General features: G+C 61.2%; 49 protein-coding genes and 1 pseudogene (1 of these 50 running past the window's edge). 32 read left to right on the forward strand and 18 right to left on the reverse strand.

Annotated elements, in window-relative coordinates; genetic code table 11:
- Window positions 1-624: pseudogene (locus E1809_RS21090) on the forward strand (ComEC/Rec2 family competence protein); the annotation flags it as partial.
- A gap of 571 nt (window positions 625-1,195) precedes the next feature.
- On the opposite strand, the gene E1809_RS21095 reads toward E1809_RS21090, so the two are convergent.
- The 6 genes from E1809_RS21095 to E1809_RS21120 form a co-directional block, all read right to left on the reverse strand.
- The gene (locus E1809_RS21095; RefSeq protein ID WP_133206211.1) at window positions 1,196-1,456 is read right to left on the reverse strand and encodes a hypothetical protein; all 261 of its coding nucleotides are present in this window, start codon (window positions 1,454-1,456) and stop codon (window positions 1,196-1,198) included.
- Complete coding sequence (locus E1809_RS21100) at window positions 1,434-1,814, reverse strand: fumarylacetoacetate hydrolase family protein (RefSeq protein WP_374102714.1); 381 nt, start codon at window positions 1,812-1,814, stop codon at window positions 1,434-1,436. The genes E1809_RS21095 and E1809_RS21100 overlap by 23 nt, the downstream gene beginning before the upstream one ends.
- A 192-nt stretch (window positions 1,815-2,006) precedes the next feature.
- Window positions 2,007-2,462, reverse strand: coding sequence for a nuclear transport factor 2 family protein (locus E1809_RS21105; protein WP_133206212.1), 456 nt, complete (start codon window positions 2,460-2,462; stop codon window positions 2,007-2,009).
- A gap of 217 nt (window positions 2,463-2,679) precedes the next feature.
- Window positions 2,680-3,399: a GntR family transcriptional regulator gene (locus E1809_RS21110; RefSeq protein WP_133206213.1), complete on the reverse strand. Its 720-nt coding sequence runs from the start codon at window positions 3,397-3,399 to the stop codon at window positions 2,680-2,682.
- 38 nt (window positions 3,400-3,437) lie between these two features.
- Entirely contained in the window at window positions 3,438-3,878 is a 441-nt protein-coding gene (locus tag E1809_RS21115) for a nuclear transport factor 2 family protein (protein ID WP_133206214.1), read from the reverse strand.
- Between the two features lie 45 nt (window positions 3,879-3,923).
- Window positions 3,924-5,030 carry an NADH:flavin oxidoreductase/NADH oxidase gene (locus tag E1809_RS21120; protein WP_133206215.1) on the reverse strand — a complete coding sequence of 369 codons (1,107 nt, stop codon included), beginning with the start codon at window positions 5,028-5,030 and terminating at the stop codon, window positions 3,924-3,926.
- A gap of 274 nt (window positions 5,031-5,304) precedes the next feature.
- On the opposite strand from E1809_RS21120, the gene E1809_RS21125 reads away from it, so the two are divergent.
- The 9 genes from E1809_RS21125 (at window position 5,305) to E1809_RS21165 (ending at window position 13,559) form a co-directional block, all read left to right on the forward strand.
- Window positions 5,305-6,870: a sugar ABC transporter ATP-binding protein gene (locus E1809_RS21125; protein WP_133206216.1), complete on the forward strand. Its 1,566-nt coding sequence runs from the start codon at window positions 5,305-5,307 to the stop codon at window positions 6,868-6,870.
- The gene (locus tag E1809_RS21130) at window positions 6,867-7,940 is read left to right on the forward strand and encodes an ABC transporter permease (protein WP_133206217.1); all 1,074 of its coding nucleotides are present in this window, start codon (window positions 6,867-6,869) and stop codon (window positions 7,938-7,940) included. Before E1809_RS21125 ends, E1809_RS21130 begins: the two co-directional genes overlap by 4 nt.
- A 51-nt stretch (window positions 7,941-7,991) precedes the next feature.
- Window positions 7,992-9,107 (forward strand): sugar ABC transporter substrate-binding protein, encoded by a 1,116-nt coding sequence (locus E1809_RS21135; protein WP_133206218.1) that lies wholly within the window; start codon window positions 7,992-7,994, stop codon window positions 9,105-9,107.
- Window positions 9,108-9,210: 103 nt separating this feature from the next.
- Entirely contained in the window at window positions 9,211-9,966 is a 756-nt protein-coding gene (locus E1809_RS21140) for an SDR family NAD(P)-dependent oxidoreductase (protein WP_133206219.1), read from the forward strand.
- A 35-nt stretch (window positions 9,967-10,001) separates the two neighbouring features.
- Window positions 10,002-10,532, forward strand: coding sequence for a nuclear transport factor 2 family protein (locus E1809_RS21145; protein ID WP_133206220.1), 531 nt, complete (start codon window positions 10,002-10,004; stop codon window positions 10,530-10,532).
- Window positions 10,533-10,565: 33 nt separating this feature from the next.
- Window positions 10,566-11,315, forward strand: coding sequence for an SDR family NAD(P)-dependent oxidoreductase (locus E1809_RS21150; protein WP_165962436.1), 750 nt, complete (start codon window positions 10,566-10,568; stop codon window positions 11,313-11,315).
- A 43-nt stretch (window positions 11,316-11,358) separates the two neighbouring features.
- Window positions 11,359-11,814 (forward strand): VOC family protein, encoded by a 456-nt coding sequence (locus tag E1809_RS21155; RefSeq protein WP_133206222.1) that lies wholly within the window; start codon window positions 11,359-11,361, stop codon window positions 11,812-11,814.
- A 15-nt stretch (window positions 11,815-11,829) separates the two neighbouring features.
- On the forward strand, window positions 11,830-12,480 hold the full coding sequence (locus tag E1809_RS21160) for an NAD(P)-dependent oxidoreductase (RefSeq protein WP_133206223.1): 651 nt from the start codon (window positions 11,830-11,832) through the stop codon (window positions 12,478-12,480).
- Window positions 12,481-12,602: 122 nt separating this feature from the next.
- Window positions 12,603-13,559 carry a helix-turn-helix domain-containing protein gene (locus E1809_RS21165; RefSeq protein WP_165962437.1) on the forward strand — a complete coding sequence of 319 codons (957 nt, stop codon included), beginning with the start codon at window positions 12,603-12,605 and terminating at the stop codon, window positions 13,557-13,559.
- 63 nt (window positions 13,560-13,622) lie between these two features.
- Here the strand turns inward: E1809_RS21165 and E1809_RS21170 are convergent, their stop codons facing one another.
- The 4 genes from E1809_RS21170 to E1809_RS21185 form a co-directional block, all read right to left on the reverse strand.
- On the reverse strand, window positions 13,623-13,958 hold the full coding sequence (locus E1809_RS21170) for an EthD domain-containing protein (RefSeq protein ID WP_133206225.1): 336 nt from the start codon (window positions 13,956-13,958) through the stop codon (window positions 13,623-13,625).
- Between the two features lie 10 nt (window positions 13,959-13,968).
- Window positions 13,969-14,853: an arginase family protein gene (locus E1809_RS21175; protein WP_133206226.1), complete on the reverse strand. Its 885-nt coding sequence runs from the start codon at window positions 14,851-14,853 to the stop codon at window positions 13,969-13,971.
- Window positions 14,850-16,319, reverse strand: a complete 1,470-nt coding sequence (locus E1809_RS21180; RefSeq protein WP_133206227.1) for a purine-cytosine permease family protein — start codon at window positions 16,317-16,319, stop codon at window positions 14,850-14,852. Before E1809_RS21180 ends, E1809_RS21175 begins: the two co-directional genes overlap by 4 nt.
- Before the next feature lie 489 nt (window positions 16,320-16,808).
- Window positions 16,809-17,672, reverse strand: a complete 864-nt coding sequence (locus tag E1809_RS21185) for an HNH endonuclease (RefSeq protein WP_133206228.1) — start codon at window positions 17,670-17,672, stop codon at window positions 16,809-16,811.
- Between the two features lie 866 nt (window positions 17,673-18,538).
- Between E1809_RS21185 and E1809_RS21195 the strand changes: the two genes are divergently transcribed.
- The 9 genes from E1809_RS21195 to E1809_RS27180 all read left to right on the forward strand — a co-directional run bounded on the left by E1809_RS21195 (window position 18,539) and on the right by E1809_RS27180 (window position 31,365).
- Complete coding sequence (locus E1809_RS21195) at window positions 18,539-18,721, forward strand: restriction endonuclease subunit S domain-containing protein (RefSeq protein ID WP_205754288.1); 183 nt, start codon at window positions 18,539-18,541, stop codon at window positions 18,719-18,721.
- Between the two features lie 220 nt (window positions 18,722-18,941).
- Complete coding sequence (locus tag E1809_RS21200) at window positions 18,942-22,616, forward strand: YobI family P-loop NTPase (RefSeq protein ID WP_133206229.1); 3,675 nt, start codon at window positions 18,942-18,944, stop codon at window positions 22,614-22,616.
- Window positions 22,617-22,682: 66 nt separating this feature from the next.
- Window positions 22,683-22,841 (forward strand): hypothetical protein, encoded by a 159-nt coding sequence (locus tag E1809_RS27175; RefSeq protein ID WP_205754289.1) that lies wholly within the window; start codon window positions 22,683-22,685, stop codon window positions 22,839-22,841.
- A 217-nt stretch (window positions 22,842-23,058) separates the two neighbouring features.
- A complete protein-coding gene (locus tag E1809_RS21205) occupies window positions 23,059-23,265 on the forward strand; it encodes a helix-turn-helix domain-containing protein (RefSeq protein WP_133206230.1) in 207 nt (68 codons plus the stop codon).
- 69 nt (window positions 23,266-23,334) lie between these two features.
- Window positions 23,335-25,782, forward strand: coding sequence for a type I restriction-modification system subunit M (locus E1809_RS21210; protein ID WP_133206231.1), 2,448 nt, complete (start codon window positions 23,335-23,337; stop codon window positions 25,780-25,782).
- Window positions 25,779-27,023: a restriction endonuclease subunit S gene (locus E1809_RS21215; protein WP_133206232.1), complete on the forward strand. Its 1,245-nt coding sequence runs from the start codon at window positions 25,779-25,781 to the stop codon at window positions 27,021-27,023. Before E1809_RS21210 ends, E1809_RS21215 begins: the two co-directional genes overlap by 4 nt.
- Window positions 27,020-30,121 carry a type I restriction endonuclease subunit R gene (locus tag E1809_RS21220; protein WP_133206233.1) on the forward strand — a complete coding sequence of 1,034 codons (3,102 nt, stop codon included), beginning with the start codon at window positions 27,020-27,022 and terminating at the stop codon, window positions 30,119-30,121. The genes E1809_RS21215 and E1809_RS21220 overlap by 4 nt, the downstream gene beginning before the upstream one ends.
- Complete coding sequence (locus E1809_RS21225) at window positions 30,108-30,845, forward strand: M48 family metallopeptidase (RefSeq protein ID WP_133206234.1); 738 nt, start codon at window positions 30,108-30,110, stop codon at window positions 30,843-30,845. The genes E1809_RS21220 and E1809_RS21225 overlap by 14 nt, the downstream gene beginning before the upstream one ends.
- Before the next feature lie 160 nt (window positions 30,846-31,005).
- On the forward strand, window positions 31,006-31,365 hold the full coding sequence (locus E1809_RS27180) for a hypothetical protein (protein WP_133206235.1): 360 nt from the start codon (window positions 31,006-31,008) through the stop codon (window positions 31,363-31,365).
- 254 nt (window positions 31,366-31,619) lie between these two features.
- Here the strand turns inward: E1809_RS27180 and E1809_RS21235 are convergent, their stop codons facing one another.
- The 3 genes from E1809_RS21235 to E1809_RS28050 form a co-directional block, all read right to left on the reverse strand.
- Entirely contained in the window at window positions 31,620-32,372 is a 753-nt protein-coding gene (locus E1809_RS21235; RefSeq protein ID WP_165962438.1) for a hypothetical protein, read from the reverse strand.
- A 300-nt stretch (window positions 32,373-32,672) separates the two neighbouring features.
- Window positions 32,673-33,125, reverse strand: a complete 453-nt coding sequence (locus E1809_RS21240) for a hypothetical protein (RefSeq protein ID WP_133206237.1) — start codon at window positions 33,123-33,125, stop codon at window positions 32,673-32,675.
- Window positions 33,122-33,700, reverse strand: a complete 579-nt coding sequence (locus E1809_RS28050) for an AAA family ATPase (protein WP_374102713.1) — start codon at window positions 33,698-33,700, stop codon at window positions 33,122-33,124. Before E1809_RS28050 ends, E1809_RS21240 begins: the two co-directional genes overlap by 4 nt.
- Before the next feature lie 193 nt (window positions 33,701-33,893).
- Here E1809_RS28050 and E1809_RS21250 point away from each other — a divergent pair, with 193 nt between their 5' ends.
- From E1809_RS21250 to E1809_RS21265, 4 genes are all read left to right on the forward strand, one after another.
- A complete protein-coding gene (locus E1809_RS21250; protein ID WP_165962439.1) occupies window positions 33,894-35,882 on the forward strand; it encodes an ATP-binding protein in 1,989 nt (662 codons plus the stop codon).
- Window positions 35,883-36,006: 124 nt separating this feature from the next.
- Window positions 36,007-37,083 (forward strand): hypothetical protein, encoded by a 1,077-nt coding sequence (locus tag E1809_RS21255; RefSeq protein ID WP_133206240.1) that lies wholly within the window; start codon window positions 36,007-36,009, stop codon window positions 37,081-37,083.
- Between the two features lie 1,661 nt (window positions 37,084-38,744).
- On the forward strand, window positions 38,745-40,253 hold the full coding sequence (locus tag E1809_RS21260) for a CoA-acylating methylmalonate-semialdehyde dehydrogenase (RefSeq protein ID WP_133206241.1): 1,509 nt from the start codon (window positions 38,745-38,747) through the stop codon (window positions 40,251-40,253).
- A 224-nt stretch (window positions 40,254-40,477) separates the two neighbouring features.
- Window positions 40,478-40,717 carry a hypothetical protein gene (locus E1809_RS21265; RefSeq protein ID WP_133206242.1) on the forward strand — a complete coding sequence of 80 codons (240 nt, stop codon included), beginning with the start codon at window positions 40,478-40,480 and terminating at the stop codon, window positions 40,715-40,717.
- 150 nt (window positions 40,718-40,867) lie between these two features.
- Here the strand turns inward: E1809_RS21265 and E1809_RS21270 are convergent, their stop codons facing one another.
- The gene (locus E1809_RS21270) at window positions 40,868-42,094 is read right to left on the reverse strand and encodes an MFS transporter (RefSeq protein ID WP_205754290.1); all 1,227 of its coding nucleotides are present in this window, start codon (window positions 42,092-42,094) and stop codon (window positions 40,868-40,870) included.
- A gap of 155 nt (window positions 42,095-42,249) precedes the next feature.
- Complete coding sequence (locus E1809_RS21275; RefSeq protein WP_133206243.1) at window positions 42,250-43,500, reverse strand: MFS transporter; 1,251 nt, start codon at window positions 43,498-43,500, stop codon at window positions 42,250-42,252.
- 429 nt (window positions 43,501-43,929) lie between these two features.
- Here E1809_RS21275 and E1809_RS21280 point away from each other — a divergent pair, with 429 nt between their 5' ends.
- Together E1809_RS21280 and E1809_RS21285 are read left to right on the forward strand one after the other, a co-directional pair.
- Window positions 43,930-44,517, forward strand: a complete 588-nt coding sequence (locus E1809_RS21280) for a sugar O-acetyltransferase (protein ID WP_133206244.1) — start codon at window positions 43,930-43,932, stop codon at window positions 44,515-44,517.
- Window positions 44,508-45,161, forward strand: a complete 654-nt coding sequence (locus E1809_RS21285) for a TetR/AcrR family transcriptional regulator (RefSeq protein WP_133206245.1) — start codon at window positions 44,508-44,510, stop codon at window positions 45,159-45,161. The genes E1809_RS21280 and E1809_RS21285 overlap by 10 nt, the downstream gene beginning before the upstream one ends.
- Before the next feature lie 326 nt (window positions 45,162-45,487).
- On the opposite strand, the gene E1809_RS27795 is transcribed toward E1809_RS21285, so the two are convergent.
- Window positions 45,488-46,189, reverse strand: a complete 702-nt coding sequence (locus E1809_RS27795) for a TetR/AcrR family transcriptional regulator (RefSeq protein WP_133206246.1) — start codon at window positions 46,187-46,189, stop codon at window positions 45,488-45,490.
- A 321-nt stretch (window positions 46,190-46,510) separates the two neighbouring features.
- On the opposite strand from E1809_RS27795, the gene E1809_RS21295 reads away from it, so the two are divergent.
- The 6 genes from E1809_RS21295 (at window position 46,511) to E1809_RS21320 (ending at window position 54,054) form a co-directional block, all read left to right on the forward strand.
- Complete coding sequence (locus E1809_RS21295) at window positions 46,511-48,127, forward strand: GMC family oxidoreductase (RefSeq protein WP_133206247.1); 1,617 nt, start codon at window positions 46,511-46,513, stop codon at window positions 48,125-48,127.
- Complete coding sequence (locus E1809_RS21300) at window positions 48,120-49,913, forward strand: thiamine pyrophosphate-binding protein (RefSeq protein ID WP_133206248.1); 1,794 nt, start codon at window positions 48,120-48,122, stop codon at window positions 49,911-49,913. Before E1809_RS21295 ends, E1809_RS21300 begins: the two co-directional genes overlap by 8 nt.
- A 13-nt stretch (window positions 49,914-49,926) precedes the next feature.
- Window positions 49,927-50,769 (forward strand): sugar phosphate isomerase/epimerase family protein, encoded by an 843-nt coding sequence (locus E1809_RS21305; RefSeq protein ID WP_133206249.1) that lies wholly within the window; start codon window positions 49,927-49,929, stop codon window positions 50,767-50,769.
- Window positions 50,770-50,912: 143 nt separating this feature from the next.
- Complete coding sequence (locus tag E1809_RS21310) at window positions 50,913-52,223, forward strand: ABC transporter substrate-binding protein (protein ID WP_133206250.1); 1,311 nt, start codon at window positions 50,913-50,915, stop codon at window positions 52,221-52,223.
- 29 nt (window positions 52,224-52,252) lie between these two features.
- Window positions 52,253-53,203 carry a carbohydrate ABC transporter permease gene (locus tag E1809_RS21315; protein ID WP_133206251.1) on the forward strand — a complete coding sequence of 317 codons (951 nt, stop codon included), beginning with the start codon at window positions 52,253-52,255 and terminating at the stop codon, window positions 53,201-53,203.
- A complete protein-coding gene (locus E1809_RS21320; RefSeq protein WP_133206252.1) occupies window positions 53,200-54,054 on the forward strand; it encodes a carbohydrate ABC transporter permease in 855 nt (284 codons plus the stop codon). Before E1809_RS21315 ends, E1809_RS21320 begins: the two co-directional genes overlap by 4 nt.
- A 277-nt stretch (window positions 54,055-54,331) precedes the next feature.
- Here the strand turns inward: E1809_RS21320 and E1809_RS21325 are convergent, their stop codons facing one another.
- Window positions 54,332-55,291: a LysR family transcriptional regulator gene (locus E1809_RS21325; protein ID WP_133206253.1), complete on the reverse strand. Its 960-nt coding sequence runs from the start codon at window positions 55,289-55,291 to the stop codon at window positions 54,332-54,334.
- Window positions 55,292-55,300: 9 nt separating this feature from the next.
- On the reverse strand, window positions 55,301-56,758 hold the full coding sequence (locus E1809_RS21330) for an aspartate ammonia-lyase (RefSeq protein WP_133206254.1): 1,458 nt from the start codon (window positions 56,756-56,758) through the stop codon (window positions 55,301-55,303).
- A gap of 262 nt (window positions 56,759-57,020) precedes the next feature.
- Between E1809_RS21330 and hisD the strand changes: the two genes are divergently transcribed.
- Window positions 57,021-57,671, forward strand: partial view of a histidinol dehydrogenase gene (hisD, locus tag E1809_RS21335; RefSeq protein WP_133206255.1) — the 5' portion only. It continues 648 nt past the right edge of the window; only the first 651 of its 1,299 coding nucleotides appear in the window; its start codon is at window positions 57,021-57,023; its stop codon lies off the right edge, out of view.

Raw genomic sequence — 57,671 nt, forward strand, 5'->3', positions numbered from 1 at the left:
GTTGCCGCCCATGCCGCGGCTGAATCCAGGCCACGCGAACACGGAGCGGTTGCCCAAGCTGTGGAATCGCGTGGCCCGGTTCTCATCCACGCGATCATCACCGGTGAGCCCCGGGAGCTGGCGCCGGATTCACGGGGACCGGGCCGATGGGCCGTCGCAGCGGAGATTATCGACCTGGCTGCAAACGGCATGCTCAACCGCTCCAGGACAAAAATACTGGTCACAGGAGGCGTCGGCTGGGATCGGGTGGTGCCTGGCCAAATAATCAGGACCGCGGGAAAACTGAAACCAGCGTGGCCRGGCCAAACCGAGGCCGGCGTGCTTGCCGCATCAACGGGACCCCTTCCTCCCGATCTTCAACCCCGCCACGAAGCGGGACAAGACAASSYGSTARRMCCTGCCYTRTTCAAGGAGCAATTCAGCGCCGCCGCCGAGTGGTTGGGCGGCGACGCCGAGTGGTTGGGCGGCGACGCCGCCGGCCTAATGCCAGGGATGGTCACTGGCGACACCTCGCGCTTGGACGAGAGCCTCGAAACAGCCATGAAGACAACCGGCACCACGCATCTCACGGCCGTCAGCGGAGAGACGGTTACAAAGGTGTATGGGTCAATTCTAGGCAACTAACGAGCGGCTTGCCTACGCCGTTTTGGCGCTCACAGCCTAGCTCGGCCGGGTGGCGGTGACGGTCTACGTGCCCTGATTTGTCGTTCTGCGACGGTCGAATTCAAGGGGCGTCCAGTTGCCCGATCGCCTGACTCTTTCAATCGTAGAACTGTGGTCTTCGGGTGGCTAGACAACTTGTCCACGGGTCTGCCTTGGCTTGGTTTGACTCCACTGCGGCTGGAGAAGATGCTCGAAGGTGCCAGCATCATGATCTCCTCCGTGGGCTTCGTCCGTGACCACGATTTCCGCGCGCGCCATGCTTGTCGGGTTGATCGCCGGGGGAAGCTGAGCCGGAGGTCTCTGCGCAGCTCGCGAAAGGAACGATGCGCTGCAAGATCTCTGACCAGCCTATGGGCAAGCTCAGACGAAGTGCAGGCCCAAATGACTGTGGGCACAATAGCATCGGCAAGACTTGCAGCGCTGGATTCCGGGAGGAGGCCAAGTGACGGACGTTGGGCGCAGGCGGCTCGGGAGAAGGCGGAGCGAACGCGCCCACGGCAATGCGGATGGATCCGAGGCGGCCTACGACGGCTCACTCTTGAAGTACGCGCACGGATTGACATTCGCTGAAGTGAAAGATTCTTCTTTCATTTAAGTCATCCCGTATCCAAATAATGAGCCCGTTGCTTGTCTTGGACTCGACTGTTCCGACATAGTCCTGACCTCCGAGCGCTCGAAATGACACGACGCCGCCGGGAGCCAGACGTGTCCAAATCGAGAGGGGGTGCTGCTCCATTTCTTCGTGAAGCTGTTCTTCTACCAGGTTCGGGTCATCTGGTTTCTGCTCTGTCATCAGCTGTCCTTCTCGGCGGGGTTGGGGCATAGGGTCCGGGTGACTTAACAGTGGTGACGCCGCCATCAGCGGTGCTGGCCTCGACCTCCAGCACGTCACCAGGCACGGCGACCGAGGCACCGGCCGGCGTGCCGGTGCGGATTATTTCCCCCTCCTCGAGGGCGAGGCGCCGGGAAAGGTCCGCGACAAGCCGGTCGAACGGGAAGAGCAGACCCTCGGTGATGTCGTTCTGGACCAGCTCACTGTTGTGCGGATGCGCAGTTTGGCTGCGTCGAGGGGCGTCTGGAGGAATCAGCGCGCGGCCAACCGGAGTGAAGCCGGCGCCCCTTGGACCGGAGGTTGGAGCCCTTGTCCGCATATCGAAGGTTGTAGACGCCGCGCTTGTTGCCCGCAGTGGCCGCAGCGCCGTGTCGCCATGCCGATGATGTTCCGGTGTACGGCCGCGCCGGGCTGCCCGGCCGGGGTGGCTGATGTGCACCGCGATCCCATGCGTGTACACGAAGCCCGCCCGGTCACGGTTCCTTGAGAAGATCGCATTGTCTCAGCGTCTTTAGAAGGGGCTGTCAAGCAGGACGGTCAGGTGCGCCATCCGCCATTGCCCGTCTGCTTCCTTGACCATGGAGGCGTGGTACCAGCCCGCGGTCAGAGTCTTGGTCACGCCTTTTTCCGTCGCCGTGATGAGCACGTAGCTATAGAGGTCGGCGGACGAAGACGTCTGGTTCTCGAAACGGAACGTGTGAATAGTGTGGCGACGCTGGTCCGTCTGCTGGTCGCGGATCGCCTTGAGTCTGTCGGCGATCGCCTGGTTGCCTGTGGTTGGGCCCCAGGAGGCATCCGACTTCGCAACCTTGCCGCTGGTGGTCCCCTCCTTGGTGAAGGTGTCCGCAAGCATGCCGAAGTTGCCTTCGTCGTAGCCCCACGCGTAGCGGGCGAGTGTATCCTGCATCGCCGCCCGATCGTTGGCCAGGGCAGCCACATCGTATGCAGTAGTCTCTTCGGTTGTCATGATCGTATGCTCCTTTGCATCGATGCCATTCCCGCTGGGCACGGCTTTTGGAGAGGACAGATAAAGTCCCGGTTGTGGGTGTTTTGCCGCAACGACGGCGCCGGTGCATTAACGACCCGGCGTGCCCGAATTTACCGCCAACAAGGCCGCCACCTTGGGGCATAAGCCGCGTAGCGTGATTCTTTCCTTCGGAGGGCACGTATGGCCCGGCACTGGACTACGGAGTGCGCGCCTCGATCTCCACCAGTTCCGCCGTTGCCGGTCGCGGAAGATGAAACGCTACGGCCTCGGTTTGAACGGCCTCGAGTATCCGCCGCTTATGGGCTTGGGCCAACAGCTGGATCTCGGGCGAGCGGGGACTCGTCCTGAGCAGTTCCAGGAGCCTGTCGTGGTCCTCCACGAATTCTGCCGCATGCCGCATGACAATGCCGAGGGTCGGCTTCCGGATGAGAGCCATCCGGCTGCGTTCGCTTTCCAACAACTCCATCAGATGTCCATTGGGGCAGGGAGCGCACAGGAGATCATGGAATTGGGCGTTGAGGTCCATAAAGCCCTCTGCATCGAAGAGTTCGCGCCTTCGACGCATCTCCTGATTAAGCTCGTCGGCCTGCCTGATCACCTCTGGGGTCACGTACGGGGCGGCGCCCGCAGTTGCAGCGCCCTCGAGCACAGCAATGACCGCCTGGGTGCTCTCGTAGGCGGCAGGATCAAGTTCGGCAACCCGCGCTCCGGCGTTGTGCTTGTAGGCGACATAGCCCTCGGCTTCCAGACGCCTGAGGGCCTCCCTGACAGGGAGCTGGCTCATGTCTGCTTCGCGGGAGATGTTTTCGAGCACGAGTCGGTATCCGGGAGCGTAGGTGCCGTCGAGAATGCGTCGCTTGACGTATTCATAGGCTTGGCTGGTTTTGGTGCCCAAGGGGCGGGCATTCTTCTTCATCGACTCACTGCTTCCGGTCGTCCTGAATCCCTGGCCTTTTAAAACGTCGAGTCCAACTGGAGTTCCTTGCGGGCAATCCGCCAGCCCGCAGGTGTTCGGACAACAGTGTCAGCATATGTGCCCACTGTTTTGATCGCGAGTCCGTCGATGTCACTGGCCGAAACAAGGACATAGGACAGCACGGATGCGATATCGTCACCGAGCGGTTCGATCTGGATGTTTGAGATGTGGTGACGCCGGACGTCGTTTTGCGATTCCTTGAATGCCTGGATCTGACCCACGATCGCTACCGGCCCCTGGTGGGGGCCAAACGTCGGGCCGTCTGTGATGTGCATGATGTAGGTTGCATCCGGAGTGAAGCACTCCCGGAGTGAAGCAAAGTCTCTGCGGTCGTGGTGAACTCCGTAGCCGGTCGTGAGTTCCTGGATTTCCAGCCGGTCGAGGGCGGTCAGTGTGCCGGCAACGGTCTTGTTGGTCATGTTGGTGGTCCGTTCTGTGAAGGGGTCAAAGTGAGAAGTTGAGGTTCAGCGTCCGGCGGTCTCGCGCACCTTCCACTGCACTGCCTTGTACTGGCGTGGCCAGTAGTCGACATGGACGTTTAGTTCACGGGCCGCGCGCAGGGCGAAGTGCGGGTCGCGGAGCATCTCCCTGCCGAGCATGACGGCATCTGCGCGCCCGCTGGCGACCACTTCCTCGGCATACTTTGCTGTCGTGATGAGGCCGACGGCGGACGTGGGCACCTCCGAGGCTGATTTGATGTGGTCCGCGAGGGGCACCTGGTATCCCTCGCCTACCGGGATTTCGACGCCGTCTATCAGTCCGCCGGTGGAAATGTCGAAAACGTCCGCTCCGCGGTCGCGTGCCATGGCGGCGACGACGGCGGTCTGTTCCTGGTCCCATCCGCCTTCTGCCCAGTCCGTCGCGGAGAACCGGACAAAGAGGCCGTGGTCATTGCCAATGGCTTCCCGCACCGCGGCGACGATGCGCAGCAGCAGCCGTGCCCGGTTTTCGAGGGATCCGCCGTATTCGTCAGTGCGGGTGTTGCTGAGCGGAGACAGGAACTCGTGGATGAGGTACCCGTGCGCTGCGTGGATTTCGATGATGTCGAATCCTGCCTCGACGCTCCTCCGGGCTGCTGCCGCGAAGTCTTGGACGACCTCGTCGATGCCTGCATGATCCAGTTCCCGGGGCACATCGAATCCCGGAAAGGCCAGGGACGAGGGAGCCACTGTCTTCCAGCCGCCTTCCGCGAAGGGCTTGGTCGTGCCGCAGCGTTCGTCGAAGAGCCGGTAGTCGGAGGCCTTCCGGCCGGCATGGGCCAACTGGATTGCGGCCGTTGCGCCCTGTTCGTGAATCAAGCGTACGATGCGCGCCCATGCGTCACGCTGCTGGTCGTTCCACATACCCGTATCTTCGCTCGAGATGCGGCCGATGGGGTTCACTCCGGTTGCCTCGGCCATGACGAGGCCTGCTCCGCCTGCAGCGAACTGGCCCAAATGCATCAGGTGCCAATCGTTGGGGACACCGTCCTGGTTCTCACAGGAGTACTGACACATGGGGGAGACCCAGATCCGATTACGGATCGTCGTCGACCGCACGGTCAGGGGCTGGAAAAGAGGGGAAGTCGTCATATCTAAACCTTCCATGAAGTTTCTGCCGGGCCGGCATGCCGATACGGCAACTGGCTCCCGCCGTTGGCGGACTCGTTCGGGAAAACCTTCTGCCGACCCCTTGTGAATATGATCATAAACTAGATATGATCAGATCCACAATCCCAAAAACGCAGCTTTCGAACATCTCCTCGGACCCAAAGAGGAGCACTGGGAAGGGCGATCTCAAGGAAGATTCCGGGTCCGCACGGTAGGCCCGGACCAACTACTTCTCCTCCTCTTGGAAGGCATACCCATGATCACTTCGGACACTGACGTCCGTACCGGTTCGGATGCTCTACGGATAGAAAATTTGTCCAAGACCTTTTCAGGACAGCGCGCGCTGAATGAAGTCTCGTTCGCTGTGCCGCGCGGAAAAATCACGGCCTTGCTCGGCATGAACGGCTCGGGCAAGTCCACCCTTATCAAGGTCCTCGCCGGCGTCTACCAGCCAGACCCGGGCGCCGCGCTCACCATCGGCGGCACCGCCATGCCGCTGCCCATGACGCCGCGGACCGCCCATGAAGCGGGACTGAGGTTCCTCCACCAGGATGTCGGCCTGGTGGACAGCCTGACGATCGCAGACAACTTCGCCTTCGTTGACCGGTTCCGGGCACCAGGTACATTCGGTCCGATCAGCAAACGCCGCCAGCACGAACACGTCGCCGCGACACTCGAAAAGTTCGCCATCTCCGTGCACCCGGGAGCGCTGGTCGGCTCGCTGAACCCCACCCTGCGGACCATGGTCGGCCTGGCTAGGGCCTTTCAGGACGAAGAGGAATCCGGAGTGCAGGCATTCGCGAAGAACATCGTCGTCCTTGACGAGCCGACGGCATCCCTTCCTGTCGAGGAGGTGGACACGATCCTGACCTCGCTGGAGGAGCTGAAAGCCAACGGCGGCACGGTGATCTATGTCAGTCACCGAACTGAGGAGGTCAAGCGGATCGCCGATCAGCTGGTAATTCTCCGGGACGGAAAGCTTGTTGCCGACGAGCCGATCGCCGAGCTGGGCGTGGACGACATTGTTTCCCGCGTTGTGGGGAAACGTCTTGAGAAAACCCGGATCCCAAGACGCGGTCTGCGCGAAGGAGATGTAGTTCTCGCTGCGCAGGGGATCACCGGGCGGCGGCTTCGGGGGGTGGATCTAAAAGTCCGCTCCGGTGAGATTCTAGGCGTTGCCGGACTGGTCGGCTGCGGGCGCAGCGAACTGATCCGCATTCTGGCGGGGGCCCAGAGCCCGTCGTCAGGCCACATGGAACTGGCCGGGAAGAGCTACGCGCCGGATTCACCGGCAACTGCCATCGCAGCCGGTGTGTCGTGCGTACCCCAGGAGCGACGCCGCGAAGGCGCGGTGCTGCCAATGTCCGTCCGGGAAAACATCACTCTAGGCCGGTTGAAGACCTTCACCCGAAACGGTGCCCTTGACGGCCGCAAGGAGCGCAACGGGGCACTGCGGCTGATCGAGCAGTTCTCGGTCAAGCCAGCGGACCCCTCCCGACTCATTGGGCTCCTTTCAGGAGGGAACCAGCAGAAAGTCGTCGTCGCCCGTGCCGCCGGGTTCGGCGGCACCGCGCTGCTTCTGGATGAACCCACACAGGGCGTGGACGCTCTGGCCAAACAGGAGATCGCCAACATTGTCCGGGGCCTGGCCGCAGACGGGTTGGCCGTGATTCTGGCATCGACAGACTTCGAGGAGTTCGTGGGGCTTTGCGACCGGGTCCTCATCCTTGACCGCGGTCGGCTCGTCGCTGAGGCCACCGGCGAGGACATCAATGAGGAGCATCTCGCTCTCCTCTGCGCCCAACAGGGAGCGGCGGCATGAATCCGCCGACGGCACCCACCAAGACCCCCGAGATTTTCCAGAAGGAAGCCATGAGCACCACCGCAAGCAGCACCCAGGAACGCACCTCCACTAAAACCACCAAGCCGGCGCGGAAGCGGCCGGACGTCGGCACCATCGCGACCTCCTACGGCGTCATTATCTTCCTTGTCCTGATGATCATCGTCTTCTCCGTCCTCCTTCCGGACACCTTCCCGACGTCCGACAACGTCAAGGCCATCCTGTCGGATCAATCGATCCCGGTTATTCTCGCCCTGGCCGCGATCCTTCCATTGGCAGCCGGAGAATTTGACCTCTCCCTCGGCGCAATCCTCGGGTTCAGCGCAATCACCGCGATCGCGCTCTCCAACGCAGGTGCCCCGCTGCCGGTGGTGATCCTGGCCTGCCTGGCAGTAGGCGCCATCGTCGGAACCGTCAACGCAATCCTTGTGGTCAAGGTGGGCGTGAATGCGTTCATCGCCACCCTCGCCTCGGCGACCATCCTGTCCGGGCTCAACCTGCTCGTAACCGGCAGCTCCCTCCTTGTCCTCGGCTCCGACGCGTTCGGTGCCCTGACGACGACGCGGGTGTTCGACCTCCAGGTGGTGCTGGCCTATGCAATCGTGCTCAGCCTTTTGTTGTTCTACGTGATCGAGAAGACGCCGTTCGGGCGTTACCTCCGTGCTACGGGGATGGGGCGGGACGCGGCACGCCTCAGTGGCGTGAGAGTAGACCGGTACCTGGCCTCGTCGTTCATTGTTGCCGGGATCCTCGCGGCGCTGGCAGGGGCGCTTCTGGCCTCCCGCGGAGGCACCGCGGCCCCGACCCTGGGCCCGGAATTTCTCCTCCCGGCTTACGCTGCCGCGTTCTTGGGCGCGACGACGATCAAGCCCGGCTACTTCAATGTCTGGGGCACCGTGATCGGCGTCGTTCTTCTGGCGGTCGGCAGCAATGGCCTCACCCTCCTCGGCGCCCAGACCTGGGTCACAAACATCTTCAACGGTGCCGCTCTCATGATCGCGGTCTCGGCATCAGTCCTCGTCGGCAAGCGCCGCCGCAAGGCCTCCAGCTGACCACACAACCAGTAAGTACATTTCCCGATTACCCCGTTCGAAGGGATCACCATGACCAGAATCAAGCACGGCTCCGCGGCCTGGGCTGCGGTCCTCGCAGGGGCCTTGGCACTGACAGGATGCGCCAGCTCGCAGGGAACCCCAAGCAGCGGCGGTGGAAACAACGATGTATCGGCGGCCCGGAAAGTCCTCGGGGAAGCCACGGCCAAGGTCACCACATTCGACTTCCCCGCCGAGCAGGTCGCTGCGCCCAAGGACAAGCTCGTTGTCGCCGTCCCCTGCGCCTACGCCGCCGAGGGCTGCAAGCGCGAAGTCGACGCCATCGCCGAAGCCGCCAAAGCCCTCGGCTGGCGCTACCAGATGATCGATCCCGCCGGCGACCCCGACAAGATGCGCGCCGCCGTCCGGACAGCGATCCAACTCCACGCCGACGGGATCTTCCTTGGATCCATTCCGTCGTCGGTGGTCAAGGATGACATCCTGACGGCGAGGTCCGGCGGCATCAAGGTTGTCAACATGTCCGAACCGGCGCCGGATGGCTTTGCCGATGCCAATACCCTCTACGATCACACCAAGGCCGGGCGTTGGAACGCCGCCTACCTGACGGTCGCCACCAAAGGCGCCGGCAAGGTCATCTCGGTCAACGACCCGGAATTCCCCTCCGTCGTCGAATGGCATCAGGGTTTCGTGGACGGGCTCAAGGAACTCTGCCCGGGCTGCCGGATGGTCAAGGACACGAACTTCCAGATCGCAAACCTTCAGACCCAGGTTCCAACCGACTTCCAGGCCACCCTGCAGGCGAACCCCACGGCCAACGCGGTATGGACCGCGTATGACCCGGTTGCACTCTCCCTCGCCCCCGTGATCAAACGCTCGCCGCAGAATGGAAAGATCACCGTCGTCTCCCAGAACGGCGATCCGGGCGCGCTCCAGGCCATCAAAGCCGGTGACCAGCCTTTCAAGGCGACTATCGGCGTCAGCGTTGAATGGCAGTCCTATGCTGCCGTTGATCAAATGGTCCGCCTGCTCGCAGGCAATCTGCCGGCGAGCCTCAAGACCGTCAATGTCCCCGAAAAGCTCATCAGCGCCGACAACGTCAGCTCCATTCCGTGGGATGGAGACCTGGACTGGAAGGACACCTACCTCAAACTCTGGAAGACCAGCTAACCCAAACAAACGTGCCGGGGCGGGGTGGAAATCCCCGCCTGCACACCCCATCAAGTGAACAAGCCGCCGAAAGACTGCGGCAACAAATTCAAAGGAGAACACCATGGGACGCCTCAGCGGAAAAGTCGCACTCATCACCGGCGCAGCAAGCGGGCAGGGGGCGGTCGAGGCCGAACTCTTCGCCAACGAAGGCGCGAAGGTCGTCGTCGCCGATATTAACCAGCAGGGGGTGAACGCGGTCGTCGACCGCATCCGTCAGGCCGGAGGGGAGGCGCTCGGCATTGAACTCAACGTCACCGACGACGCTGCCTGGACCGCAGCAATGGACCGGATCCGAGCCCGGTTCGACGGCCTCGACATCCTTGTCAACAACGCCGGTATCCTCTCGCTGGACGGCATCGCCAAAATCGACCGTGCCGAATGGGACCGGGTCATCAATGTCAACCAGACCAGCGTCATGCTGGGTATGAAGTACGGAAATGCGCTCATGCGTGAAGACGGCAAGGGCGGCTCCATCGTCAACCTCTCCTCCACCTACGCACACGTCGGCAGCGGCGCAGCCGTCGCATACCAGGCCGCCAAGGCCGCCGTCTTCATCATGACCAGGACCGCCGCCGTCGAATTCGCTCCCGACGGCATCCGGGTCAACTCCGTAGCCCCGGGCATCATTGAAACTCCCATGACCAGGGAAGTGCTCGCCGCCGCCGGTGACGCCCACCCAGACATCACCCGCACCCCGCTACTCCGGGCGGGCCAGCCGCACGAAGTCGCGAACGCCGTTCTCTTCCTTGCCTCCGACGAAGCGTCTTACATTACGGGTACGGAACTCATGGTCGACGGCGGACGCACCATCTCCTGACCCTCCCCGCCCACCACGTGCACCAACAATCCAGAATGAACAATCTGAAAGGTATTACCGTGACCGCAGCTACCACCCCTGAAACCTGCACCCCGGCATGGGCTCACGCCACCGGAACCATCGACCTGCAGCCTGCACCGCCCGTTCCCTCCGACCTCACCTCGTTGGCCAACCGTCTCATGGTCCTGGAAACTGCCTCCCGCTACGCGATTGCGTATGACGAGCGGCGACTGGATGTTTTGGAAAGCCTGTTCACTGAATCTGTGACGTTCTCCTACCGCGTCGGCGAGGGGCCGCTCTCAAGCGAAAACGGCCGTGCAGGTGTCATTAAGTGGCTCGGGGAAGTCATGGAGTCCCAGTCCGACCAGCGCCGGCATGTTCTCGGCAGCATGACCGTTGAACGTCTCACCGACGATGAAGCAGTGGTTATCGCCTACCTCGCAATCTACGGGGTGGAAAAGGACGCTCAGCTGATCACCACCGGGCTCTACCGGTTCAGCATGATCAAGGAAGACAGCCGTTGGAAGATCGACGAGGCCATCGACGCCCTCGACCGGCCCTTCTAAATTGAAACTCCCCATGAACGAAGGGACAAACGCTTGACCAAGGAACTGGACGGCAAAGTCGCCGTCATAACCGGGGCAGGGCAAGGCATAGGCCGGGGTATGGCCGACGTGCTCGCAGCCGAAGGAGCCCGCGTCGTCGTAACGGATCTCGAGCTGCCGAGGGCTCAGGAAACCGTCGAAGCCATACGGCAGCGCGGCCACCAGGCGCTGGCGCTGAAGCAGGATGTGCTCGACATGTCCTCCACACGGGAGGTCTTCGCCCAAGCCGAGCACGAGTTCGGGACAGTGGACATCCTGGTCAACAACGCAGGTACGGCCCGGCAGATGCCGTTCCTTGCGGTGACCGAAAAAAGCTGGGATCTCGTCAACGACATCAACGCCAAGGCCGTGTTCTTCGCCTGCCAGACTGCCGGCACATACTTCCAGGAAAAAGCCGGCGGAAAAATCGTCAACATAGCGTCAATGGCGGGGAAAAACGCCATTGACGAGTACTCGGCCTACAACGCATCAAAGTTCTCGGTGATCGGGATAACCCAGTCGGCTGCCCTTGAACTCGCCAAGCACAACGTCAACGTGAACGCGGTCTGCCCCGGCATAGTGCGAACGCCCATGTGGGACACCCTGGACCCTGATCAGTGGGAGCGCCAGATAGCCCGTGTGCCGCTCGGCCGGGGGCAATACCCTGAGGATATTGGAAACGCCGTGGCCTTCCTCGTGTCGCCGCGAGCCAAAAATATCACCGGCGCGTCCTTGGCGGTAACCGGCGGACTACAGATGTGGTGACTTTCACCGAATTCTGCCCCGCCATGAAACAGGAGCCTCAAACATGATCAAGTACCGACCCCACCACACTGCTATTTCCGTCCGCGACCTGGACGCTTCCCTCGCTTTCTACACGGCACTGGGCTTTGTCGAGGTGAACAGGACAAATTTCGACGGGGCGACGCTCACCCATCTCCAACTTGACGAATACGCCCTCGAACTTTTCGCATACGGGAAAAACAAGCACCTGCCACCGCTGAGTCCCGGATTCGGGAATGACCTCGACGTCATCGGCCTTAAGCATCTTGCTTTAGCCACAGACGACATCGACGCCACCCTTGCCCAGCTGAGGCGCCAAGGCCTTGCCGATGACACAGTCGAAGTCGGGGCCCTGCCCGACGGCAAGGCGAAGTGGGTCTTCATCCAGGATCCGGACGGTCTTTGGGTCGAATTTCTCCAGGAAGAAAGATTCTCCATCTATTCACGACCATGGCCGGTAACGGCCGAAGCCATCCCCTGAACGTGAAGGAGCAGAATGGCAAGAATTGCTGTTTTTGGAGCAGCCGGAAGAATCGGTTCCCGAATTGTGTCAGAAGCCCTCACCCGCGGTCACGACGTCACCGCGGTGGTCCGGGATCCAAACACGGTCTCGGGCATGGAACCCGGGACGAGGGTCGTCGCCGGCAACGTCCTGGATCCGGATTCGGTCAAAGCCATAGCGTCCGAACATGACGTCGTGGTCAGTGCGGTCGGCGGGGCGGGAGGGCAGGAGAACCTGGCCACTATCGCCCCTGCTGCCCGCTCGCTGATTGCCGGGCTTCGCTCCGCCGGGGCCGAAGCCCCGCGTCTGGTGACAGTCGGAGGTGCCGGCTCTTTGCGCACACCGGGAGGTGGACAGGTCTGGGACCGGCCGGGCATTCCAGAGGACGTGCTGCAGACCATGCATGCCCATGGTGATGCCCTGGAGTTCTACCGCACTGTGGATGACCTGGATTGGACCAGCATCAGCCCGGCAGCCAAGATCCAGCCGGGACGGCGAACAGGCACCTACCGGACGGCGAACGATGACCTGATCACCGACGAATCCGGCAACAGCACAATCTCATTCGAGGATTATGCGGTTGCAGTCATCGATGAAATCGAATGGCCAAAGCACCGCCGTCAGCGTTTCACAGTCGCCTATTAGCCCGGGTTTCCCGGGACGCGGGCGAACATTGCGTTGGGCCGCTGCGAAGCATTGCTTCGCAGCGGCCACTCGACGTTGGCTTGCATATCGCAGCACCCCATCGGGGACCAAGGAAGACGAAGATGATCGACTACACCGTAAATTCGGCTGATGCATGGGAAGCCCTATGCGTTGAGCAGTTCCAGCTTTGCAGCCTTGATTGGGCCGCGCCAAGTTTCGATGCCGGCCTCCGTGCATCGGCGAGCACGGCGCAACTGTCACTGCGGATGCTCACCGCCGGACCCTTCGGGGTCTCCCGGACCGCGCGCGATATCCGCCGGCATGACTGCGATGACCTCATGGTCGTTCTGCACGACGCCGGAGCCGCGGGACGTGTGGAACACAAGGGTCGGCAGTCCGAACTGCGTCCAGGGGACGCGGTAATCATCGACACGACCCGCCCCTATGCATTCGACTTTCCACAGCCCATCCAGCAAGCGGTCTTGAAAGTTCCCCATGGGCTGGCTGGCAGGCTCGCTCCGGACGCCGGCCGCGTCTTTCATGCCTCTGACGGCCCACTGGGCAGAGTCTTAAGGACAATTCTTCGGGAGTTCGCCGAAATCGACGAACCGATTCGTTTCGGATCAGACCAGAGCAATCAGAGCCTTGAGGCCACATCGTTGGCCGTGGCCGCCGTGGATCTTGTCTCCGCCATGTACGCCTCAGGCTCATCATGCATCAGTGGATTGGCAGGGCAGACGGCACTGCTGAAGTCCGGGCAGGATCTAGTGCGGACGCGGTTCCGCGATCCGGCGTTGACACCATCGCTCATCGCTGAGCATCTGCGGATTTCTCCGCGCCTGCTCGCCCGGATTTTTTCGCAGGCCGGAACCACGCCGGCGTCCTACATCAGGGATGTTCGTCTGGAGGAAGCCGCGCGTCTTCTTCGTTCCTCCTACCATCGCGACGTACCCATCTTCGATGTCGGACTGCGCGTCGGCTTTGCCGACCCCACGACGTTTACGAGGGCATTCAAGCGTGTCCACGGCGTCGTCCCGTCGGAGTTTCGCGCCGGCGCCCGTGCCGTTACGGCGGCTTGAACAACTCCGGCAACGAGATCGCCGCCGCCTTCGCGCTACCAGGCAAAGGCGGCGGCGAAGGAACTAGCTTCGGTAGGTCCCCAGTTCCGCGAGGGGGATTGTGAGGACAGACGGCCAGTCCATGAAGCGGCCGGTGTCTTCGTTGAGGGCGATGCCTTCGGGGCTTTCGAAGGCAGTTGCTGCGTCGCCTTCGTTCTCGAAGGTGTACTCGGAGTAGGCGGCGTAGTCGATTGCGTCATCGCCCCTGTAGCCCTCTTTAAGGATGCGTGTTTGGCGGTAGGACAGCAGTCCGGGGAGTTTTTCGGCGAGCGGTCTGTGGACCTCCGTGTAGTGCTGGTAGAACTTTTCGAGGGTGATCCCGGGCTTTGGGCGGGTGAGGAACGCCAGTGTGTAGGTCATGGTGGTGCTCCTAGGAGGGGAATTCGATTTTGCCGACCAGGTCTTGGAGGGCCAGGACCTGGCGGGGAAGGTATTCGGCAACGGTGAGGGCGACGACGTCGGCTTCACCGTTGAGTGCGGCGATGGTCTTCGCCACGGAATCGCGCGTGAGTCCGTCGGGCTCCATGCCAAGTCCAAGGACGAGGTCGTTGCTGTCGATGACGTCCAGATCGAGGTGGATGGCCACTTTTGAGCATCCGGTGGCCTTTAGCCAGTCGATCAGGCTGTCGGTTCCTTGGTTGAGGACGTTGGGAGGGAAAGTGGCGAGTCCCCAGGCTTCGATGTTGGGCAGTTCGTCCTCTGCCCAGGAGTGCAGCCCGGCGAGGGCGATCCGGGAGGAGTGGATGGTTGCGGGTAGTGCGTTGAGCACGTCCGGGTCTCCGTGGCCGGTCAGGTGTGAGATTGCCATGGCGTGGTAGCCGTCGTAGTTGCTGCTGGGCAGGGTGCAGTCCGGGTGGGCGTCGAGCCAGACGACGGCGAGGTCGTCGCCGTATTTCGCGGCGAGGTGGCTGAACGGGGCGACGCTGACGGAGCATTCGCCGCCAAGGGTGGTGACGCGGTCCGGATCGGCGTCCGCCAGGATGTTGAGTGCGGCCTGGAGTTGTTCGATGATGACGTCGCGGGCGTAGACGCCCCGGTCGGTGCCCAGGGTGGGGGAGTGGCCGGACACGGGGACGGTTTCGGTCCGCTGGCCTGCGGCTTCAGGGACCAGGAGGTCGAGGATGCGGGTGCCGAGGGAGTAACCGGTCTGGGCGGCGGGGAGCGGGAGTTCGGGTGCGAGGGTTCCGACGACGTCGGGCGCGGCGCCCTGCCATTGTGGCCAGAGCAGGCGGAGTGAGTTCGCGTGGTTCTTCATGCGGAGAGGTTTCCTTCCATTGGTTGGGTGGGCGCGGATGCCGGGAGGGGCGGCTCGTCGAGCGTGTTGAGCGGTGCTGCGCGGACGGCGTCGAACTCTTCCGTGAAGTCGCGGCGGCGCATGAAAAGCAGGTAGGAGCCCGAGGCGACCGCGAGACCGACGGCGAACGAGATATCCGCTCCGCCCAGGGCGGCGGCGACGGGGCCTGTGTAGATCGAGGTGCTGAAGAACGGGATCATGGCGAGGAACCCAAGGGCGTAGCTGATCATGCCGGGCACGCCCCAGCGGCCGTAGATCCCGCCGTCGGAGCGCATGATGTCGCTGATCGAGTACACGCCGCGGCGGACGACGTAGTAGTCGGTGAGGTTGACCGCGGTCCACGGGATGAGGAAGTAGCCCAGGATGCTCAGGAACGCGTTGAAGGCGGGAAGGAAATCTGCCGGCAGGAACAGGGTGGCGGCGATGACGACGACGCCGGCCCCCGCCAAAGTGATCGCTCGCACCGCTCCGCTGGACTTCAGGGGGCGGAACGCTTCGAATGCGCTCAGGAGTGAGACGCTTCCGCTGTAGAAGGACAGGGAACATGTGATGAGGCAGGAGACGACGGCGACAGCCATGGACGCGGTGCCGAGTCCGAACCCGAACTTGTCGCCCATGTCCCGGATCGCGGCGATGAGGTCGGCGCCCTGTGGTGAGGCGAGGGCGAGGGCGGCGCCGAGGGCTTCGAGCCATACGGCCGAGAGCAGGGTGCCGCCGAACACCGCGGCGGATACAGCGCGTCCGCTGGTTTTGAACGGCAGGTATCGGGTGTAGTCCGAAACCATCGGGGCTATGGCGATCTGGTACATCGCGGCGGCCCCGAACTGGGCAAGGAAAGCGACGGGCACGAAGGCGCTGTTCCCTAGGAGGGAACCGATCGGGAGGACGACGAGGGCCGCGACAGTGAGGAGGGCGAGGTTGGCCAAGGTGACGAATGAGGCAACCTTTTCCACCCGCAGCAAGAGCCGGTAGCCCACGACGGCGAGGACGACGGCGGCTGCCCCGATGACGACGTCGAACGTTGTGGTCTGGTCCACGGTGATGGCGGCGAGCGACGACGAGGCGGTTTGGATGAGGAAGATCGCGAAGCCAAGCTGGACGATCGTGACGGCGGCGAGGGGGAGGACCGCTCCCCGGGACCCGAACTGGACTCTGGACTGGATCATTTGCGGCAGGCCCATGTGCGGTCCTTGGGCGCCATGGAATGCCTGAAACAGGGTGCCGAAGACGCTGCCGACGACGACGGCGAGCAGCGTCCACGTCAGGCCCAGCCCCATTGCTGGTCCGACGGCGCCCGTGAAGAGGGTGATGAGGGTTGCGTTGACCATGAACCAGAACTGGACCTGGGTCCGGACGGTGCCGTGCCGTTCCTGTTCCGGCACGTGGTCGAACGAGCGGGATTCGACAATGCTCTCGCGTTGCTCCATGCGATTCTCCGATGAGTGAAAACAGTATGCGTGTTGGGGTGATGAAACGCTACGCCTTATCGGCGGGCTCGGATCGGCGAATTTTGCACGGCTTTCCCGGCAATGTGTGCACGGGCGGTCTCTCGAGGCAGGGAGTCCGCGACCACCTATGGTCAGCGATTTCCCGGGCCCGGGGGACAACCCGTGGCCGAAGCGGAGCAGCGGTGCGGCAGCATCGAAGGGGACATCGGACTGGCTCGCTTCAACCGCTGCGATGGACGAGCGCCGCTTGAACGGCAGATTCCCCGCGGTGTGCGGCGCCCAAAGAGGACGGTCAACTACGGCCTTGTCCGAAGCGCCGAAAGAAGCACAGTAATTGGCGACGACAGCGGCGGCTTCCGGGAGGATTTCCGGAATGATGGCTGGACGGTCAATGTAAATGTCAACGACGGAGTGGCTAGACAACCTGTCAACGGGTCTGCTTTGGTTTGGCCGCCAGACGTCTCCTCATTACTTCTGGTCGAGTATCTTCTGAGCGCTTTCCTGAGCCTGCAGAGCTTCAGGGGTGACGACCTGCCCGCTCAGATGTCCGGCCTCAGATATGAGCTCCCGAAGCTCGTGCACGGAACGCGGACTGCTGACGCCCAGATGAGCCACGGCGTGGCAATTGGCGCACAGCGGGATCAGGTCGGCGACGGGGTCCAGCACGTAGTCCGGGCCAAGCTGTGAAACCGGCACGATATGGTGAACCTGCACGAAGTTCTTGGCGACCTCCCCGTACCGTTCCTCGAAAGAGAACCCGCAGGCAGCGCATGTCGTTCCGTGGAAGGCAAGGCATGCGCGCCGGGCACGCGAGCTGTGTTCGTATCTGTTCACCGTCACCCGGGTGACTGTTCCTTCAGGGTGGCCACCTGGCACCAGAGCGAGCGGATCCGGGAACAAGGAAACAGCATGCTCGCGCCACAACCGGCGGACTTCGGGTTCGGCTGCCTCCGGCAGGGGCTGGCCGGACTGCTTCAGTGTGTCCCACTGAATGAGGGGCATCGCGCGCTTCAGGACGTCAACGAGGATCTGCGAACCCAACGGGAGCAGAGCGTCGAATGAGACGTCGACGTAGTTCAACGTCCGGGAAGAACCCGACTGGTGCGGCACAGCGAATGGCTCCGACATAATGGAGCCGTGGCCGATGAGCCCGCGGCTGTGCTCATATTGGCCTTGCAGGAGCAGCCATGCCTCGGTTCCAGGCTGGACGTGGTGCCCACCCACGCTCCATCGTTCCCGGTATTCGCCGGTTTGCGCGATCAGTTCGATGACCGCATCGTAATTCCAGCCGTTCCACCGGCTTGGATCCCATCCCAGAATGACCGCCGCCATAAATCCTTATCCTGCCACGGCTGCGCCGCGAGCCAGAGCGGTGGCTGGCTTAAAACAGGTCGTTGAGGCGAAGGCGACTTTAATCGAGCCCAGTGGCCCCAACCGTCAGAACGCCTGGCAGCGCACCGCGAAGCTATAGCTCCCTCGCTGCACATCTGGAAGGCCTCACGACCGACAGGATCGGAGAACGGTTTGAAGCGTCCATTCAGTTACACGTTGCTGGGCGACGCCCTCAATCTCTGGGAGCGCTGGCGAGGCCGTGTCCGCTGCTGCTTGGGCATTTGTCCGAGCGGACGGGCGAGATCCGAATGTACAGCCGACTTGCGGTCGACCTTCGGCACCGGTGGCCTTCCCACGTCTCTGGGCTGGTACTTACCAACCCCAACGGGCAGCAAACCACAGCATCAAGTCGTTGGGCTCAGGGGCTGCCAAGTTCGTCCCCAAAGTCCACTTCGTCGGGCTGTGTCACGCCAGTCCCTTCGAAGATCCCCGGGCCACCGATGGCATCAAGAGCCCGGCGCATTCGGTTTTGACTGTCAATAAGCCCATCGACCATCTCGGGCCAGCGTACGGTGTCGGTGACCTTTGCGACGATCACCTTAAGGGGCTCTTCGACGACCTCGTCGTCGACAGCTCGAAGCTTTGCAACACGTCGACAAGCGCAACAAGAAGCTGGTGGGGCGGCTCGATGCCATCGCCGAGCTGCCGCTCGGCAAACTTCCATGACCACACTCTCGACCTGTTCGGCGACGCCTACGAGTACCAGATGCAGAGGTACGCCTCCCAAGCCGGACCACACGGAGGAGGGTTCGCCCGCACTCCACTACGGCCAGATCCACACGCACTACGGAACCAGGACCGACTCGATGAGGTCATTCACCGACCCTGTGATGGCAGCGAAGCTGCGGCGTGCCAAGCCCGGCGACCTCATTATCGCGACGACTAGCGAGGGCGATGCTGCTGTCGCCAAAGCCGCGGCATGGATTGGCGACGGGGAGGTGGCCGTCAGTGGCGACGCCTACATCTACAGACCCCCCGGGGCTATGTGACGGAATACAACCAGGAGGGGGATCGTGTCTTGGTTGGGCGTCAAGGTGCACTTAGCCGTAACACTAAGCGGCCCTCTGGCAAGTGCGCTTATCGGGGCACGGGGAAGCACTGCCGTCGCGTGACGTGGTGAGGGAAAACAACCGCATCATGGTCCCAGATAAGATCAGGAGGAGGTAGTGCGCTCAAGCGCTGCCATGGCTCGTTGGGGGAAGAGGAACCGTGGCCGAGGAACGTCCGAGCCAGCCGGGGGCACCGCGGCAGCAGATCAAGCTGGGCAGCCTCGCTCCTGAATTCGAGAACGGCCAGCACGGGATCTACGTGCGGCACCTTGAAGAGGCGGTCCTCGATAAGCGGAACCGCAACATCGCCCTCACCGGCCGCTACGGAGCCGGCAAGTCCAGCGTGCTGGATGACTTTCAGAAGAAGCACGACAAAGACACTGTCCGTATCAGTATCAACACCCTTGGCCCGGATAAAGATGACGAGGACCTGACCAACCGGATCCAGAAGGAACTGGTCAAGCAACTCGTCTACCGGCTGACACCAGGGAAGATCCGTCGATCCCGGTTCGCCCGGCCCAAACCCGTGACCAAGGGCCGTGCGTTCCTTCATGCCCTCTTTATCAGCGTGGTGGGCCTGGGGTTTCCGTGGGTGCTGGGGGTGCGTTCCGGACCCGGCTGGCCGGACGCTGCAGCTGACTTGCCCGGGTACCTCGTGCGGGCGGGAATGCTTTTCATTCTTGTTCTGGTGTCCCTGTGGGCGGCCCGGTGGATCATCGGCGACCGAATCGTTTCGGAGGTCACGACCGCCGGCACGAAAATCGCCCTGGGTGAAGGCCCGACCACCTACTTCGACAGCTTTCTCGATGAGATCGTTGCCTTCTTTGACACCGTCAAGCCGAAATTCGTGATCTTCGAAGATCTGGACCGCTTCGAGGATCCACAGATCTTCGACTCGCTCCGGGAACTGAACACCCTCATCAATTCTTCCGCGAACTGGCAGCCCAGTGACGCGCCTCTGCGGTTCATCTACGCCATCAAGGACAGCCTGTTCGAGCAGCTCGGAAAGGAACCGGAACTCAAGGACGGCGAGGCTAAAGCCACTGACGGCCCGGACGGCACCACGGCCAGCGCGAAGCCCCGGCTCGACATTGCTGCAGAGGCCGTCCGGCGGGCGAACCGGACCAAGTTCTTCGAAATCGTCGTTCCCATGGTGCCGTTCATCTCTCACCGCAACGCCCGTGACCTCCTCGCCGAGGAGCTGGTAAAACTCGGTCTTGACGAGAACGACGTGTCACGTCCCCTCCTGGACCTGATCGCACGGCACACCACCGACATGCGCCTGATGAAGAACATCTGCAACGAGTTCGTGGTGTTCGCCGAGCACCTCCTGTGGACGAAGACCCCTGCGCCGGGCATGACGGCGGACCATCTCTTCGCGCTGGTTGCGTACAAGAACTTCCACCTCGCCGATTTTGAAGCCATCTCACAGCGCGCCAGCACGCTCGATGAGCTCGAACGGATCCATCGCGACGAGGTAAGGACCCTGATTGAGGGTCTGCAGGAGCAGCGCCGCAACCGGATGAGGACCGAGGAACAGCGGGAGCGGAAAGAGGAGACCGCTGCGAAGCTGGGAAGTCGGCTCCGCGAGATCAAGGACTTCTTCCCCCCGACAAGCGGCCACCCGTACGTTTCGGTCACGGTTGATGACGAAGGCTACGGGTTCGATGCCGCCGGCTCGGTGGAATTCTGGGAGCGCGTCGCCAAGTCGAAAACCTTCTCCATTGTCCAGAGGTATAACTCAACCCCCGTCACGCCCTCTAGAGAACAGATCAGCCGCGTCTTCCCAGAAGTCATTAATTCCACGGAATGGCTGGATCCTGATCCTGAAGAGCTCGCCCGCCTGATCGATCGGTACGACCGGGACATCGCGACGTTGCGAGGAGCGGACTTCGCCGGACTGGCCAGCTACGAGCGCCTACCAAAGGGGCGAATCGGGTTCGACCAGCGCATCACCGACGTACTTGACTCAGAGCTGGCACGCGACCTCGTACGGCGGGGTTTCATCACACGCAACTACGCCGAATATTCCGCGATCTTCTACGGCAAGTTCGTTGGCGTCGATGTCGCCTTCTTCTACAACCACAGCATCCAGCCGAACGAGATGTACGTTGACTACGAGTTCAAGTCGGAGAAGGCCATGAGCAATCTGCTTGAGCAGGTGCCGGCCGATTTCACAAGCAGCGTGAGCGCGCTGAACCTCCAAGTCGCGTCCCACTTGCTCAAAGAAAAACCCGAAGACGCGAAGCAACTTGTCGCGTACGTCGTCACGCATGACGGCAAGGATGTCCAGAAATTCCTTGACGCATTCCTCAATGCGCCCGACGCCCCGCGTGAACTCCTCGTCCAAAAGTTGACGGAACACCCGTGGCGCGATGTCTTCGAGTACCTCGCGGGCCATCCCGGTATCCCGGACGAAGAGACACGGCTGAAGCTGTTCGACAGGGCGCTCCTGACCGGGCTGCATGCCGACGTCTACGAGATCGGCGAATCCTCTCGGGCGCTCCTCGAGTCTTCCTATCCGCGTCTCACCGCCGTCCGCGAGAGTCAGACCGCAACACAGACTGAGCGGGTCTTCGAATTCCTTGAGGCGGTGGAGCTGGTGGTCACGGACCTTGGCGAGCTGAACGCCCCGCTCCGTGTTCGTATCGTGGCAGCGCACAGATACAAGGTCAGCGCGCCAAACCTGCAGCTGGCACTCGGCGTGGACGTAGCCCCGACGCTCGACGAAGTGCGCAAAATACAGAGCGTGTGGGAGTTCTGCAAAACACGCATCGACGACTACGTCGCCGCGATGGAGGCCGACGGGTCGGCCCAGCCGATCGTGCTCATGGAGTCCGTACTGGTCGATGTCATCAACGAGCAGCACGGCTCTTGGACGGAGGACCAGCTGCGCGACGTGATCGAGCGGAGCGCCGCTTCCGCCACAATCCAGGAGATCGAGGACGTCCCGGAGCCGACCTGGCCCTTGATCGTGGATGCGGGCCTCATGGCTCCTACCGTCGCCAACATATTCGCTTACGCACTGGCCCATGGAGTCGACGAACGTCTGGCTGGCCTTCTCGTCCCGGACGGAGCCGATCAGGTCGAACTGCAGGACTTCGAGGAGGTTGCGGACCCGGACCGAGGCGTCCTCGCAGTCCGCTTGCTGAATGCTTCGGCGCATCTGGCAGCGCAGGCCCGGGTCCAGCTCGTCAAGCAGCTGAATCTCGAGTCCGCGATTGAGCTCGCTAAGGTGACTCCGGGCCCCGACCAGCTACTCGCCAGGGCGCTGGAGGCGAAGCTGCTGCCGGATACCTTTGACACCTTCGCTCATTTCGCGACGTGCGGGTGGGAATCGGTCTCTGAGGCCTTCGCGGTGTCGAAGAATGCCTCGGGTTTCATGACACCGGCGCTCTTGGCGGGTTTCGTCGGCGAGTTCGTGGAGAGCCCGTGGATTCCTGACGAGCTGCGTCGGATGGTGGTCGAGCGCCTTGGCGACTATGTGCCCGGCGACGACAAGAAAGCTCTACGCGCCGCTGGACAGTTCGCGATCGGCAACCAGATCTGGCTGTCTCTCGGGGAGATCCGCCGTATCGCTCGTGTTACACAGGACCCGGACATAGTCCTGCGTCAGCTGACCTACGCAAGAGACACCGCCCCGGCCGATCTCTCGGGCATCCTTGCGTCCCTCGGCCAGCCCTACGACGGGCTGTCGGCAGGTCCCGGGTCAGAGTTCGACCTCCCCGCAGGATCGTCGAACGAGACGCTGTTCAAGCGCCTCGAAGCCGCCGGGAGGATCGAGATCGTCCAGAAGATCATCGGACGCGGAAGGAAGGTCCGGAACCTTGTATGAGACCCGAGCGGAGAAGCGCGAGCATGGCTACGGGTGACCCGTTGAATCTGGCACACTCTTCTCAGCGTGAGTCCATCCGCGCGTAGCGTCACAGAATCGATCCTTGCAAAGCTTGCCGTGGACGAAGCGGCGAGACTCGCCGCCCTCGCGCGAGAAGCAGTCGAGGCCGGCGACCATACGTCAGCCGTCGGACACCTCGTCCGGCTCTTCAATGTTCAGTCCTGATGGTGATCTGAAGACACCAGGGCCTGAACGGTGACTGTCGATCATCGCTGCGGGCGCTGAGTCTCGTGTCGAAGGTCGCACGGGTCGCTCGTTGTCGCCCAAACAAGGTGCATACCCGAGTGACTTCGATCTAAACCGCGTTAGACCGTGTGAAACACCTGTAAAATCTGGACAGACAATGACCAGGTGGTCGCCGTCCGTCCCGAGGAGCGCAGTATTGAGCGAACCATGGCTTTCTGCCGACGCGATTGCTGCCCACCTCGGCGTGACTAAGGAGACCGTCTACACCTGGATCGCCGAACGCTCCATGCCAGCCCACAAGATCGGCAGGCTCTGGAAGTTCCAGACCAGCGAGGTCGACGCCTGGGTCCGCAGCGGCGGGGCCGCGATCTCGAACGAGGGCGATGGCAGTGGAAGACGCTGAGCAGAGTTGGCGGTCCGGGATGCATGCTCTCGTCCCGGGATACATGCATGAACGTAGAAAGATTGAACTGTGGCGCTGAAAAAATCTGACCTTTACTCCTCACTGTGGAGCAGCGCCGACGAGCTGCGCGGATCGATGGACGCCAGCCAGTACAAGGACTACGTCCTCACACTGCTGTTCGTGAAGTATGTCTCGGACAAGGCGAAGACAGACAAGTCGGCGCTTATCTACGTCCCCGACGACGGCTCCTTCGACTACCTGATCTCACTCAAGGGCAAGCCCGACGTCGGCGAGAAGGTTAACGTCGCCATCCGGCGTCTCGCCGAAGAGAACGACCTGCTGGGCGTCATCAACAACGCCAACTTCGACGACCCCGCCAAACTGGGCTCCGGCAAGGAACTGCAGGACAAGGTCTCGAACCTGATCGGCATCTTCCAGGACATGGACTTCACCGGCTCCAAAGCCGAGGGTGACGACCTCCTGGGCGACGCCTACGAGTACCTCATGCGGCACTTCGCCACGCAGTCCGGCAAGAGCAAGGGTCAGTTCTACACCCCGGCCGAGGTCTCCCGGATAATGGCGCAGCTGCTCCAGATCCCGGCAAACACCCCGAAGTCCACTACCGTGTACGACCCGACATGCGGCTCCGGGTCATTGCTGATCAAAGTCGCCGACGCCGCCCCCAACGGCTTGACGATCTACGGCCAGGAGAACGACAACGCCACCTGGGCACTCGCGCGGATGAACATGATCCTCCACGGCAACGAGACTCACGACCTGCGCCAGGGCAATACCCTGGCCACCCCAAAGTTCACTTACAACGGCAACCTCCAGACGTTCGACTACCTTGTGGCCAACCCGCCGTTCTCTCACAAGACCTGGACCAACGGTTTCGACTACTCCTTCGGCCGTTTCGATGGCTTCGACACCCCGCCCGACAAGAACGGCGATTACGCGTTCCTCCTGCACATGGTCAAGTCACTGCGACCGCAGGGTAAGGGCGCCGTCGTCCTCCCGCACGGTGTGCTGTTCCGCGGAAACTCGGAGGCGAGAATCCGTACCGAGCTGATCAAGCGCGGCTACATCAAGGCGATCATTGGTCTGCCGGCGAACCTGTTCTACGGCACGGGCATCCCCGCCTGCCTGATCGTGCTCGATAAGGAAGATGCCCAGGCGCGTACCGGCATTTTCATGATCGACGCGAGCAAGGGCTTCGCCAAGGACGGCCCCAAGAACCGGCTGCGTCCGCGCGACATGCACAAGATCGTCGACGCCTTCACCGGCGGAAAAGAAATCTCAGGGTACTCCCGAGTGGTGCCGGTCAGCGAGATCGCGGATCCGAAGAACGACTACAACCTCAACATCCCGCGCTACATCGACTCGTCCGAGCCCGAGGACATCCAGGACCTCCGCGCCCACATGCAGGGTGGTGTCCCGGACCGCGACCTCGATGCTGTCCAGCCCTACTGGGATGCGTTCCCGAGCCTGCGAGCCGAGCTCTTCAGGCCGCTGCGGGAGGACTACTCGAAGTTCGCCGTCAACAAGTCGGACATACAGGCCAAGGTCACCCAGTCACCCGAGTACGGGGCCTTCGCGAAAGGCATCGCCGATACCGTCGACGCCTGGTGGGCCGACAAGCGCAAGTTGCTCGTGGACATCACAACGTCGACCCGCGCCAACGATCTGATCCAAAACGTCTCCGAGGCGTTACTGGAGGCCTTCCGTCCACGCCCGCTGATTGACGAGTACGGCATGTACGAGCAGTTGATGAGTTACTGGAACACCTCGATGCATGACGACGTCGCCCTCATCGTCAGCGACGGCTGGGACGGCTCTGCGAGGCCGCGGCTGGCTCGCACCTGGAAGGACAAGAACAACAAGCCAAAGTACGAGGAAGCCCACATCGTTACGGGCAACCGCACCACAGCGAAGCGCTGGGTCATGGACCTGATCCCGCCCGAGTACGTCGTCGCCCGGTTCTTCTCACAGGAGAAGGCGGAGCTCGATGGTCTCAGCCTCGAACAGGAGGCCGCTAGCCAGGCGGTCGAGGGTTACACAGAGGAACACGCAGTCGAAGAAGGCCTGCTCTGGGAGGCGGTCGAGGACAACAAGATCACCAAGACGCTTGCGGCAGCACGCCTCCGCGTGGCGAGGCGGGAGGGTGCTGAAGCCGATGAGATCGAGGCGCTGCAGCACGTGATCAAGCTCTACGAGGCGGAGGCAGCTGCGAAGAAGGCGGTCAAGGACGCTACCGCGAAGATCGAGCAATTGGCCCTTGCCCAGTACCTGAAGCTCACGACGGACGACATCCAGTTGCTGGTAATTGATGACAAGTGGGGCGGCGCGATCCGCCGTCAGATTGGGGCAGAGGTGACTGCGCTTGGGCAGGCACTTATCGCTCGCCTCCGTGTCCTTGGCAACCGCTATGAGTCGACTGTTGGTGAACTCGAGGCTGAGGTAGAAGCGTTGAGCGCCAAGGTTACTGCGCATCTGGCTGTGATGGGATTCAAAGGATGACAACTGCCATATTCGCTCTGCCCACCGGATGGCAGACAAGGCCGCTTGGCGACCTGGGTCGCGTCGTTCGGGGTGGCTCGCCTCGGCCAGCAGGTGACCCTCGCTACTTCGATGGATCGTTCATCCCTTGGTTGACGGTCGCCTCCCTCACAGCTATCCCGGCCAGCCAAATCCGGGTCAACGAGACAGCAGGGTGCCTGACGGAAGAGGGAGCGAAACGAAGTCGGACGCTGCTACCGAACACATTGGTACTTGCCAACAGTGGCGCGACCCTTGGAGTCGCAAAGATATTGGATCTCCAATGCTGCGCAAATGACGGTATTGCAGCATTGATCGACCAACATGCTGGGAACCGGGAGTTCATCTGCCAATACCTCAACACGCGAACAGATTACCTCCGCGACGTTGTGGCACCCGGCAACGGACAGCCAAATCTGAACACAACGCTTATCAAGGCCATCGAGGTTCCCTTCCCCCCTGAGCCTGAGCAGGAGAGGATCGCCCAAGTTCTCGGTGACGCAGACGACCTAATTACGAAGGTCGTCCGACTCATCGCTAAGAAGCGTGATATCAAGCATGGCATGATGCAGGAACTCCTGACCGGCAGCACGCGCCTCCCCGGCTTCACGGGCGATTGGGGCGAGGTTGAACTTGGTGAACTCGGGGGATTCTTCAAGGGACGCGGAATCAATCGAGACCAAACACGGTCCTCCGGTGTTCCGTGCATTCGGTACGGTGAGCTGTACACGGCATATCACAACTATGCTCGCGAAACCGTTTCGTTCGTAGATCCTGACGTGGCTATGTCGGCGCTGCCGATCAGGGCAGGAGACCTGCTTTTCGCGGGTTCCGGTGAGACTAAGGCTGAGATTGGCATGACTGTTGCCTATGTAGGCGAGCCTGCTGCGGTGGCCGGTGGAGACATCATCGTTTTGCGAGGGACCGGTTTCGATCCAATTTTCGTTGCGTCGCTCCTAAACACTCCATCGTTGGCCGCGCAGAAGGCGAGTCGTGGACAGGGCGATGCAGTAGTGCACATCAGTGCGGGTGCACTATCGGCGCTTCGATTCCCACTTCCTGATATTGATGAGCAGCGTGCCATTGCCGAGGTCTTGCAGGTTGCGGACGCCGAAATCGAGGCATTGGAGCGTGGGCTGGACTCCGCCCGTGCTGTGAAGGTCGGGATGATGCAGGAGCTGTTGACGGGGCGTACCCGCCTTCCAGTGAAGGAGGAGGCATGAGCGCGGTCGGTCAGAAAGAGCGTGAGACACAACGCCGGGTCGTCGAGCTCTTCCAGCACAAGCTCGGGTACGGCTATGGCGGGAACCTGAAGGATCGCGACAACCGCAACGTCGATGAAGCCAAGCTACGCGCTTACCTGCTCGGTCGTGGATACGACGAGGCTCTGGTCTCTCGAACGGTACATCAGCTCCTGACCGCCGCAGCGTTCGGTGGCGGCTCTTCGTTGTACGACCAGAACCGCAAAGTCTATGAGCTGCTCCGATACGGCGCGAAGGTCAAGACCGATGTCGACCAGACCACCCGGTCAGTCCACCTGATCGACTGGACCAACCCGGCGTTAAACGACTTCGTCGTGGCCGAAGAAGTCACGGTCAAGGGCCAGCACACGAAGCGACCCGACCTCGTCCTCTATGTGAACGGGATCGCGCTCGGTGTGGTGGAGTTGAAGCGCTCGACGGTGAGCGTCGCCAGCGGCATCCGTCAGAACATCGGCAACCAGCGCCACGACTTTGTCCGCCCGTTCTTCACAACTGTTCAGCTGCTGTTCGCGGGCAACGATGTCGAGGGGCTGCACTACGGGGTGATCGAGACCCCGGAGAAGTACTGGCTGCGGTGGAAGGAAGCAGGTGAAAACGCTGCCCTCGACCTCGCGATCACCCAGATGTGCTCCAAAGAGCGCTTCCTGGAGATCATCCACGATTTCATCGTCTACGACGCGGGCGTGAAGAAGTCCCCGCGCCACAACCAGTACTTCGGCGTCAAGGCCTCTCAGGCCCGCATCGCCAAGCGCGAGGGCGGCATCATATGGCACACCCAGGGGTCGGGCAAGAGCCTGACGATGGTGTGGCTGGCCAAGTGGATCCTGGAGACCCAGCATGATGCCCGCGTCCTCGTGATCACCGACCGCACTGAGCTGGACGAGCAGATCGAGGGCGGCTTTTCCGGGGTCGGGGAGAAGATCGTCCGCACCCAGTCGGGTGCGGACATGCTCGCGATGCTCAACACCTCGAACCCGCGGCTCATGTGCTCTCTGGTGCACAAGTTCCGCGGCACCGACGAAGAGGCCCGGGACAAGGACGCCGAGGACTTCGCGAAGGACCTCAAGACGAAGATCCCTGAGGGTTTCAGGGCAAAAGGCAACATCTTCGTGTTCGTCGACGAGGCCCACCGCACGCAGAGTGGCAAGATGCACCGCATCATGAAAGACCTGCTGCCGGGGGCGATGTTCATCGGATTCACCGGCACGCCGTTGCTGAAGAACGACAAGAAGACCAGCATCGAGACGTTCGGGTCGTTCATCCACACCTACAAGTTCGACGAGGCCGTCCGTGACGGTGTCGTACTCGACCTGATGTACGAGGCCCGCAAGGTCGAGCAGGAGCTCCAGGGATCCGCGGCGGTCGACAAGTGGTTCGACGCCAAGACCCGCAACCTCACCGACCTGTCGAAGGCCCGGCTGAAGCAGAAGTGGGGCACGATCCAGAAGGTCTTCTCCTCTGCACCCCGCTCGGCGCAGATTGTCCAGGACATCCTCATGGACATGGAGACCCAGCCGCGGTTGGTCAGCGGCCGGGGCAACGCGATGTTGGTGAGCGACTCGGTCTATCAGGCCTGCACATTCTACGAGGCCTTCGTGAAGAGCGGCTTCAGGGGCAAGGTCGCAATCGTCACCAGCTACAAGCCCAACCCGACCGCGATCTCCAAGGAAGACGCGGGCGAGGGCGACACGGAAGAGCTCCGCAAGTACGAGATCTACCGGCAGATGCTCGCCGACTACTTCGGCGAGCACCCCGACAAGGCCATCGGCCGGGTCGAAGAGTTCGAGACCGATGCCAAGAAGAAGTTCGTCAACGAGCCCGGCCAGATGCGGCTGCTCATCGTGGTCGACAAACTCCTGACCGGTTTCGACGCGCCGAGTGCGACGTACCTGTACATCGACAAGAGAATGCGCGACCACGGCCTCTTCCAGGCGATCTGCCGCGTCAACCGTCTCGACGGCGACGATAAGACCTACGGGTACATCGTCGACTACCGTGACCTGTTCAAATCGCTCGACAAGACCGTCACCGACTACACCTCCGAAGCCTTCGGCGAGTACGCGGCCGATGACGTTGACGGACTGATCAGCGACCGCAATGAGCAGGACCGCAAAGATCTCGAGGAGGCTCTCGACGCCGTCCGGGCTCTGTGCGAGCCGGTCGCCCCGCCCAAAGGCACTCTCGAATTCCAGCACTATTTCGTTGCGTCTACGCCCGGCGATGCCGACCAGATCAAGGACAACGAACCCAAACGCGTCCTGCTGTACAAGTCCGTTGCCACCCTCGTACGCGCCTTCGGAGCCGTCGCTAGCGACATGGAAGCCGCCGGCTACACGGCGGCCGAGATGGCGTCGATCAAGGACGAGGTCGCCCACTACGCCGCCGTCAAGAGCGAGGTCGAGGCCGGAGCCGGCGAGAACATCGACATGAAGCAGTATGAGGCAGGGATGCGCCAACTGCTCGACAACTACATCAACGCCAAACCTGTCGAACAGGTCGCCGACCTGGAGAAGACGCTGGTCCAGTTGATCGTCGAACGCGGGTCCGACGCGATCGACACGCTGCCATCTGGAATTAGGGGCAGCAGCGCAGCCACAGCCGAGACGATCATCAACAACGTCCGCAAGACCATCGTCGACGAGCACGCGATGAACCCGCGCTACTACGAGCACATGTCCGAACTCCTCGACGCACTCATCGAGAAGCAGAAGGAAGACGCCGAGGACTACGCGGACTACCTCCGCAAACTCATCGAGCTGACGAAGAAGGTCGGCACCCGGGAGGCAGCAGACGGCAAGGCCTACCCGGAATGGGCGAGCACACCAGCGCGTCGGGCGATTATGGACTTCGGGTGGCGTCCAGTAGATCTGGTCGTCGACCACGAAGCACTGCATCACCGAATCCAATCGAGCAAGGAACACGGATGGGCCGACGCCAGTGCCGGCAGGATGAAGGAGCGCGCGCTCGCCCGTGAGCTGCGCAAGGAACTCCCAAGTGTCGAGGAGGAATCACTGGCGGAGTTCATCGAACTGTTGAAGAACAACGATGAGTACCGTTAACGCCTATCTCACCGTCGCTGGCCTTGGCGTCGACGTCGTCTACAAAAACATCAAGAACCTGCACATCTCGGTCTACCCGCCGGTGGGGCGGGTGCGAGTCGCCGCACCGCAGCGGACCACTGAAGACGCTATCCGGCTGGCGGTCGTGCAGCGGCTCTCGTGGATCAAGCGTAAGCGGGAGCAGCTCCAGAATGCAGACAGGCAGACTGAGCGCAGGATGGTCTCGGGGGAGACGCACTTCGTGTGGGGCCAGCGGTATCTCCTCGACGTCTCCAAGTCGAGCGGTGCGTACGGTGTCGAGATCAAGGGCAACACGCTCTGGGTGATCACTCCATCCGGAACCGACGCCGCCGGGCGGTTCGGGGCACTGGATCGTTGGTACCGGCGTGAGCTGAAGGCCGCCGTGCCCGCGCTACTGGAGAAGTGGCAGCCGATCCTCGGGGTCGATGCTGACAAATTCGTCGTGCGCCGGATGAAGACCAAGTGGGGCACCTGCGTCGCTACGTCACGGACGATCTGGCTCAACCCGGAGTTGGCGAAGAAGGAGCGGCGATGCCTGGAGTACATCGTCGTCCACGAGCTCGTGCACCTCCTGCAGCGTGGCCACGGCGAGAAGTTCGTGGCCATGATGGACCATGCCCTTCCCGACTGGCGGGCACGTCGGGACGAGCTGAACGAAGCCCCGCTCGGGCATGAGGAGTGGGGAGAATGCGAGCGGCCGTGATGAAACGGAGCAGCCGCAGGGCCTGGTGCAGGTGCTGACGAACGTTTCATCAGGTCATGCTCGTGTTCCGGCCCGCTAAGCAACCTCCTTCGCGGCCCGCAGCGCCCACCCCTACGCCCTCGAAGAACAAGCCGAGGAGGCCGCAGAACAGCGATACTGCTTGAACCGCATGGCCGGTGGCGAACCGCCGCTGACTGTGATGCTTGGACGCCACTTCCCGCGCGGCCGTTCCCACGGGCTCGCTGTGGTTCCACAATCCCCGAAGGTTTGCGACCTGGAGTGGGACAAGATCAGTCTTGCGATTTCGCAAGCAAGAACAACCCAGAATCCGAGCCTTGTAGGAACGCTCGCAGGCCTCGACATGACAATCTATGCTTTCCAGCGAGAGGAGGGTCCGCCGTTCCATTGGTCGAGGAGAGACGCGGTCGCGGGTGCCGCCGTCCGTAGCGAGCTGACCGTCGAGGAATATGCTACGTTCCTCAAGCTGATGGGAGAAAAGGCCATTTGGCCGGAAAGCTGAGCGCGACGGATTGGGACCTCTACCGACGCGGATCCATCCCAGTTCTGGCCGGACCAGCAGCTGCCATCTTTGTACTCCTGGATGACCAGGACCGGCTCCTCGTCGAGCAGGCTGGTGTCTTCGTAACTGAGCATGGATCCAGTCCAGCATCAGTAGCGGGCAGCGGATATGAGAGTCGTGGCCTATGTGGAAAACCGCGAGAACTGCCGCGGACTACGCGGCCGCCTCGATGAGCTCGGGCCCGTTGTTCCGACTCATAGGATCTCCAAGGCATCAGCCCTGCCGAATCGTGCCAACGTCTGCAGGTTGATCCCGAGCTGCTGGATTTCCGTGCTCGGGGAGGCCGCGTGCACCGCGTTAACGATGTCATCTCGCCCGAAGTGTGCGCCGCGGAAATCGCGCAGCCATTCCTTGAAGTTCCGACGCTCAGCAAGATGAAGTGGTCGGCAGTACGCTTCGTATTCTTGGTCCAGCTGTGCCCATGTCTTGGATGTGTCCATGAAACAGCCCTCAGGCAGGTACATGACAATGTCTCTTTCCTTGAGGCCGTGAACCTCGATCCGGGCGAACTTGGCGGTATTGAGCGCGGCATGCCCCAGTTCTTCGAGCCATTTCAACTCACCGCCACCAGGAACGCCTTTCAGTTTTGCGAGGGCCCCACGCGCTTCTCGGATGTTCCCCGCATTGGCGTGACCCCGGGCCTCGTCCCAGATTGGTCGCACCTCGTCCATGAGGAGTCCGTCAAGGACGACCAGGAACATGGCTTCGGTGCTGGAGAATAGGAACTTTGCCTCGACTACGGACCTGAGACCTTTCGCACCACGGAGCGCAAGGGTCTGCGCGGACGCTTTGCCCAGGTCGTCTGCGAGCAGGTGGTTCAGAACGATTTCGTCGTGTTCTCCTTCGACCAGGACGAACACCCGGGTCAGCTGGAGTACGTCGCCCGGGGCAATGCCAAACTGTTCAGAGAGCTTCGAAAGTGTTCCTTGGATCGTGGAGTCGATCACGGCTACTGACGTGGGGCAACTCGGAACACGGGTTGTCCTCAGAATCCCCGAGTTGGCTCGCAAGTCGAGGAACGCCGGAGCATGGGATGCAGTGAGCACCGTGAGGCGCGAGTCTTTCGTACATAACTGATTCAGCGCTCTCGGCAAGTCCTTTTCCCTAAGCCTGTCGAGGCCCCGCTCGGGCTCGTCGACCAGGAACACCCTTGGCCTATTGCCATCGCCAACTCCGGCCAGGGCCCACTGAACAGCCGCGACGCCCCACCGCTGCAAGGCCGTCGAAAGATCAGTCAGGTCAAAAGTTTAATCGCTGTCGGAAGGGTGGACAGCGGTCACCTTCCATGACGGTGTCTCCCCGACAAACCATGCCTTCGGAGTCTTTAGATCCAACGAAAGATGGTAGTGGGGGTAGCCCATGAGGGAGAAGAATTCGTTGGCCCGTGCCTCAATGACCTGCACGTCCTTCTCAAACGCGGGATCGAATTCGGTCAATTCGTCGACGACGTTTATGAAGCTTTTCGAACCGGATGCCATGTCGATCAACTGTCTGCCGGTTGCCTCACGGATCCAGTCTGCTGACACCCCGTCTGTGAGGATTTCCACCGGGCTTATCGTCAGACTGCCCAACCAGAGCTGAGGTACCGGCCAGTTTCTGGGCCAGAAGTTCAGGTGATCCTCTTTCCCCACCGGCGCGACCAGAGGCACGTTTTCCAACATCGGGCTGTCCTCGAGGAAAGGCACGGCCGGAGGCATCATGTCAAGGAGACCTTCGGGGGGCCTTCCCCATGTCGCTTATGCCGCCTCGCCCAATCCATCAAAGACGTGCGCCAACCCGCGACTGCATCTACCCGAGACCACTCCTCATCGCCCAGCGATCCACAGTAGAAGACGCTCCATCGCGGGCTGTCCTCGGTGCCTGTGGCCGATAGAGAAACCACCATGCTTTCGCCGACTGGTGGTATTTCTACCTCCGCCCGGTCAGAGATGCTTGCAAGCACACCGTTCCACAGCTTCTGGCGAGTGCGTCCGTAGACCTCTGTGCGATCGAGACTAAGACCTTCCCGGAGCGAAAGCTCGAATTGGCTCACGCGATCCGGATCAGTATTTCGGGGGAGGCCTGTCAGCCGGATATGTACATAGCTGTGTGAATTTGCCCGCCACCGACCCCTAAGGGCGTCCCGGACGCCGTTAAGGACCGTGGATTTCCCCGCGCCATTTGGCCCAAAAAATGTAAAGAGACCCGGGTCCAGCGGAAGGTGGATCTGCTCCAAGGGAGGTGGTCCGAAGAGGCTAACGCCAATGACCTCATAACCATCCGAGCCAACGGCCATTGCTCCCCCTGAATCCAAGAACGGAACTGCAAATCTATCCAAGCAGGCATCATTTTGCTAGCGGACAGTTTCCCCATGATCACCTCCTACGACCTCTCGTCACAGGATGAAGCACAAGCCATGAAAGTGCTGTTTATGACAAGCGGGCACGAAAATGCGGTCGGCTGTCGGTCCTCGCTGGCAGAATGTGACAGTGGCACGCATACAGCTGGAGGCTGGGAACGACCTCGTTCAGAGGCTCGCACACGAGAACGACCCGATCAAAGCGGTCATCGAGCTCGTGTGGAACAGCCTGGACGCCGACGCCCACGATGTCGTGGTGACGCTTCATCGCAATGATGCAGACGGTGTGATCGGTGCCGAGGTCACCGACGACGGCCACGGGATGGCCCCAGAAGAACTGTCCTCTGCGTTCCGATGGGTGGGAAACTCGTGGAAGTGGGCAGCGGGACGCAGTAAGGGTGAAGAGCGCCCACTGCATGGTCGCCTCGGCCAAGGCCGGCTGCGCGCATTCGCCCTCGGCACCCAGGTCGTTTGGGAGACAGTCGCAGACAGCCTGGATGGCAAGCGTCTCAGGTCGGTCATCCGCGCCTCCGCAGACGCCAGGAACGACTTCGACACATCAGATCCGGTGAGCACTGATGAGAGTACGGGCACCCGGTTCGTGGCATCCGGGCGCGATGGACTTGACCGTCTTAGCAGCGACAAAGCGAGTGACCGAATCACGGCCACGTTCGCTCCCTACCTCATCGCTCGACCGGACGTCTCGATCACCTATGACGGATCGCGGGTCCGGCCCGAAGAGAGCATTGACCTCGATACCACGTACGAACTGGAGTGGGCACACGAGGACGTCACGCGGCACGCCAAGCTTCGCATCATTGAGTGGAAGGTTGGCAACGAACGGGCGATCCACCTTTGCGACGGCGCGGGTGTTCCCGTCGACGCTCTGGATAAGGCACCGGCCCCCGACTTCCGCTACTCCGCGTACGTTCTCTGGGATGAGATGCCTCATCATCACAACGAGTGGATGTTGGCGCACCTGGAAGCCACGCCGTCGATACTCGGGCTACTGCTGGCTGAAGTAGACGAAGTGCTGGAAAAGCATTTCGAGTCACGTCGCGCCCAACGACGTCGCGAACTCGTGGAGGAATGGAAGGCAGGAAATGTCTACCCCTACGAGGGCGAGCCAGCAACGGAGGAAGAGAAGGTCGAGCGCGCGACCTTCGACGTGGTCGCCACCTCGATCCGCAGGCACATCCCGAGCGGCAGGCAGCAGAAGAAGCTGACGCTCGGACTCCTGCGTGAGTCTATCCAGCATCGGCCGAGTGACGTGTCCGTGCTGTTGGATCAGTACGTCGGCCTCCCCGCCGACGAGCGTGAGCAGCTCGAGCACCTCCTCAGGCGCACCAGCCTGTCGCGGGTGATCCAGGCCTCGAGCAATGTTACGAACAGACTCGAGTTTCTGCGCGCGCTCGAGCTAATGGTCTTCGACCTGGAGGCCAGCAAGATGATCGGGGAACGGGCGCATCTGCACCGCATCCTGGAAAGCGAACTGTGGGTCTTCGGCGAGCAGTACAACCTGATGATCAGCGAGCGGGGCCTGACGGCCGCCCTGGATCGACACCGCCAAATCCTGGACGAATCGCGCACCGACTCAACCCCCGTAAAGCTGCTCGACGGCAGGTCCGGCCGTCTTGACCTCCTTCTCTCGGTCGCCGCCACCGAGCACGACCGCAACAGGCATCTCGTGGTTGAACTTAAGGCCCCGAAGGTCGTTGCGGGGCCGAAGGAGCTCGCACAGATCAAGGCATACGCCAAGGCGATGGCCAAGGACCCGCGGTACGCGAGCAGCACGACCGAGTGGGACTTCTGGCTCGTGACAGGTGAGATCGACGAAGACGTCCGGCAGGAAGCGAACCAGCGAGGCCGAGAACGCGGCCTCGTGTTCGAGCCGGACCTGCCTGAGGCACCCGGGGCCAAGGTCCGCGTCTGGGTGCGAGACTGGGGTCAGATTATCGACGATGCCCGGCGTCGGCTCGACTATTTCCAGAAGAGCCTTCAGCACGACCCGTCGCTCGATGATGCGCGTGACTACCTCCGCCGCAACCATGGTGATGTCATTCCTGAGGCGCTACTGGCAAGTGCCGAAGAAACGATCGAAGAGAAGTCTAAGATCTGATCAGACCCTGATCGATGCGCCGCTTACCATGACCCGCTCTGAATGCCAGCAGTCTTGCTCAGGGTTCTCCAAGCCCGGTCCGAACCTACCGGGCCCTCCGCAGAGGAGCGGCACAATCAGGAGGGTGACGACGGCGCTGCCCGACCTCTGGACCGACTGGTGCTCGATCACAGGTGTGCCTGCCGGAGGGATCGACGAAGCCTCGATCTCTCGCTTTGCCCGGCAGGCACAGCCATCCCGGGCTGTCCTCGCAGAGCTACGCCAGCGGATGGCTCCCAAAGGTCCTGCAGCCCCCGCGTGGCCGCGCGATCACCGTGAGGACACCAGTTCCCTGCAGCGGCTGATCCGGCTCGGTGCGGCAATCATCCAGCACCCAGGCACCCACTGGGTCTTCCGGCTGCGGCTGCGCCGGATGCTGTTTGCCGCGGTACTCCTTGCATCGCCCTCCCAGGGAGGCCTCGGGCTGGACAGGTCAGGTGCGCTGGAGATGAGGCCGGACGGGATGCGGCGGCTGCGTCCGACGGTCGGCGTCGCCGAGGACCCCGCTTCCTGTCCCTCGTGCGCCACCTGGTCCTGGCTCGATGTGATCGGGACCAACAGCGCGTGGTCGCGCGGTTCCGTCCGGGCCCTCGGGCACGTCCGCTGGATCATCGAGTTCGACAACAGCCGGGACACGGTGTTGACAGCCGAAGGCTTCGTGGTAGCGTTGCAAATCTTCTTGGCTGACATCGCGCCATTGAATCCGGTCCTCATCCCCAGCACTGTCCGCATCAACGTGGAGGTTCACCCCCGTGCGAGCGGACAAGACGACCAGATCGACATCGACGAGTCGCAGCCTGAGATTGTGGCCAGCGTTGGTCTCTCGAACTCAGGGACGGAGCATGAAACGCGGGGCCCAACAACCCTAGCTTTGTGTTTCCAGCTGCTGCAATCTGCCCACTTGCGCCCGGCCGACGAGCTCCAACATCTCCAGGAAGCGCTCTTCAAAGGTGGAATCATCCACAAGGTATCCATTGGACGCCCTGTGAAGAGACTGCGGCCCTACTGGACGACGATCACTACGCCCGCTGCGCCAGTAAGCAACGCTATCCAGAGCGTCATGGCTGCGCTATGGGGGAGTCGGCGAGCGGAACGAACATTGCGGCAATCACTACGGCCGGGCTGGTGGGGACCAGAGCGGGCGCTGCGACTTTCGGTTTGATGCCTGTTTGAAGCGATGGGACACCTTCGTGGCCTGTCCAGAGTTTCAAGCCGACGTCCATAAGGTCTGCCTCGCAGGGGCCGGTGCATCCGCCCGTAAGCCAGGGGCGGCGTTGAGTAATCGGCACCGAATCCACTCTTCCAAGGCTTGCGCGCAGGTTTCAAGAAAGTGCTGGTCGATGTTCAGCCCGGCAATGCGCTCGAACATCAGATCCATTGGAGGGACACATGAAGGCCGCCCCCGACTTCAAGGCGGACCTTCTCCGGACTCTTTCGTGCCGTCTCTACCGATCCACCGTCTGCGCCTGCTGACGCCCAACCCTGTGCAGTTGACGGGTGCGGGCGCAGGGAAGCGGGACGGTTGGAGAAGATGTCCGAAGCTGCGAGAATCACGGAACCCTCAGCTGCCTCGTCCGAGGATGTCCGCTCAGTGGAACGGGATGCATGGATGGCCGCCTGCGATTCAAGTAGCTCAGAGCAACTCGTCGAGGATCGCAGCAATTTCAAGCCGGCGGCGGAGCTGCTGTCGTGCGATTGCCCTATTGTCTTGGCTCGCATCGATGAGCTGGGCCCGATCTCCCGACGGCGAAAGAGGGGCCAGGGTGGGAACACTTCTCGGACTACGGCGCTTCACGGGGACTCTCCTGCCTGTGCAGCTGTATTTGATGCGTGGGGGCCGAATCTCTCGCGGGAGAGATCATCGAGCAACTGGTGGTAGTGGGATAGCTCCAACAGCGGGCACTGCTGGGGATCCGGAAGGGGCCCATGCGGGTGGTCCACGGGGTACGGACTGGGCGGCCCGGCGTCTTCCAGCTGACGGCAGGAGTCTGCGCATCGGGGCGGGGTCGCATGTTCGAGATAAGGTTGCCGGCGTTCTCCGCTTCTGGACGACGTTTATGCTGTCCAACATTGTCCGGCCCTCCGGGATCCTCAAGTCCAGCCGATAGTCGCTGAAGCCCGAAGGATCTATAGCTTCATACCCTGCTCTTCTTGTTTTGCATCTATATATAGTTATAGCTCCAGATTCACAAATCGTCAATGGTTATCTTATGCTAAACGCGATCTTGCTCAAGATAAACTTATGGTGCCGTGGCAGTGCCCGCCGTGGGTTGGGTAACGCTGATGAGTGCCGAGCGCTGGAAAGGCGCCAGGCGTTCGGTTGGCCAGTTGTTTCGATTTGCTGGCGTGTGGCCCAAGCGGCGACGGCTCGATCTGAGTGTAAGAAGTCCTTCCGAGCGCGATGCTGCCGGTGAACTCCAAGGTGCGGGATGGTCGTCTGGGCCCGATAAGATAAAGGCGCTTGGAGCCAGTCCGGTGGCTGGACGGCCGCGAGGTCGAAGTTCCCCGAAACCCCGCCGTACTGAAATTCGGCCGCGACGGCCTTCGGAGACGGGCTGTGGATCAACTCGGCCGATTCTCCTCGGCGTTTACATGGGGGCGGTTCCAGATCGTCTTGGGTCATTCCTGGCAGGCGCGCCTGTTGGGCAATGGCGCGAAGTATTGTCTTGACAACTTGCATGGGCGAGACTAGCTGGGGCCTTGTTCATCTGTTCCGCCACGTGCATTTATGCACACCCGACGGCGACTTTGTCCATTGAGTCGTAAGAATTGTGCAGGCAGACTGGGGTTGGTTCAACCATATCCATGCGAAGAAAGTACGAAATGACGAAGACCATCGCGACCACCATCAACCATTTCATCAACGGTGTTGAAACGGCCGGTGCCGGCGACCGGAGCCAGCCGGTGTACAACCCGGCCACCGGCGCCGTGACCGCGCAGCTGCGGCTCGCGAACCGGGCCGACCTGGACGCCACGGTTGCTGCGGCGAAGGCCGCGGCGGAAAAGTGGGGCGATTTCTCCCTGGCCAAGCGCACCGCGGTGCTGTTTAGGTTCCGTGAACTGGTCGCCTCGCACGTGGACGAGCTGGCGGCCTTGGTCACGGCCGAGCATGGCAAGGTCCTTTCGGATGCGAAGGGCGAGATCGGCCGCGGTCTGGAGGTGGTCGAGTTTGCGTGCGGTGTGCCGCAGTTGCTCAAGGGCGAATATTCGGACCAGGTCTCCACCGGGATCGACGTGTTCTCCTTCCGTGAGCCGCTCGGTGTGGTCGCGGGCATCACGCCGTTCAACTTCCCCGTCATGGTGCCGTTGTGGATGGCGCCGATGGCGATCGCAACCGGGAACGCGTTCATCCTCAAGCCCTCCGAACGCGACCCGTCGGCGTCGTTGTTGCTGGCGAAGTTGTGGAAGCAGGCCGGGCTGCCCGATGGTGTGTTCCAGGTCCTGCATGGTGACAAGGAAACCGTTGACGGCTTGCTGACGCACCCGGACGTGGACGGGATTTCCTTCGTCGGCTCCACCCCGATCGCGAAGTATGTCCACGAGACCGCCACCAAGCACGGCAAAAGGGTCCAGGCTTTGGGCGGGGCGAAGAACCACGCGATCATCCTGCCCGACGCGGACCTGGACAACGCCGCGGACCACCTGGCCGCCGCGGCGTTCGGTTCGGCCGGGGAGCGGTGCATGGCGATCTCGGTCGCGGTCGCCGTCGGGGACGCCGCGGAGCTGCTGGTCAAGAAGGTCGAAGAGCGTGCCCTGGCCGTGAAGGTGGACAACGGCACGGCACCGGGCGCTGAAATGGGTCCGGTCATCACCCCGGCGTCGAAGGAACGCATCGTGCGGATCGTCACCGAAGCCGAAGCCGCCGGTGCGGCGATGGTCGTGGACGGACGCGACCTCGTCGTCCCGGGACACGAGGACGGGTTCTGGGTCGGACCCACCGTGATCGACCACGTCAAGACGGAGATGAGCGCGTACACGGAGGAAATCTTCGGACCCGTGCTCGTCGTCGTCCGCGTCGACAGCCTCGAGGACGGCATCAGGCTGATCAACGCCAACCCCTACGGCAACGGCACCGCGATCTTCACCTCCTCCGGAGCAGCCGCCCGGAAGTTCCAGCGCTCCGTGGACGTGGGCATGATCGGCATCAACGTGCCCCTCCCGGTGCCTGTGGCCTACTACTCCTTCGGCGGCTGGAAGGCCTCGCTCTTCGGCGACAAGCACATCTACGGACCCGAAGGCGTGTCCTTCTACACCCGCGGCAAAGTCATCACCTCCCGCTGGCCCGAAACCCACCACGCCTCCGGCGCCTCCTACAACTTCCCCTCCAACTAGCGCCGCAGTAAGCATCTCGGGCCGCCAAGAAGGAGTTGCTTATCGCGGTCCTGGAAAAGTGGGAACTCGCCCTTAGTGAACATTCGACGGTACCCCTTGAGGGCCTGGGCTATTTCCGGCGCTCCATGACGACGTGCGATACCACCGCCCCGGCCTTGTCGACCTGCCAATCACAACAATCGCAGAGGGGTCCAGGTCCGAGAACCCCGCATATTACAAGGTGCGTGACCGGTACAGCCGCCTGGTCCGTGAGGGCGGGTCGTGCCTGCGGGCGGCGCGAAGGCGGAATAATCCGGACTCTGACTGAGGAAGAGATCGAGCTGGAAGTACGCAGACTCTATGGCACCGTGGACGGCCTCCAACTGCAGTGGCTCGCAGACCCCAGCATCGACCTTCTGTCGGCGTTGGAGGCTGTGCTTGAGAAAACGATCGCTTCATGGACGCGTGAGACCGGCCCCGTTTGATCGTGCGACCGGAGGTACCAGGACCAGCGCAGCCAATATTGATGCCACAACGTTCTTTAAAGCTGTGACCTGTCTGGCCGAAATCGGTCAGGACCGAGCTGTCTCGTCCTCGGGTCGGCAGCATCCGGCGCTGTGATGTTCAGGGATTTCTTAGATTCCGGTCCCCAACCGCCGCTGCAGGACGACAAGGCCCGCCGACGCGATCAGCGCCATGGCCGAGGGTGCGAGGAAGACCAGGGGCAGTCCTGCTGCGGCCACACCGATTCCACCCACAAGCCCGCCCAAAGCCGAGCTAACGGCAGGGGCACTAATGAAGATTGCGGACGCCGTTGCGACGGCCCCGGGAAGCAGGCGCTGGGCGACGATGATTCCCAGCCCGGCGAAAACTCCCCACACGCCCCCCATTAGTAACTGGGCGGCGAAGAGCCCAAGGGGAGAACCGCTGAGAGCAAAAAGCATGTTGGCGCCGAATCCCAGGAGCGCGCCGACGACCATTAGATGGAGCATGCCCATTTTACGTGCGACGATCGCTGCCACCGGCATCAACACCAGCTCCACAAGCGGCTGTATGGCAATAATCGCTCCACTTAAACCTGGGGCGTAGTGGTGGTCATTCATGTAGATCGGCAGATATGCGTATTTGATCGGTTCACCGGCATACACAAGGACATACAGCCCCGTAAACACCAGCAGCGGTTTCACGGATGGCCGTCCGGCACGGGCCTCGGGAGATGACGTGCCTGCCTCGGGGGTGAAGACTTCCCGGTGTCTCCTTGCCCGGTCGCGAAGAGTTCCAAGCGGGAGGATCTGCAGCAGCGTACACACAGCCGTTGCCACGAGCATGGGCCGCAGACCCAAGGTACCCGCAAGGAACGACCCGGCCACTGGGCCAATGACCCAGCCGAAGGTCAGGGACATGCGGACATATGAGACCACGCCGTCGCTGATCGACGAATGGTCTGCCGCAAGTTCGTCATGTATCGCGGCGAAGAGCTGCGATGTAGCGGCCCCGGCGAAACTTAAAACAACTGCGCTGATAACAAACGGCATCCAGAGCTGTGTAGATAGCCCGATGCCCAACCACCCGAGGAAGCCTGCGACCGCGCAGATCCGGAACGGCCCAAGCCGACGACCTGTACGGTCCGACCATCGCCCGACAAGAAAGCCTGCAAGCAATGCCGTCAGGTTGGTCAGATAGTAAAGTCCTGCCATCGTGAGTGAGCCGCCAAGATCATCAACAAGGAACCTGGCGATCTGAGGGGCCGCGGCTGAGAATCCAAGACCTGAGAAGAAGAGCGCCGTCGTCGCCCCACGGTACAAAGGGGTGCCAATTACGACTCGCCACGCCGAAGGGCTGCGGGTCAACATGTCGGTCATAAATTCTCTTTTCGTGGTGGGCGGTATCTCCGCCGCGTGCGATGTGATATTTAATGCAGTTTGATTTTGCGGCCCGGACATCGACCCGGCGGCGGGTGCGCGGCGTCGTGATGAGTCGTGGAGCCACGGCTAGCCTCGTTACCGCGACGGACCTCTTAACTTTCCGGTCTTTTGCTTCCGGCGAGTGCACGTTTGGTTACGCGTGTCTCGACGGGGGATACGGTCGAGGCGAACAGTATTCCTATGATGCAGAAGGCGAACGGAAGCAGGAAGGCAAGGGTCAAGCCGATCAGGCCGCCTAACCATCCGATGATTGCAGGACCTGCCAAAAGCCCGATGTATCCGGAGCTAACGACCCGGGACAGGGTCTTTCCCGCGTCCGAAGGGTTGATGCTCCCGGCGGCGGTGTAAACCTGCGGAATGATTCCGGAGAGGCCCATGCCGAAGAAGAACCAGCCCAGCAGGGAGACGGGATATAGCGGAGATGCAATCACGACCAGCATTCCTACCGCGGCGACCAGGGACCCGAAACGAACGACTTTGACGGAACCGGCAGCGTGAGCCAGACGGTCGGCACAGAGCCGGCCCAATGTCATGGCTGAAGCGAAGGCTCCGTATGCCAGCGCGGCTGCGGCCTCCGGTTCCCCCAGGTGTTCTACTGTTTGGAGGGCGCTCCAGTCGTTGGCTGCACCTTCGGAGAGCAGTACCAGAAACGCCAACAGTGCGAGTACCAGCACCCGGCCGCGCTGTGGCTTGGCGGGCTGCCCGGAGGGTGGCGTGTCTCGTTGGCTGGCAGTCTCGTGGTCCGATTCCAGTAGTAGTTCGGTTTTCTGTGAAAACATCAAGAATGCTGACCATACGGTGCCGGCCAGTCCAAGTAGTGCTGCCGAGAGCAGGATCCAGGAAACTTGTAGATGGATCGATTGGGCGGCTGCCCCGCACACTGCTCCGATTGCTCCGCCAAGTGAGAAAAGTGCATGGAACGCGGACATGATCGGACGCTTGTAACTGCGCTCAACGACGACGGCATGTTGGTTCATGGCGACGTCGGTGATGCCATGGCCCAGGCCGAAAATAAACAACGCGGCACCCAAGCTCGGAGCGTCCGAGGCCAGGCCGGGAAGGTTTACCGCGGCCACTACGAGACCAAGGCCGATGAGAGTCGGAGTCCTGCTCCCGAAGCGCCTGATCAGCAAGCCGGTGAACTGCATGGATATCAGGGCGCCCAAACCAAGCAACAGGATCAGCCCTCCGAGCACGGGGTGGGAGACGCCGGTTCTTTGCTGGATATCGGGGATGTTTACAAGCCAGATTGCGGTGAGGAAGCCAACAATTGTAAAGGCTCCAAAAACACCCAATCTTGCCCGGCGAAGTTCAGGCGAGGTTTTGCTGGTGGACGAAGCCATGGGAAATCCTTTGAATCAGGGACGGCAGCTCGCGAAGGAGCCTGCACGCACATCGTTGACCGCCTAGGCGCCGGCGGGGTGCGGGTAATTGCGGTTTGACGGTGGAGCACACCGCACGGCCGGGAAACCGCCAAGGCATGCAGTTAACGAGTTGCAGCCCAGGACATCATCTGGCCGTCGTCTTCCAGCAGATTACGGAAACTTCTGCTCGACTGCAAGCAAAAGTTGATCGTAGTGCGTCATTAGATATCGAAGTCTTCGTCCCAGGCGTGACGACGTGTACGGTCGTACACACTTTGCGTGTCGGGCACGGAACAAGAGGGAAATTCCTCGTCGATTCCTTCTGTCAGGCGCGCGGAAGCGAACTGTTTCAGGTCTCGCTGAGGATAGGCTAGGGCAGGGCGCGAAGCGTTGAGTACAGTTGTACACATGGTAGGTGACTACTTTCAAGACGACCCGGGAAACAACTTTAAGCGGATGCTCGCCGCGGAACTACTGATCTCCGGCGACCCGGAAATCAGTGCCAGGCAGCAGCGGGCGTTCCGGCTGGCCGGCACGTACGCATCGGGTTGCCTTGAGGACATGAACGCGGCTCAGGCTGTGATTCGGGACCTCATCGGAAGCCCTGGCGATGACGCCCACATACGCCCGCCCATTTTTGTCGACTGCGGATCCAATACAGCAATCGGCGAAGGCTCTTTCGTCAGCTACAGCCTGACAGCACTGGAAGTTGCTCCGATCTCCATCGGGAAAAAATGCCAAATCGGCCCGAATGTTCAGTTGTTGACTCCGACTCATCCGGTTGACCCGCAACTCCGGATGGACAAACTCGAAGCGGCCAAGCCAATTGCCATCCATGACAGCGTGTGGCTTGGTGGAGGCACTATGGTTCTTCCTGGTGTAACAACCGGTGAGAACACCGTTGTGAGTGTCGGGGCTGTGATGAGTCGAGACCTTCCGCCGTATGTTGTTGCGGTGGGAGTCCCTGCCGAAGTCACAAGGACGGTATGGAGTTGAAGACAACGACAAGCCGAAGAGTCGATCCGGGCCGCCGGGACCGAATCATCGAGGCAACCTTGGACCTCATCGCTGCCGAAGGGGTGGCAGGCACGTCGCACCGGAAAATAGCAGCACTTGCCGATGTTCCGTTGGGGTCAATGACTTATCACTTCGCCAGCATGGACGCCTTGTTGCACGAGGCGTTCACCCGCTTTGCGACCCGAATCAGCGATCGTTTCGAGCAACGTATGAATCAGGCTTCATCCATTGAGGCAGTCAAGGACGCCATTGTTGAGATGATTCTGGAAGATACCTATGGTGATCGCGACTCCCTCGTATTGACCCTGGAGCTCTACACGTTGTCTGCACGTCGGAAAGAGTTCCGGCACTTGACACATGACTGGATGATGCGCAGTCGTCGGGCGTTCGGCAGACACTTTGATCCGGACGTGGCTCGTCAACTGGACGCGTTGGTCGAAGGACTCTCCATCCATCGCGCTTTCGAACCGCATGAGGATGACCGGAAATTGGTTTCGAGCGCCGTCGACAAGCTGCTCAAGGAAACGGTTGCGCACAACATGACTCCTTTGCCGGAGAATGCTTCCCTCTACTTTTCCGATGTCCCCCAAGGCCTCCAAGCCGAAAAGGATCGACAAGCGTAAACGGCGCCTGACTAGCCGACGATTCCGCGTTTCATCGAAAGAGTGAACAAATCGCGCCTGACGTCGTCCAAGGCCTTCCTGCGAACGGAAAGGGACCGCGAAGGGGAGCTGTATCCGAATCTCCTCCGGTTCCCGCCTCGCGCAGCCTCTCGTGCTGTTCCGGTTTTGTGACTGGCTCGTCTGCGAACGCGTCGAGGAATAACAATTCGAAACGTGCCGGAGCTGGTCCTGCTACTCCGTTGTTTCCGTCTGGTGATTTCGGCATGGCAAGTTCTTTCAGATGGCATGGGCTCGTTGGCCGTCAAGCACAGGGCAAGGTCCGGTTGTCACCAGCCGGGGCTGATGTCGTTGGCCGGGGCGCAAGTACCACGGGGCAATGGAGCCGGAAGAAGTTTGGCCACGATGTCGGACGCCGTGGTATCTCCTTCAGCCATGTAATCCCAGAAGAAGGCCAAGCCGTCAAGGAGAGGCGGAAGTACCTGCGCCGTCAGCGGATCGAAGTGCCGTTGGAGAATGCGCGCGCTGCCTTCGAACCATGTTTTGGCTACGGTACGAAATGCCGGTTCTCGAACGCAGAGTGCCTGAAGTTCGCGAGACACCGCCAGATGCTTTGGTGGGTCGGAAGTTGCGTCCTCATGGACTAACGTGAGCAGCGCCCCGATCGCTTCGTGGGGTTCTCTTGTTGACCGTAGCCGCCCTTCCAGCCGGGCGAGGGACTGTTCGACAAAGCGTTCAAACCCCGCGGCGAGCAGTTCCTGCATGCTGCAGAAATGGTACGTCATTGAACCCAGCGGAACGTTTGCCTGTGCGGCAACGGTTCTGAAACTGGTGCCCGCCACTCCTCTGTGGGCAACGATCTCAAGAAGCGCGTCAATTATCCGGTCCCGGCGTTTCGGGTCGAAACGCCGTTTGCGGACCAGGGGCGGGACCGATGCCGCGGGAGAAGACGTGTCCGGTACCGGGGAATCATTCCAGCCCGCCCGTTCTTCCGGGGGCACAGGCCCTGTGGGCCCATCCGGTTCATTCATCAGCTTGATCCCTCTGCTTATGTACGTTCGTACACTATGGTCGTTGCGTACGATCGTCCACTAGATTTCCTATGCGTACGATCGTACACTGAGGATGTGCGTGTGAGAAAGGTCACGTTCATGTGGGTTTGAATCCAACTTCGAGCGTCCAAGACGACTTTAGCCAAAGTTCATGCTTGAGTAAATGCGCTAACCGTGTACTCTTACTTATAGGTGATGTGGCTCTCACCGGTGACGCCCCCGCAATGATCGCAGAGCGCTGGCAGGTCCGACGCGCATGCCGGAAGCCAGCAACAGCCAGAACTGAGAGGTAAATTCCAAATGACAGATGAGACTACTCTGCGGAGCGGTAGTCCTGCGAAGACGGGTTATGACGTTGTCATCATCGGCAGCGGGATGGGTGGCGGCACCCTTGCCTATGCGCTGAAGGACAGCGGGGCCAGCGTCTTGCTCGTCGAACGCGGCGGGTTTGTCCCGCAGGAGAAGCAGAACTGGGATCCGGATGAAGTGTTCGAACGCGGACGATACAAGAACGCAGAGAAATGGTATTCAGCGTCCGGGGAGCCATTCAGCCCGGGCACTTACTACTACGTCGGTGGCAACACGAAGTTCTATGGCTCGTCCTTGGTGCGCTTCCGCCGTGAGGATTTTGCTGCGACGGAACACCAGGAAGGCACATCGCCGGCCTGGCCCATCTCCTATGACGACATGGCCCCGTACTACTCGCGGGCAGAGCATGTTTACAAGGTGCACGGGGATCAGCATGATGACCCCACGCTCCCCAGGGATGAACCCTTCCCATTCCCAGCGATCGGGCACGAACCGGAAGTCCAGACGGTCGCGGACGGTCTGCGTAAACAAGGACTGACGCCTTCCAATATTCCCTTGGGAATCGACCTGAGGCAGGGCGGAACGTGCATCCGCTGCCGTACCTGTGATGGGTTTCCTTGCCGGGTCCTCGCAAAAATGGACGCCGACGTTGCTTGCGTCCGACCGGCCCTTCAAACCGGCAACGTCGAGATCCTGACGCACGCATACGCAGAAAAGGTCCTCACGGACGAGGCCGGCAGGACCGCAACAGGTGTTGAAATCGTCCACAACGGAAAAACCGTCGTCGTCGGAGCCGGGAAAGTCGTTGTTTCATGCGGGGCCGTCAATTCCGCGGCACTTCTGCTGCGGTCGGCCAACGACCATCACCCGAACGGACTTGCAAACTCTTCCGGAATGGTCGGCCGGAACTACATGGTGCACAACAACAGCATCATGGTGGCCTTCCACCCGAAGCGGAACAAGGTTGAATTCCAGAAGACGCTCTACTTCAACGACTACCTCCTCAAGGGCACGAAGGACTTCCCATATCCACTCGGTCATGTTCAGCTCATCGGCAAGCTCCAAGGGGCCATGCTCGTCGGGCAAAAGCCGCTGATTCCGAAGTGGGTCCTGGACATCGCTGCCGGCCACAGCATCGACTGGTGGTTGTTCACCGAAGATCTCCCCGACCCCGAGAACCGGGTGACCCTCAGGGGTGACAAGGGAATCCAGATCAACTGGAAGCCCAACAACGTCCGGGCCCACCAGCTTCTGGTCAAGGAGGTCAAGCGGATCCTGCACAAAATGGGTTACCCGATGATCTTCAGTGAGACCACCGGAATCGCTGTGAACTCCCACCAGGCAGGGACGATCAGGGCCGGTGTTGATCCGCGGACCTCTGTTCTTGATCCAAGCTGCCGTACCCACGATGTCGACAACCTCTTTGTCGTTGACTCGTCCTTTTTCCCATCGCTACCAGTGATGAACCCGGCGCTGACGATTGCCGCAAACGCATTCCGCGTTGCCGACCAGATTGTGCCCGGTGCCAGCCAGCACTGGTCAACGGCCCGCCAGCCCCAATTTTTACCGATAACACCCGTACTTACAGGAAGTAACCACAATGACTGAGAAGCAGCTGACCGGCGGACAAATGATTGTCGACTGCCTCATCCGCGAAGGCGTGGACCGGGTCTTTGCCGTGCCCGGCCATGGCAACACGGCGCTTTTGGACGCCTTTGTGGATCGCTCAGATGAAATCCAGGTGATCCCCGCCATGCACGAGCAAGGCGCTGCGCACATGGCGGACGGGTACTACCGCGCCTCGGGCAAGATTGCCGCAGTCTGTACATCGATTGGTCCCGGTGCGACCAATACGCTCACCGGCCTGGTCACGGCCTTCGCCGACTCCCAGCCGTTCATTCTTATCACCGGTGCCGTCCACACGTACATGGAAAACCGCGGCGTCCTTCAGGAAATCGACCGCCCGCATGGCAACAACTTCCCGCGGATGGCCGAGCCGGTTGTCAAGCGCTGGTGGCAGCCGAGCCGCCTGGAGCAGATCCCCACAGTCATGGCCCAGGCTTTCAACACCATGAACGAAGGCAGAAAAGGCCCCGTCCTCGTGGACGTTCCCCAGGACCTGCAGGCTGAATTCGGCAATTACGTCCATGTTCCGGGCGACCGTCGTGCACGTACGCGCCCAACCGGCGATGCACGAGCCATTGCAGAAGCAGCGGCCTTGCTGGCCTCAGCCAAGCGTCCGGTGATCCTCGCCGGCGGCGGTGTCATCGCAGCGGATGCAAGCGAAGAACTGCGCGCAATCGCAGAACGGCTCGGTGCGCCGGTGACCCACTCCTTCATGGGCAAAGGTGCATTCCCCGCCGACCACGACCTCTATGCATGGCCCTGTGGTGACATGGGCTCCATCCCCGGTAACAGGATGACCACCCAGGCAGACGTCATTCTCGCCGTTGGATGCCGTTTCAGCGACCGTATTACGTCCTCTTACAAAGAGGGAATCACGTTCAACATTCCCTCCAAGACCAAGCTTGTCCAGATTGACATCGATGGTTTTGAAATTGGACGCAACTACCCCGTGGAAGTAGGGGTGGTCGGTGACGCGAAGAGTTCGCTGGCCTTGCTCCGTGAACAGCTCGGAGAGGGCCCTGACTACCACGGAACGGAATACTTCGAGGAGCTCCAGGACTACAAGCAGCGCTGGGAGGACCACCTCGCCCCCATGCGCGAGACGGACTACCTGCCCATGACCAACTCCCGGGCCATGGTCGAAATCCGCAAAGCCCTGCCACGGGAGGGCATCCTGGTTACCGATTCCAGCAACCCCGCCAACCAGGCGTTCAACGAGTTCCCCATCTACGGGCCGAAGACCAACATCGTCGCAGGAGGCATGTCCGGCATTGGTTTCGGTCTACCGGCGGCAATCGGTGCCCAGATCGCCGTCCCCGGGACTCCCGTCCTGGCGATGGTCGGTGACGGCAGCTTCCTGCAGACCGGCACCGAACTCTCCACTGCCGTGATGCTGGGAACCCCGCTTGTCGTCGTTGTTTTGAACAACGGCGGCTGGGAAGCCATCAAGGACCTTCAGATCAGCCTCTTCGGCGCTGACCGGAGGCTTATCACCAACTGGTGCACTCCTGACGGAAAGCCCTACTTCGCAAACATCGCAGAGTTCGCCCGTTCCCTCGGATGCACCGCTGAACGGGTCGAGGACCCGTCGCGGCTCGCTGAAGCAGTTCAGCGTGGTTTCGCTACGGACGGTCCGGTCGTCATTGAAGCCATGAGTGCGCACGAGTTGCCTTGGAGCGAGATGCACCCCACCGGCTGGTGGGACATCACCGTCCCCGCTTACCACGGCGAGACCCGCGACGAATACGTCGCTCAGCGCGGGTTCTAAGCGAGAAGGAGCCATGGGGAACATCCAGCTTGGACTCAATCTCGAGTTTGCACGCTACGAAAATGGTTCCTTTGACTGGGCCATGGACCGTGCGGCGGAAATCGGCTACCGGTATGTGGAGCCCATGGTCCACTGGGGCCGTGAACTCCTGAGCGAGGCCGGATACTTCCACAGCAGGTCGATGCTCGATGACCCGCTGAACCTCAAATATGCGGCAGAGAGCCGTGGGCTGCAGATCTCTTCGATCTCAGCCCACGCTCCGCTGGCCAAACCGGACATCGCAGTCGACTACCTCAAGCAGGCTGTCCGTTACGCGGCCGAGTGCGGGTCGCCGATGATCATGGTCGACGACGGTCCGATGCCTGCCTGGACCACAGAGGAAGAAAACTTCACTCTGATGAAGTACACCCTCCGGGAAGCCGTGCAGGTGGCCGAGCCACGCGGAATCGCCATCGCCATCGAGACCCATGGCCCCCACACGGCAACCCCGGAAGGACTCGACCGGCTCATGAAACTGGTCGAGTCCCCGGTCCTGACCATCAACCTGGACACCGGAAACAGCTTCCTGAGTGGGAACGATCCTCACGCCTGGCTGGAAACCATCATCCCCAACGTCACCCACATGCACGCCAAGGACATTTCCGCCCAAGATGCAAGGAAGTACCGAGGCAAGGTACGCGGGATGCTCGGCTGTGCGTGCGGAGACGGAATCATCGACTGGGAAAGAATTATCCGCACCGTCGCTGGCGCCGACCACGACGTCGTCCTCTCCGTTGAATGCGCCTCCCTGGAGGCAGCAGTAAAGAGCCATAGCTACCTCGGAGGTCTGATCTCCAAAATGCACCCCAACCGATAGAAGGCCCGCATGGATCCGGGTTGCCGGATCCATGAACCGGCAGCCAAGCATCCACGCCGGAAAAAGATATCCAAGCGAGGGTACGAATCCACGGTCGACGATGACCGCTCGTCCCCGTCCAAACCAGCAATAAGGAAGAAGCCATGAAGAATGTACTGCCCCCCACCGCCATGTCTCGTCGCGGTTTCCTCGCCCTCACCGGTGCGGCTGCCCTCGCCACGTCGGTCAGCGCTTGCGCAGCAGGCAATGTGGGGAACACGTCGGCGGGCGGCGGCATCCTCAAGTTCTGGGACATGCCATGGGGCAACCAAGACTACTTGGGAGCTGCCCAGGCCCTGACCCAGGCCTACAAGCCCGGTAGTGGTCTGCCGGGAGCGTCCTACCAACAGGTCAACTGGGATGGATTCAACCAGACCTTCTCCTCCGCCATCGCCTCCAACACAGGCCCCGCGGTCTCCACCGGCGGCGGTTTCCAGGCCTTCCAGTTCGCCAAACAGGGTGCGATTGCCTACGCCGACAACCTTATCGACTCCTTCAAGAAGGACGGCACGTACGACGATTTTCTCCCGCACACCCTGGATGCGATGAAGACCTCCGACGGCTACGTCGGCGTCCCATGGAACCTCGATGTCCAAGTCTTCTGGTACCGCAAGTCGATACTGGACCAGATCGGGGCAACCCCGCCGGAGACCTGGGATGACGTGTTGGCGGTGGCGAAAAAAGCGTCTGCCAAGGGCTATGTCGGGTTCGGCATCAGCGGGGGCAGCGGCAACTACGGACCTATGGCAGTCCTCAGCCTGATGATCAACAATGGCGGCGGCCTGTTCAACTCCAACGGAGATCTCGACATCGTCAACGACCGCAATGCGGAGGCGGTTGACTTTGTCACAGAGCTCGTGAAGCAGGGCGTCGTCGATCCTGGTTCCGTCAGTATGAAGGATGACGATCTCACTACCGCCTGGACGAACAAGAAGGTGGCACTCGGATTCCAAAGCCCGGCGTTCAACAATGTCGTCGGGGATGAAAAAGATGTCCTCGTAACGAATCCGCTGAAGTCCCGCCGAGGCGACATCGGCGGCCTGTACTACGTGAACAACATCATGATGTACAAGAACACACCCTCGCAGGCAGGGTCCGAAGCCTTCGCCTCGTACTACATCAAGAACATGAAGACCCTGTGGCAGAAGGGCGTCATGCAAGGTCTGCCGGCACTGAAATCCATCACCGAACTTCCCGAATTCAAGGCTAACGCCCAAAACACGGCGGTTGTGGAGAAATGGCAGCCGATCTGCAAGACGACTGCGGCGCAGTCCGGCACGCTTTCCGCCAAACTCGCCACCATCGATGGAGGCCAGGCGATGACGGACTTCTGCCAGACCGTCCTCTCTGCGAAGTCCCCGTCCAAGACCATCCTGACCAAGCTCGAGAGCGACATCAAGGCCGCAATCTCCTAGCACAGCAATGACGAAAGCCGTTATCCACCATGAGCACCTCCGTTCGCCGCACTGAATTACCCTTGACGATGAGGACGCCGGCTCCCGAAGCGCGGAAGCGCCGCCGAACGAGCAGTCCTGGTCGCGCGCCTGCCACGAAGGCGTTCCTGATCCTTCCGTCAGTCGTCATCCTTATCCTCACCAACGCCTACCCGATTGCCTATGCTGCTTTCCAGGCCCTGCACAACGGGTCCCTCATAACGCCCGGTGATTTCGTTGGCCTGGATAATTTCGCCAAGGTCCTGGCTGATCCGGCCTTCTGGAGGGCGGCGGGATTTACCGTCATCTTCGCGATCGCAGGCGTATTTGGAAGCTGGATCATCGGGCTGGCGATTGCGCTTCTGCTCCGCACCCGCATTCCAGCCAAGGGAATCCTTAAAACAGTCCTCCTGCTTCCCTGGGTTGTTCCGATTGTTGTCTCGGCCATGTCCTGGAACTGGCTCATTGGTACAAGTTCAAGCCCGGTTCCATCCCTCATGCACGCGCTGGGTTTCGGAGACGCGATCTTCCTCTCGGATCCGCTCGGAGCCCAGATTACGGTGTGCCTTTTCGAGGTCTGGGTCAACTTCCCTTTCATGATGCTCATGATGAGCGCGGCACTGACCTCCGTGGATGAAAGTATCTACGAGGCCGCCAAGATCGACGGAGCAAGCGCGAGCCAGTCGTTCCGATACATGACATTGCCCATCATCGCGAAGCCCACGTACATTGCGTGGGTTCTCATGACCATCTTCTGCGTCAACGACTTCCCGACGGTGTATCTCCTTACCCACGGTGGCCCCGTCGGCGCAACGAACACCCTGGTTGTTCTGGCGTACAAAACAGTTTTCCAGAACTTTCAGACGGGCCCTGGCGTTGCCATCGCCTTCCTCATGACGCTCGCACTTGCCGCCGTGGCAGTGCTGCTCTTCCGACAGATTCGAAAGTCGACCTCATCATGACCACTGCAACACTCAAAACCAGGACCGGAACGCCCCGTCCGTCCACTGAAGCAGGAAGCCGGGGACAATGGCTGCGCTTCGCGATCCTCGTCGCGCTGGCGGCGTTCGCCCTGATCCCCATTGGCGGAACGGTGGTTCTCTCCCTCAGGTCAAACAATGGAACGGGTTCGCTGACGCTCGAGAACTTTACGAACGTACTCAGCAGCAGCGGCGCGGTAGCTTGGTTGCTCAACAGTCTCCAAGTGGCTCTGGCGACGGTTGTGGTCTCTGTCGCAGTCGCCGCACCAGCCGGCTACGTTCTATCGCGGGGGAGGGGCCGACTGGTTGGTGGTTACTCTCTCCTTCTTTTCGTCGTGCAGGCACTTCCCGTGATCACATCGGTCATTCCGCTGTTCATTCTGTTCTCGCACATCGGCCTGGCCGACAACCTCGTCGGCATCACGATTCTGTACGTCGCGAGTTCCATGTCCGTGGCAACATGGATGATGGCCGCCTACATGGACGGGATTCCGGGAAGTCTGGAAGAGGCTGCCTGGATTGACGGTGCTTCAGTATTCAAGGGGTTCCTTCACGTCGTGCTTCGCAACTCCTTGCCGGGGGTGCTTTCAACAGCCATCTTCACCTTCTTGATGGCTTGGAACGACTACCTTGTCGCATCGATCTTCCTCCGTTCTGCGGGAGCCTTCACCCTGCCGATCGGCGTCCAAACCTTCTTCCAGCAACACTCGACGGACTGGGGATCGGTGATGGCCGTCGCAGTCATCATGCTGCTGCCCCCCACCATCATCTTCGCAACGTTGAACAAGTATTTCAGTGTCGGAGGCGTGGCAGGTTCACTGGCTGGCCAGTAGGAGCTGCCGCCGGCCTCTGTTTGCCGGCTGAGGGCCCGGCAAGCCGAGTCCTGGTTTCGCTCATGCGAAACCAGGACTGACTTAGCGATAAATAAAATCCAAAAGTGCGGCTGTCGCAGATACCGGGACCGCTTTGCCTTTTCTGAAGTCGAATGAGCGAGAAGGGTTCGAGCATGAACCATCGCGGTATCTGCGACAAAAGCATGGCCCCGGCAGGACATCCTGCCGGGGCGCGAATTCGGTGACATCTCTGTTCGGCACGTCGTCCGGCGGGCAATCAGCCGAGGAACGCCTCGATGTCGTGTGCGCCGCCGAGGAGCTCGGCGGTGCCGTGATCCGAAGCCTGGTGATCGATGAGAGCTGAATGGGCCAGACGTGCCATCTCTTTTGTCGCGGGGGACAGGAGCTGCCCGTGTCTCTTGATCAAGGCAAGTGTGTCGAACATCGGTTCAGCCAGCGACACCGCGTGGAGTCCCCGCGGGAAGACCTCGGATTCGAGTGCGGCGCGGCAGGCGATGGTGTCTCCGAAACCATCGGCTGCCAACGATAGTGCGGCCGAGAGGTATTCCACTTCTATTCCCGGATTCAGGGTCAGGCCTCGAAGGCGGGCACGCGCGGATAGCTGGATCCGTGCGGGGTCTGTCTGAGCATAGTGGGCGTCATAGAGAATCATGGGGGCGTTGCACATGGCAACGATGTCGGGAGGCGTTTGAACTCGTTCGGGCACGGCGCTCACGTACACGACTTCATCGCGAGCCAGAGGAAGGACGTCCAAGTGATCTTCCTCCACCGGCAAGGTCACGAGGCCCGCCTCCAAATGTCCAGCCACGACGTCGCTGACGGTCTCTGCGCTGTTCTGGCCCACGAGGCGAATACGCACTTGGGGGTGCTTTTGCCGGAATCTCTTCGCCAGATCCTGGCGGATGTAGAAGTCAGCGTTCCGCAATAGACCGAATGTTGCTGTGCCCCCGCCAAGGGAGAGCAATGCATTGACTGCTTCGGTACCTTGCTTGGCGGAGAAGACTGTTTGTTCGGCATAGGGGAGAAGTTCTTCGCCGGCCGCCGTGAGCACGAGTGAGCGACCACTTCGGTTGAAGAGCGGCGCCCCGAATTCACCTTCGAGGCGGCGGATGAGGTCTGATACAGCAGGCTGGCTCATTCCCAGTTCGGCAGCAGCTGCTGTGAAGGTTTGTCCGGTGGCCGCCGCCACGAATGCTTCAAGTTGGGCCAGAGTCATAAGTCAATCCTATAGCTCACGGGGAGATAGTGTTGGAGGAAGGGTGAGATGCGGCAGCTCTCCGCCTCCGGCGATGATCTCCGGCCGGAGAAGGCGGCCTAGGAGTTCGGGGTCCATCAGGTTCCTCTGGCGGACGAGTTCTACCACCGGTGTCCCGGTTCGCAATGCCGTTGCGGCGATTTCGCCGGAAACCTCGTACCCGAGATATGGGCTGAGTGCGGTAACAACGCCGATGCTCTGTGCCACGTGTTGTCCCAGTGTTTCCTCGTTCGCAGTGATTCCATCGATGCACTCGTCGGCCAGCGTTGTGGCAGCGACGCGCAGATGTTCGATACTTCTGAAAAGGCTGGCTGCGATGACGGGTTCGAAGGCGTTCAACTGAAGCTGGCCGGCCTCGGCGGCAAGTGAGACCGTAACGTCCGCTCCCATGATTTCGAATGCGACTTGGTTGACCAGCTCAGGAATCACGGGATTGACCTTTCCAGGCATGATGCTGGACCCGGCCTGACGGGCGGGGAGGCTGATCTCCGCCAAGCCCGCCCGCGGACCCGAAGACAGCAGCCTCAAGTCATTGCTGATCTTGGAGAGCTTTATGGCAGCCCTCTTGACTGAGGCTGAGATGAGGACAAAGACTCCGCAGTCCTGGGTAGCTTCGACGAGGTCGGGACTGGTCTTCACCGGCAAGCCGGTGATGTGTTCGAGCTTTTCACGAACTATGGAGGCGAATACCGGATGGGTATTCAGTCCGGTGCCGATGGCAGTAGCACCCAGGTTGATCTCGTGAAGGTGCGTGATGGCTTCGGTCAAGCGCGCGATGTCTTCTCCGATCGTGACGGCAAAGCTCCTGAACTCCTGACCGAGCGTCATCGGAACTGCGTCCTGGAGTTGAGTGCGGCCCATCTTCACGATGTGGTCAAACTCCCGGGCTTTTGTCTCGCAGGACGTCTGGAGTTTCTCCAGACCACCGATCAGCGAACGCAGGTTGGAGATCGTTGCCACCTTCAGCGCTGTGGGGTAAACATCGTTGGTTGACTGTCCTAGGTTGACATGTTCATTGGGGCTGACGACGCGGTAGCTGCCCTTTGCTTCACCAAGATGTTCCAGGGCGCGGTTGGCGATCACTTCGTTTGCATTCATGTTCGTGGAAGTACCAGCGCCGCCTTGGATCAAGGGGATCGGGAACTGATCCCCGAACAGCCCGGAACGAAGGTCGCGACATGCTGCGGAAATTGCCTGCCCCACCCGGCGATCCAGCAAGCCCAGTTCCATGTTCGCCTCAGCGGCTGCTTCCTTGACGGCAGCAATTGCGGCCACCAAGCCTGGGGTGTCTCCGACGGTCTCGCCGGCTATCCGGAAGTTCTCGCGGGCCCGGAGCGTATGAACGCCCCAATAGGCCTCTGCCGGAATCTCACGCATGCCGAGCAAGTCCGCCTCGATCCGCGTCGGTTCTGGCTGCTGCTCATTCATTGTTCGGCCACTCCTGCCTCAAGTTCGTGTCGGGCAGCGCCGGATGCGCTGCACCGCCCTCCAAGTATAAGCAAAAGTTATCAAGATAGCTAGAATCATAGTGTTAGCTTCTGGCATGATTGAGGAAGGGGCCCTTTAGATAAGGAAATGCTTTCAACTCTGTTGTTTACCCATGTATAATGTTATGGTTGAGTCGTTTCCAAAGTAACGTGGAGCACACGCACTACCTGCGCTTTGGCTCCAGAGACGAAAGAGAAATCCATTGCGCACTTCCCTTAAGAATGCTGAAGTTACTGTCTCGGACCCCACCTCGCCTCCCGGAGTGAGGGAAACCGTCGAAGCCGTCATTGCGGACGTCCGTTCCCTCGGTGATGAAGCGGTGCGGGCCTATTCCGAGAAATTCGATAACTGGTCCCCGGAGTCCTTCCGCCTATCGCAGGAACAGATCGACGCCGCGATAGCCCGCCTACCCGAGCAGACCGTTGAAGATATCAAGACGGTCCAACGCAACGTCGAGCGGTTCGCTCAGCTGCAGTTGCAGTCTCTGAGCGAGTTCGAAGCCGAGGTGGAACCCGGTGTGATTCTTGGTCAAAAGAACATCCCGATTGACGCCGTCGGGGCGTACGTTCCCGGTGGGAGGTACCCGCTCCTTGCATCTGCGCATATGACCATCGTGACCGCCAAAGTTGCCGGTGTCCGCCGCGTCGCCGCGGCAACTCCTGCTGCAGGAGGCGTCATTCCCGACGCGTCAGTGGCAGCCATGCACTTTGCCGGAGCGGATGAGATCTACCTCCTGGGTGGAGTCCAGGCCGTCGCCGCCCTGGCTGTTGGTACAGAGACTATTGCCCCCGTGGATTTTCTCGCCGGGCCGGGAAATGCTTACGTGGCCGAAGCGAAGCGCCAGCTTTTCGGT

The sequence above is a fragment of the Arthrobacter terricola genome (assembly GCF_004354015.1).
Taxonomy (GTDB): domain Bacteria; phylum Actinomycetota; class Actinomycetes; order Actinomycetales; family Micrococcaceae; genus Arthrobacter; species Arthrobacter terricola.

Coding starts and splice junctions, on each gene's coding strand:
- E1809_RS21125 (WP_133206216.1), top strand. CDS start 5,305: ATGATCACTTCGGACACTGACGTCCGTACCGGTTCGGATGCTCTACGG.
- E1809_RS21275 (WP_133206243.1), bottom strand. CDS start 43,500: ATGGCTTCGTCCACCAGCAAAACCTCGCCTGAACTTCGCCGGGCAAGA.
- E1809_RS21325 (WP_133206253.1), bottom strand. CDS start 55,291: ATGACTCTGGCCCAACTTGAAGCATTCGTGGCGGCGGCCACCGGACAA.
- E1809_RS21140 (WP_133206219.1), top strand. CDS start 9,211: ATGGGACGCCTCAGCGGAAAAGTCGCACTCATCACCGGCGCAGCAAGC.
- E1809_RS21300 (WP_133206248.1), top strand. CDS start 48,120: ATGACTGAGAAGCAGCTGACCGGCGGACAAATGATTGTCGACTGCCTC.
- E1809_RS21285 (WP_133206245.1), top strand. CDS start 44,508: ATGGAGTTGAAGACAACGACAAGCCGAAGAGTCGATCCGGGCCGCCGG.
- E1809_RS21330 (WP_133206254.1), bottom strand. CDS start 56,758: ATGAATGAGCAGCAGCCAGAACCGACGCGGATCGAGGCGGACTTGCTC.
- E1809_RS21195 (WP_205754288.1), top strand. CDS start 18,539: ATGAGGTCATTCACCGACCCTGTGATGGCAGCGAAGCTGCGGCGTGCC.
- E1809_RS21165 (WP_165962437.1), top strand. CDS start 12,603: ATGATCGACTACACCGTAAATTCGGCTGATGCATGGGAAGCCCTATGC.
- E1809_RS21295 (WP_133206247.1), top strand. CDS start 46,511: ATGACAGATGAGACTACTCTGCGGAGCGGTAGTCCTGCGAAGACGGGT.
- E1809_RS21260 (WP_133206241.1), top strand. CDS start 38,745: ATGACGAAGACCATCGCGACCACCATCAACCATTTCATCAACGGTGTT.
- E1809_RS21215 (WP_133206232.1), top strand. CDS start 25,779: ATGACAACTGCCATATTCGCTCTGCCCACCGGATGGCAGACAAGGCCG.
- E1809_RS21135 (WP_133206218.1), top strand. CDS start 7,992: ATGACCAGAATCAAGCACGGCTCCGCGGCCTGGGCTGCGGTCCTCGCA.
- E1809_RS21120 (WP_133206215.1), bottom strand. CDS start 5,030: ATGACGACTTCCCCTCTTTTCCAGCCCCTGACCGTGCGGTCGACGACG.
- E1809_RS21115 (WP_133206214.1), bottom strand. CDS start 3,878: ATGACCAACAAGACCGTTGCCGGCACACTGACCGCCCTCGACCGGCTG.
- E1809_RS21130 (WP_133206217.1), top strand. CDS start 6,867: ATGAATCCGCCGACGGCACCCACCAAGACCCCCGAGATTTTCCAGAAG.
- E1809_RS21160 (WP_133206223.1), top strand. CDS start 11,830: ATGGCAAGAATTGCTGTTTTTGGAGCAGCCGGAAGAATCGGTTCCCGA.
- E1809_RS21100 (WP_374102714.1), bottom strand. CDS start 1,814: ATGCGGACAAGGGCTCCAACCTCCGGTCCAAGGGGCGCCGGCTTCACT.
- E1809_RS21145 (WP_133206220.1), top strand. CDS start 10,002: ATGAACAATCTGAAAGGTATTACCGTGACCGCAGCTACCACCCCTGAA.
- E1809_RS21240 (WP_133206237.1), bottom strand. CDS start 33,125: ATGATGCCTCCGGCCGTGCCTTTCCTCGAGGACAGCCCGATGTTGGAA.
- E1809_RS21270 (WP_205754290.1), bottom strand. CDS start 42,094: ATGACCGACATGTTGACCCGCAGCCCTTCGGCGTGGCGAGTCGTAATT.
- E1809_RS27795 (WP_133206246.1), bottom strand. CDS start 46,189: ATGAATGAACCGGATGGGCCCACAGGGCCTGTGCCCCCGGAAGAACGG.
- E1809_RS21185 (WP_133206228.1), bottom strand. CDS start 17,672: ATGGCGGCGGTCATTCTGGGATGGGATCCAAGCCGGTGGAACGGCTGG.
- E1809_RS21320 (WP_133206252.1), top strand. CDS start 53,200: ATGACCACTGCAACACTCAAAACCAGGACCGGAACGCCCCGTCCGTCC.
- E1809_RS21175 (WP_133206226.1), bottom strand. CDS start 14,853: ATGAAGAACCACGCGAACTCACTCCGCCTGCTCTGGCCACAATGGCAG.
- E1809_RS21310 (WP_133206250.1), top strand. CDS start 50,913: ATGAAGAATGTACTGCCCCCCACCGCCATGTCTCGTCGCGGTTTCCTC.
- E1809_RS21095 (WP_133206211.1), bottom strand. CDS start 1,456: ATGACAGAGCAGAAACCAGATGACCCGAACCTGGTAGAAGAACAGCTT.
- E1809_RS21305 (WP_133206249.1), top strand. CDS start 49,927: ATGGGGAACATCCAGCTTGGACTCAATCTCGAGTTTGCACGCTACGAA.
- E1809_RS21170 (WP_133206225.1), bottom strand. CDS start 13,958: ATGACCTACACACTGGCGTTCCTCACCCGCCCAAAGCCCGGGATCACC.
- E1809_RS21220 (WP_133206233.1), top strand. CDS start 27,020: ATGAGCGCGGTCGGTCAGAAAGAGCGTGAGACACAACGCCGGGTCGTC.
- E1809_RS21110 (WP_133206213.1), bottom strand. CDS start 3,399: ATGAAGAAGAATGCCCGCCCCTTGGGCACCAAAACCAGCCAAGCCTAT.
- E1809_RS28050 (WP_374102713.1), bottom strand. CDS start 33,700: ATGGCCGTTGGCTCGGATGGTTATGAGGTCATTGGCGTTAGCCTCTTC.
- E1809_RS21280 (WP_133206244.1), top strand. CDS start 43,930: ATGGTAGGTGACTACTTTCAAGACGACCCGGGAAACAACTTTAAGCGG.
- E1809_RS21315 (WP_133206251.1), top strand. CDS start 52,253: ATGAGCACCTCCGTTCGCCGCACTGAATTACCCTTGACGATGAGGACG.
- E1809_RS21105 (WP_133206212.1), bottom strand. CDS start 2,462: ATGACAACCGAAGAGACTACTGCATACGATGTGGCTGCCCTGGCCAAC.
- E1809_RS21155 (WP_133206222.1), top strand. CDS start 11,359: ATGATCAAGTACCGACCCCACCACACTGCTATTTCCGTCCGCGACCTG.
- E1809_RS21225 (WP_133206234.1), top strand. CDS start 30,108: ATGAGTACCGTTAACGCCTATCTCACCGTCGCTGGCCTTGGCGTCGAC.
- E1809_RS21180 (WP_133206227.1), bottom strand. CDS start 16,319: ATGGAGCAACGCGAGAGCATTGTCGAATCCCGCTCGTTCGACCACGTG.